Source organism: Mucilaginibacter dorajii, from assembly GCF_024808255.1.
Classification (GTDB): Bacteria; Bacteroidota; Bacteroidia; order Sphingobacteriales; family Sphingobacteriaceae; genus Mucilaginibacter; species Mucilaginibacter dorajii.
The window spans coordinates 461,370-519,040 of record NZ_JANTYS010000002.1 but is presented as its reverse complement, the minus strand read 5'-3'; the positions used below and the strand labels follow the sequence as shown (position 1 = coordinate 519,040).

Here is a 57,671-nt window from a genome sequence, read left to right as displayed (position 1 = left end):
CGAAATACCTGCCGATATTAAAGAACTGTACAAAACGGTTTGGGAAATTAAAATGCGTAATATTATTGACATGGCTGCCGATAGGGGGGCTTATGTTTGCCAGTCGCAATCATTAAACCTGTTCATCAATGCGCCAAACGCTTCAAAACTGACTTCAATGCACTTCTACGCCTGGAAAAAAGGCTTAAAAACAGGTATGTACTACCTGCGTACACAAGCTGCTTCGCAAGCTGTTAAGTTCACGGTTGAAAACCAGGGCGGATCAAACATGGAGCCGGTTATTCCAGATCATGTAGACCAAATGGTTGACAACGTACCAGAAGGCCCAAGCTGCTCAATGGAAGAAGGTTGCGTTACCTGTTCTGCATAATTCTTTTAGAGTAAGGATTTTTGGACAAAAGATAAAGGACTTAGGGACTGTAGGACATTGGGACTATAGGATGAAGGTCGAAAAGTATGTAAGCTCCGTGAATTAATTTCATGGGGCTTTTTAATTGTGGTAGAAAGGTTTTAATGACATTGATATTTTATTAATGATATCAACATTACTTACTTTCGTACCAGCAAACGGCCATGAACTATCAACCATGAGCCATGAACTAAAACGCATGCACCCAAAACACGAGATCATCCGTTGCGAACGCTGTGAGGCACCTTTTGAATGTAAAGCCAACTCATTCACCAAGTGCCAGTGCAGCACTGTGCAGCTTACCCTAAACGAGGTGCAATACGTGAGCGAGCTTTATGAAGGATGCCTGTGTGCCAATTGCCTGTTGATTGTACAACAGGAATATCGGGTTGGGATGGGGATTCTATAATTTTGTTTAGCAATAGATAATAATTATATTTGATTCATGACCACTGTAACCATACAAGTTCCTGAAAATGTAAAAGGCAAGCTATCGGCTCTTGTAAAAGAACTTGGTGGTGAAATTATTTCGATGTCATCAGATAAAGTTATCTCAAAAAAGACAAAAGTTTTAAACGAAATAAAGCAAGGACTGAATGAGGTAAAGGCCATACGCGAAGGAAAATCAAAGCCTTATTCAATGTCGGATCTTTTTGATGGGAAATAAAGTTGTTCTGACTGGCTTTTTCCTTAAAAAAGCCAAACGCCTTCTCAAAAAATATCATACACTACAAAATAGTTTACCTCATCTTGAAAGTATGCTCTTGGTAAATCCAAGGATTGGAGATAGTTATGGCGATAATATTTATAAGGTACGACTTGCAGATGAATCGAAGGGTAAAGGTAAAAGTGGCGGGTTTCGGGTTATTACATATGTTATTGAAGAAACCCAAACATCAACAAACATTTACCTGATAACTATTTTCGACAAGTCGGAGGAGTCATCGATTGACAAAAAGGACGTTAGGGAGATCATAAAATCCCAGAACTTGTAATAGGGTTCATTTTTACACTCTAAATCCATCTAAACACCAATCTCTCAAAACAATTCCCGCCCGTTTATATTAAGCTGTAAACATCCCGCTCATGACAAAGAAGTTTACAAGCATAATATTGGTTGCAGCGATGGTTGCAATGCTGGCCGCAAGCTGTGGTACACCACGTAATTTGCCCAACCCAACACCAGCGCCAAAAACGGAATAAACCTCGTCAACCTTCATGTTGTTGAAAATCAATCCTCTAAAACAATTTCGGTTTGCTTTTATTATATTATAAAACGCATCACTATGAAAAAGAGAATCATCAGCGTACTGTTGCTGATAGCTACAGTTGCCACATTAGCCACAAGTTGCGCCCCGCCGCGCAATATGCCACATCCGCCAGCACCACCGAAACCGGCTGCACCATAAAACAAAACAAGGCCCCGATCTTAAAACCGGGGCCTTGTGTGTTGTAAGTGAATGATAACGGATTTCTGTTGTAACGTAAAGCGCTATCGTAATACAAACAAAAAATCCCGATCATTTTTGATCGGGATTTAAATATGTTTACCAGAATTCCCCCTTCAGGGGGTTAGGGGGCTATAATTTGGCCAATTCCTCTGCCATGGCAGCGCCAATTTCGGCGGGCGATTCAACTACGCGGATGCCGCACTCGGTCATGATTTTCATTTTAGCAGCAGCAGTATCGTCAGCACCGCCAACGATAGCACCTGCGTGGCCCATACGGCGGCCCGGAGGCGCTGTTTGGCCGGCAATGAAGCCTACTACTGGTTTAGTGCCAAATTCTTTGATCCAACGGGCTGCATCAGCTTCCATGCCACCACCAATTTCACCAATCATGATGATGCCGTGTGTGTCTGGGTCATTCATCAATAATTCAACAGCTTCTTTGGTCGGGGTACCAATAATAGGGTCGCCACCAATACCAATTGCGGTGGTGATACCTAACCCGGCTTTAACAACCTGGTCAACCGCTTCGTAAGTTAAGGTGCCTGATTTTGAAACCACACCAACGTTACCTTTTTTGAAGATAAAGCCTGGCATAATGCCAATTTTGCTTTCATCGGCAGTAATGATACCTGGGCAGTTAGGGCCAATAAGGCGTGCATCCTTATCGGTTAAGTATTCTTTTACCTGTATCATATCCTTGGTAGGGATACCTTCGGTAATACAAACAATAACCTTAATGCCGGCTTCGGCAGCTTCCATAATGGCATCAGCGCCAAAAGCGGGAGGTACAAAAATGATAGATACATCGGCACCGGTTTGGTCAACCGCGTCTTTTACGGTATTAAACACCGGACGATCTAAATGTGTTTGACCACCTTTACCAGGTGTAACGCCACCAACAAGCTGAGTGCCATAGGCAATCATTTGCTCGGCATGGTAGCTACCTTCTTTGCCGGTGAAACCCTGTACAATAACTTTTGAATCTTTATTTACGAGAACGCTCATTGGTTTTTTTCGTTTTAGTACGGCAAAGCTAAAGTTTTTGCGCGAATGTCAAACCCCTGAAACAGGTAATTTTACACAGCCCCCTCTAAATCTCCCCCTAAAGGGTGAGACTTTAATAAAATCATTTATTGATAACATTCTTTTTACACAATTATGCCAATTAAGGGCTCCGTTTTTATGGAATTCGACGGCAAATCAAAGAACTCCCCCTTCAGGGGGCTGGGGGGCTCCTGGAGCGACAAATTCCCCCTCACTCTTCGCAATCACAATAGTAGCTACCCCGTTGCCAATAACGTTGGTGACAGCCCGCGCTTCCGACATAAACCTATCCACTCCAAACAAAATAGCCAAACCTTCTACCGGGATAATCTTGATAGCGGTAAGCGTGCTGGTAAGCACAATAAAACCACTGCCCGTTACACCCGCAGCGCCTTTGGATGTGATCATGAGGATGCCGATAATCACCAGTTGCTGCTCTAACGATAAAGGAACATGAAACACCTGTGCTAAAAATATAACAGACATAGATAAGTAGATGGTAGTTCCATCCAAATTAAAAGAGTATCCGGTAGGGATCACCAGGCCAACAACTGATTTGGAACAGCCAAATTTTTCCATCTTTTCCATCATGGCCGGTAGAGCAGGTTCGGAGGACGAAGTACCCAGCACAATGAGAATTTCCTGGCGGATAAACTTTAAATACTGCCACAGGCTGAATTTGTACAGGTAGCAGATAATATTAAGTACCACAAATATGAAAAGCAACATGGTTAAATAAACCGATCCCATGAGCATGGCCAAAGGTTTAAGGGTAGCAATACCGTATTTGCTGATGGTAAACGCCATACCGCCAAAAGCACCAATAGGGGCCACCTTCATCACAATTTTCATGATATTAAAAAACACCTTCGAGATCTTATCAAACAAATTGATCACTACCTGCCCGGTATCGCCCATGCGGCTCAACCCAAAGCCAAACAATACGGCAAAAAACAACACCTGCAAAATATCGCCTTTGGCAAATGCATCAAACGCGTTGGCAGGTACTATATGGGTAATAAAGTCGCCCCAATGCATTTCGGCGGCGGCTTTTTGGTAAGTGGCCAATTTACCGCTGGCATCGGCGGCGGCATGGCCGGTAAAGCCCTCACCCGGCTTTATGATATTGGCTACCGTAACGCCTATGATAAGCGCGAAAGTGGTAACTATTTCAAAGTAAAGCAGCGCCTTACCGCCAACCCGGCCCACCTTTTTCATATCGCTCATGCCGGCTATGCCCAGCACAATGGTGAAAAATATGATAGGCGCTATCAGCATTGTGATCAGGCTGATAAAAGTTTTGCTGATCACCTCGGCTGTTGGAGCAAATCCCTTAAAATATAAGCCAACGATTACGCCCAGCGCAATAGCGATAAGTACCTGGAAATTTAGGTTTGATAAAAGGCGTTTCATACTTAAACAATTATACACTTTTAAAGTAATATTTGAATTTTAATACGTTAAGTTAGTTAATTAAGGAAGCTTGTGCTTCTATTATCGATCTTGAGATATTTAATAGAGCCTAAAAATAATCACCAATGAAACAACTTATACTTTCGGTAGTGTTATTCATAATCTGCGGGTTAAAAACACGGGCGCAGGTGATCGAAAATACTTTGAAGGCGGTAAATAGCTCGCACAATGTAAGCTATACCGAAGTTTTAAAAGACAAAATGAGTTTTGCCGATGTGCCGGATGTAGAAACGATAAAGGCAAAAGTGACATTTGTAGCTGCAGAAAAACAAACAGGCGGTTATTACCTTTTAAAGCGCGATAGTGATATAGACACTTATGATGGTAATAAATCTATTTGGTTAAACCTGCGCGATAGTACTTATAAAATAGATAAGAATGCCATAACAGGGCAGGCTACCCGCTCTTTGCTCTATTGGATTACGGAGATGAAAAATTGGCTAAAAACGCCATCCAAAATTAAATCACTTAAAGATACTGTTATTGATAAGGTAGCTTATAACCATTATGTGGTTGTACAAGAGGATACCACAAAAAAAGATGAACATGTTTATTCGCTTATTTACGTTGTTAGTGACAAATCTAATTATCTGCCATTTTCCATCAGCTGGAAATTGAAAGATTTTTTTGACGATGGTGCTCTTGGTGGCTGGAATGAGGAACATTTTTATAGCAACTATAAATTGGACGAAGGTGATTTTCCGGATTTGAGTGAATCTGTGGTGCCCGCAAAATTCAGATTGCCCGTGAGCAGGGTTGTGCCAAAGCCTTTGCCTGTTGGTACTAAGGCCCCACAAATAAACCTGTACGATAACGCTGGGAATAACTTCGACCTTGAAAAATTAAAGGGCAAAATGGTGCTTCTTAATTTCACTACCCTCGGGTGCCCGCATTGTATTAACGCCGCGCAAATGCTGGCCCGGTTAAATCAAAAGTATTCGGGGGGAAACTTCGCTGTTGTCAGCATTTTTCAAAAGGGTACCAATACCCAGCAGGCCATTGCAAAATTCGACGGTAAATATCAGGTAAAGTATCCGAGCTACCTGGCAGAAAATACAACGGAAGCCATTTACCATTTGAGCGGTTATCCCAACTTTTACCTGCTGGACAAGCAAGGTGTTGTTATACAGTGGTATGAAGGCTTTTATGCCGATTTGGAGAATGAGATAAGCGACAAGCTCAATAAAGCTTTATGATGTTGCTCATCTAACGCCAAACAAAAAAGCCCTTCCCAAAACCGGGAAGAGCTCTTACTTGAATTTATTATGAAAAGTGTTAATTAGTTAGGGGTAGTTGCGCCGGTAGTAAGGTCAACCAGGTATTCGTGGTTTAAGAAAGTCATTTGCGCTTTGTGGTTACCCAGGAAACGTAGGGTGCCGCTGTATTCCCAGCCGCCACCGTTGGTTGTGCCTTTTGATACAAATGTTGCATTACCACTGGTGATGTCAAATGAGTCATCGCCGTGTACATACAGGTTTGTAAAGGAATAAGTAACATGTACCGATGCAAAAGAAACGGGTTTGGTGTAATGATTATCGGTAAATGATTTCATTGTACCGTTTAATGAGAAGTTTGAGTTGTTGGTGTTTAAACCACGCACGGTATATTTTTGAACAACATCATACACATAAGCATAACCCGGACCACTGCCCGCGGTGTTGATAGAATCTACCAGGTTATAACCAATAGTTGCATTGTTATTGCAAACAAAAAAGTAACTGTAGCCGCCGCTTTTGGTAGCTTTTAAACTATCACCCTGGTTCCAAACAAGGTTTAAGCTGGTATCGGTATAAAAACCGCAGCCATAATCATTGCTTTGGGTTTTAATTTTTGAAGGTGCTTTAAAGGTTGTTGATGGGTTAACACCATCTTTAATGCTGGCACCGCCAAATGCGCCAACTAATGATTGTGCAAGGTTTTTACCAATAGCAGAACTTGCCTGGTTAACTGAAGGTGTTGTAGTAGTTGATTGTGGTTTGGCTCCGTTTTTTTGACAGGCCGAGTAAAAAACGGCAACTCCCATTAATAGAGGTAATGCAGCGCGTAAATTTAATTTCATAAAGGTATAGATAAGATTATTAATTACTGGTTACCGTAGGCGGCAACAAGCATACCACTTACCTGCACGCTTCATGATGGATATAATTTGTACCTTAAATAAATTAATTATTTAATTGAAGGTTAATGGGTATTTAACGCAACTGAAATTGGTTTTTGATGCTTAGGGGTTGTTTTTCTACAAAAATGGGGAACTATTTGCCCGTATTGAATTGTAGGAATTCGGTATAAAAAGAAAATCCCCGTTGCCTTGCAGGGGCAATGGGGATGCACTATGTTTAAACCAAAGTTACACTACCTGGCCTGTTTTTACATTGATGGTGGTTACTTCGCCATTGATGGTGATCTTAGCTTTATGATCGCCAAGGAAAGTAATTGTGCCCGAGTAGTTCCAGGTGCCTTTGTCATAAGTACCCTTGGTTGAAAAAGTTGCTGAACCACCGGTGATGTCCGCATCTTTTGAACGATCGATGGTCAGTGCGGATAAATTAAAGCTAAATGTCGCGCTGATGGCTTTTGTTGCAGTGCCTTCTTTGTAAGTGCCGTTAACCGATAAGTTTAACTTACCATCTAACTGAAGTTTGGTATTACTTACACCAGGATTAAGGCTTTTCAACAAAAAGTTTTTGCCGTATTTTTCGGTAATATGATTACCGCCGCCAACTATAACTAAGTTTAAGCTATCGGCAATGCTTACGCTCGATATTTTATTGCTTGTACATGCCACCTGGTAGTTAATTTTTTCCCAGATATCCAATTTGGAAGTATCACTATCGCCCAGGCTTGCCGAAAACGTGGTATCAATTTTAAACCCGCAACCAAAATTATGAATTGATTCAATTCTGGCTTTGCCTTTTACTTTAAAATCAATATTGGTTGGATAATCCAATCCATCAGAAATACTGAAACCGCCTTCGGAGCCGTAAAGTGCTTCGCTAAGGGTTGAGGCCATTTGTGCGTTTACTACCTTAGTGCTTACCGTACTGGTATTGGCAGTGCCGTCATCTTTCAATTTGCTACAGCCTGCATAAGTTAAAACTATGCCTGCAAGGGCTATAAATATAAATTTGTAGTTGGGTTTCATTTATTTAAGGTTTAAAATTTTGTATAAATCTACCCTATATACGTGTAATAAAAAAATAAGTTGGCACTTTTTGATGTTCTGAGGTGTGCCCCTCTAAATCTCCCCGGTAGGCTACTGTATGTACACATCTTTTCATCAAAAAAAATGTCATTTCGAACGAGCCGGGTAGGGAAAAAGCGAGGCTGCGAGGAGAAATCTTATACGTCTTGCACGGCTGAATGTCCGCTTTTATAAGATTTCTCCTCACCCCGGCGCGCAATCCCTGCCGGTTCGTTCGAAATGACATCGTTTTTGTTTAGTAATACGATTTCAGAAGATGTGTACACACGGTAGCCCCGGTAGGGCAGACTTTAAGAAATTTTTAAGCCCTCCCTTCCGGGGAGGGTTGGGAGGGGCTCAACTAATCATCAATAAACTACCATACTAATAGAGATTTTCTTAATTTCGCAACCTCATACGTGTAAACAATAAAATGGACTATCAATTTAAAGATATAGAGCAAAAGTGGCAGCAGTTTTGGGCCCAGAACGGAACGTTTAAAGCCGAGGATAAAAGCAGCAAACCCAAGTATTATGTGCTGGATATGTTCCCTTACCCATCGGGCGCGGGGCTGCATGTGGGCCATCCGCTGGGTTATATTGCATCTGATATTTTTGCCCGTTACAAGCGCCTTAAAGGTTTTAACGTGCTGCACCCTATGGGTTACGATAGTTTCGGTTTACCGGCCGAGCAATACGCTATACAAACCGGTCAGCACCCGGCGATAACAACCGAGGATAATATTGCTACGTACCGCCGTCAGTTAGATCAGATTGGTTTCTCTTTTGATTGGAGCCGCGAAGTGCGCACCAGCTCGCCCGATTATTATAAGTGGACGCAGTGGATCTTTATGCAGCTGTTTAACAGCTGGTATAATAAGGATGCGGCCAAAGCCGAAAGCATTGCCCAATTGGTAGCGCATTTTGAGCAAAACGGATCTGTAGGGATCAATGCCGTATGTGATGAAGAAATTTTAAGTTTTACTGCTGATGAATGGAAAGTGATGAGCAACCAGGAGCAGCAGTCCGAACTATTGAAATACCGCCTTACCTACCTTCGCGAAAGCACCGTAAACTGGTGCCCGGCCTTGGGTACCGTATTGGCAAACGACGAAGTAAAAGACGGCTTCAGCGAACGCGGAGGCTACCCTGTTGAACAAAAGAAAATGATGCAGTGGAGCATGCGCATCACCGCGTATGCCGAGCGCCTGTTGCAAGGCCTCGACAGCATCGACTGGCCCGAGCCATTGAAAGAAATGCAGCGCAACTGGATTGGCAAAAGTACGGGTGCGTCGGTAAAATTTCCTATATCTGTGATCGGAGGTGTGGGGTCGGAGGCCAGAACTCGGACGTCAGACCACACAACTCAGAAGCCAAGATTCATCGAGGTTTTCACCACCCGTGTTGATACCATCTTCGGTGTTACGTTTTTGGTGATAGCTCCCGAGCATGAATTGGTGGCTTCGCTGACAACGCCGGAGCAGAAGGCCGATATTGACGCTTATATCGCTGTAACTAAAAAGAAATCGGAACTGGATAGGATGGCCGATGCCAAAACGGTATCTGGCGCGTTTACCGGCAGCTATGTATTGAACCCGCTTAATGGGCAGCAAATCCCGATCTGGATTGCAGATTATGTGCTGGCGGGTTACGGCACAGGCGCGGTAATGGCCGTACCATCCGGTGATCAGCGCGACTATTTATTTGCCAAACATTTTGATTTGCCAATAGTGCCGATCATCGACATACAAAAAATAGAAGCTGAAGCCGACCCAACCAAGGAGGGTACCTACATCAACTCGGAATTTATGAACGGGTTGGATTATAAGGCAGGTACCGCCGCCGTTATTGCCAAATTAGAAGCAATAGGCGCTGGCAAAGCAAAAGTGAATTTCAGGATGCGCGATGCCATTTTTGGCCGCCAGCGTTACTGGGGCGAACCAGTACCGGTTTACTTTAAAGAAGGTTTGCCTTATTTAATTGAGGAAAGTCATTTGCCATTGTTATTGCCCGAAGTAGATAAATATTTGCCAACTGAAAGCGGCGAGCCGCCGTTAGCAAGGGCAGAAAACTGGAGCTACAAGAGTCAAGAATCAAGAGTCAAGAATCAAGATGATGCTGCCTACGCTTACGAACTTTCGACCATGCCGGGTTGGGCTGGCAGTAGCTGGTACTGGTTCCGTTATATGGATGCACATAATGATCAGGAATTTGCATCGCCAGAGGCTATTGCTTATTGGAAAGACGTGGATTTGTACATAGGCGGCAGCGAGCACGCTACCGGTCACTTATTATACAGCCGCTTTTGGAACAAGTTTTTGAAGGATATTGGTAAAGTAGGGGAGGAAGAGCCTTTCAAAAAACTAATTAACCAGGGAATGATCCAGGGCCGTAGCAACTTTGTTTATCGTTTGATAGATGAAGAAGGGCGTGGTACCAACACTTTTGTATCTCACGGATTGATCAAAGAATATAAAACTTCGCCTTTGCATGTTGACGTGAACATTGTAGAGAACGAAATTTTAAATCTTGATAAGTTTAAAAAGTTCCGCCCTGAATTTGAAACTGCGGAATTTATCCTGGAGAACGGTAAATACATCTGCGGTGTTGAAGTTGAAAAGATGTCAAAATCGAAGTTCAACGTTGTAAATCCTGATGATATCATTGGCCGTTACGGTGCCGATACCTTGCGCATGTACGAGATGTTCCTTGGTCCGTTGGAGCAAAGCAAACCATGGAATACCAATGGCATTGAGGGCGTATTTAAATTTCTGCGTAAATTCTGGAGATTATTTCATAATGATGCCTGGGAGTTTAGCGTATCAGGCGCCGAGCCGTCAAAAGCCGAGTTGAAATCATTACACAAGATCATACGCAAGGTAGAGGAAGATATCGAACGTTTTTCGTTCAATACTTCGGTATCCAGCTTCATGATTGCCGTAAATGAACTTACCGACTTAAAATGTAACAACCGCGCCGTATTGCAGGATATGGTGATCATCTTATCCTCATACGCTCCGCACATCTGCGAGGAATTGTGGACTTTATTGGGTAACCAGGCAGGCACATTATCATACGCGCCGTTCCCTAAGTTTAATAGCAGCTATTTAATTGAGGATGAATTTGCATACCCTATCAGCATTAACGGTAAAATGAAAATGAATCTTAACATTTCATTAAGCCTTGATGTAAAAGAAATAGAAACGGCAGTTTTGGCCAACGCCGACGTGCAAAAATACCTGGATGGCAAAGCCCCCAAAAAGGTGATTGTTGTTAAAGGTAGAATTGTGAACATGGTGGTGTAAAAAGGCTGTCATCTCCACCCTGTCATTCTGAGTAGTAAAATCCGTGGATTGTGAAGGTGGAAATGACAACATCGCCCCCTTGTCATTGCGAGGAACGAAGCAATCTCGTCGCCATGCATATTCGCTCTGTATGGCGACGAGATTACCACGCTGCGCTCGCAATGACATATTTTTGTATTTGTCATTGGCAGGAACGAAGAATCTTCTGCACTATAAAAGTCTGCAATTAGCAGGGCGAAGAAGATCCTTCGTGCCTCAGGATGACAATCATTTTTACAATACATCATGGGCATTTACGAATGATCTTCTTCTATAGAAAAGACTGCGATTAGCAGGGTGAGTGCCCCGGGATGGGAAATTTTTTTGAAATACGTAGAGTTCAAACCATCCACAATAATAGCTGAAATATCAGCCTAAATCTTTTATCTATAGTATATCTTATCATCATAAAAGACACTCAACCAATAAGTTGATCATCCCGGTAAATCACAAAACCATCAAAAGGGAGAGGCTTATTAATAGCCTTTCTAAATAGTATTTACCAATTATCATCATAGTGTAACATGTACATGACAATTGATACTTTATCAAAAAAATAAGGATTTGCCCTGTAACATTTAAAGTATTTTCGCCTCCAATTACCAAAATAAACATAAATGAAACGTTTTTACATACTTATAGCATTTTTCTGTTTCGCGCTTTCGGCCAAGGCCCAGTTTGGGGTAGGCGGTGGCGGGCCCAATATTGTGGGTCGCATTTCCGGTACAGTTATCGACTCAATTACTAAAAAGCCAATGGATTATACCACCGTTGGCTTATACCGCGTAGGCGGAAAATCGCCACTAAACGGTGTTTTAACCGACGAAAAAGGCAACTTTAAAATAGATGGTGTAAAGCCAGGTACTTACAGCCTTAAAATAACTTTCATTGGTTACCCTACCAAAATAGTTGAACCTGTAACTACCACAGCTTCAAAACCCGATAATAAATTGGGCAATGTTTTTATTTCTCCGGGCGCGCATGCGCTTGCAACTGTAAATGTTGTTGGCCAGGCACCGCTAATTGAAAACAAAATAGATAAGATTGTTTACAACGCCGAAAAAGACCTGACATCTGCCGGTGGCAACGCTACAGACGTGTTGCAAAAGGTTCCGTTGGTTAACGTAGATATTAACGGTAATGTATCTATCCGTGGCGATCAAAACGTGAAAGTATTGATCAATGGTAAACCATCAGGTGCTACATCGGCCAGTTTATCAGATGTATTGAAAACCATCCCGGCCGATCAGATCAAAAGTATTGAGGTAGTTACCTCGCCATCTGCTAAATATGATGCCGAAGGTTCTGGTGGTATCATCAACATCATCACCAAACAAAAAAATGTATCCGGTATCAGCGGTTCTATTAGCGGAGGTGTGGGTACCCGTCAAAATAACGGTAACATCAACTTAAACTATAATAAAAACAGGTTTAGCTTAGGTATTAACGCGGGCGGCAACTTAACCTGGCCGCAAACGTCATTAACTACTACCGATCAGGAAATTAAAAACCCGGTAACCGGGGATGTGCTGGTACATAACTACAACAATTCATCAAGCCGTATCAAAAGGCATGGCGCAATTGGTTCTGTGACCATGGGTTATGAGTTTAATGCCTTTAATAGCATCAACTCTACCTTCAGGCTTAACGATGGTGGTTTTAATACCGATGGTACCGGTTTAAACCAGTCAGATTCGGCCGGCGTTCACAGCCAGTATAACACAACCACCAAGTCGCATAATCACTTCGGTGGTTTTGACTGGAGCCTTGATTACACCCACAAATTTCACAAAGAGGGTGAAGAGTTGGTAGTATCTGGCCAGTGGAGCCATAGTGTGATCACTACCGATTATACCAGTTTATTTACCGCTAAAAATCCGGATCAAATGGGTGATAACAATGGTAAAAACAACGAGTACACTTTCCAGGCCGATTATACCCTACCTGTAAATAAAGTTGTAAAAATTGAAGCCGGTGGTAAAACTATTCAAAGGCGCATAAACAGTAACTACGATGTATTTAATACGGACGACCAGGGTAATAACCCAATAAGGGACGTAGTGAACTCAAACCTTTATGATTACAACCAAAATGTATACGCGGGTTATACCGTATTAACTTTCACGTTGCCAAAAAACTATTCGGTATTGGTAGGTGGCCGTGTTGAAAACACCCGTATAAAAGGCGATCCGCAGAACCCTTACCAGGATGCTTCAACAGCAGGGTCGTCATTCCAGGTGCTAAGTCCGTTTAACTCAAGTTATACTACTTATATACCAAGCTTAACCATACAAAAGCAATTGGGTAGCCAAACGCTGAAGTTGTCATACAGCAAACGTATTCAAAGGCCAAGCTTACAGTTTTTAAATCCGTTTATTAACCGTACCAATGTACAAAGCCAAAGTGTAGGTAACCCTAACCTGGCACCAGAGGTATCGCAAACTGTAGAGTTAAACATCAATAAATTTGTTAAATCATCTGTACTTAACTTTTCTATCTATTATAAAAACACCAACAACCTGATTGAAGGTATAGCTTCGCCGGTGTTGGATACCATTAACATGGTGCCTGTAACAGCTACCCGTACCAAGTACAATAATATTGGTAAAAACAACTCGTTTGGTGCAAGCTTCTTTGGGTCGATAAACCCGGTTAAGCCATTAACCATAAGAGCAAGCATCAACGCTTATACTTATGATCCAACTATTTTTCCTGAGTATGCAGGTATTGGTTCAAAAACAGGTGTTTATTTCCAATATTCAGCATTCGGAAGCGCATCTTACCAGTTTCCGCATAACTTTCTTGCAGAGTTGTTTGGCTTTACCAATTCGGCCCGCCGCACTATACAGGGAACTAACCCGGCATTCGGTATCTACGCGTTTGGGTTAAAGAAACAGTTTATGGATAAAAAACTGGCTATTGGCTTTAATACAGTGCAGCCATTTGCAAGAGATAAACATTTTGATTCAAACATCAGCAACCAGGCGTTCTCTTACAAAAGCTCAACCGCGTTTCCTTTCCGTTCGTTCGGTATTACATTTAGCTACAGCTTTGGTAAGCTAAGCTTTAGCAACCCGCAACAACAGAAAAAAGGCGTTAACAATGACGATCAGAAACAAGGCGACCAGGGCGGTAATGGCGGTGGCGCACCAACTGGAGGACGTTAATAGAGTCAAGATATTAGAGTCAAGAATTAAGACAAAAAATATAAGGGCTGGGAGAGTTGATCTTCCGGCCCTTTTTTGATGGTATTTTAGAATATTACCTATAAACGCATTGTCAATTGCGAGGTACGAAGCAATTTCGTAGCTATTCATATTCGCCCTGTATGGTAAAGAGATTGCCACGCTGCGCTACCCATGACAAATCCATCATGTCATTGCGAGTTATAAAATCCGGGGGACTCTGAAGGTGGAAATGACAAAGCGAATTGAAACCCAATGTCATGCTGAACTTGTTTCAGCACCCCACTCGCTGAGTATACATCATTCGGGTAACCTGTCCTGTGGGGGCCCCGAAACAAGTTACCCATGACAAGTCAATCATGTCATTGCGAGTTATAAAATGCGGGGGACTCTGAAGGTGGAAATAGCGTAAGAGTTTGTCGTCCTGAGGAACGAAGGATCTTCTTCGCCCTGCTAATTGCAGACTTTTCTAACGAAGAAGATCCTTCACTACGTTCAGGATGACAAACGTTTTTTACAAAACGTCATGGGTAGGAACGAAGCAATCTCATGCTCTACAGGACGGACTTGCAGAGTTCGCGATTGCTTCGTTCCTCGCAATGACATGGCTTTATATTGTCATTTCTACCTTCACATCCCCGGATTTAGAAACTCGCAATGACATGGTTTTTTAATTGATGTTATCCTTTACCATTGTTTTGAAGCTGTCTTAATTCTTGACTCTAACCTCTTGATTCTATTTTAAATACTCCGCTGGTATTGGGTTATCCTTACGTTCGCCCTCGTAAAACCAGGCCAGGATCCAGAAACGGGTGCCATCGTTAAACAGTTCGATGCTGTTGATACCACGTTCTATAACTGGTCCGTTTTTACTGTTACGCGATTCGTAAGTGCTAAACACGTGATAGATGCTGCCAAAGTGTTCTACTTTGCGCAAAATCTCCCGCTCGTCAAAGCCATCACGGGATAGTGATGCATCAGAAAGCTGGTGATATTTTTTAAGTGTCATGTAGTTAAAACGCTGCTTGCCCTGCTTATCAATATAGCCCGAGCCTACGTGTGCATCGGCAATGTGCAGCAAGCTGTCGCGTTCATAATAAACCTGCTCGCCTTTTTTAACGGTTACTACATCGTAATAGGCTTTCATGATGCCATCAAGGGTGCTTACATTATCGCCATATTTGGTAATTACCTGAGCATGGGATTGTTGGCTGGTTATTGAAGTAATAACCAGCCCAATCATAAAAATTATCTTTTTCATTGTTTAGGATTTTACACCCTAAATTTAATTCTATTTATTTAAAAGCTGGTACTTAAAGATACCCCATAAGTACGCGGATTACCTAAGTGCGTTGCGCCAAAATCATAGGCGTAATCAATGGCTTTTTTGTTGCCGATGTTACTTTCCCATAAAAACAGGCTGAAACATTTTGTTTCGACACCTACACGGGCGTTGAATTTGCTGTAGGCTTTTTGCTCAATCTGGTTAGCCAGATCAAAATATTCATTGCCCAATAAACGCCACTCGCCGCGGGCTACTAACCTGGTTTTTAACCTATCGTTTAAAGCATAACCATATTGCAGGGCAAACATATTGGTAACGCTCGGGGTGTAAATTTGCCTGTTACCTTTAAGGTTAACTACCTCGCCGTTATTGCCAACAGCTAAATCGGTATAACGGGCGTGGGTGTAGCCAAAGTTCTCATCAATCAACAAGCCTTTAATTGGAGTGGCGTTCAATTCCAGTTCGGCCCCCCTACTGCTTAGTTTACCGGCATTTTTGGTGATGGTAATAGCATCCGGCAATACCAATGTTGGTACCTGTGCATCGGTTATGCGGGTATAAAACAGCGCAACGTTGGCACGTAGTTTATTATCAAAGAAGCTGTTTTTTGAACCAAGCTCAAAGTTGTTGCTGTACTCTGGTTTAAAAGTATACAAGGGAGGCGATGATGGGTCGGACCCTAACTCCGTAATGCCACCAGCCCTAAAGCCACGGCTATAGGTGGCGTACAAATCATTATTGGTTGACGGGTGATACGCAATGTTCAACTTTGGTGAAAATGCCCTAAAGTTAGCCTTTGATGAGGTATCGGAGCGGGTTACAACAGCATCCTGGCCATCTGGTTTAAACTCGCCTTCAATATTTTCTTTCTTATGCTCATAATCATAACGCAAACCGGCAGTAACATCAAACTGCGCGCTAAAAGCATAAGTAACCTGTCCGTAAGCTGCTAAGCCGAAGTTGCGATCTGTATTGGTATTGATGCTGGTAAAGTTGGAAATTGGTGATCCTACGGCTGCAGCATCGGCACCAAAGTAAGTGCCTTGTTTGTTTGGCGCGTAGTGGTAAAAACCATAAGTACCGGCTGTCCATTTTAGTTTGGAAGTTGATGAGGCCGGCGATGTAAACCTGAACTCCTGGATGCCGGTACGCACCTTGTTCCAGTCGCCACCATAGTTGTTGATCACGGATACGGCGTCGATAGGTGAAAAATCGCCATCGATAGGTGTAGTGTAATAGCGGTTATTTACCTGGTATGATGACTGCGACGTAAAGTTAAAGTTGCTGCCGGTATAGTTGATAGCCAAAGAAGTTTGGAAGGTATTATCAATCATTTTGGTGGTAGCATTTTGGTCAACCTGGTAGGGGTTGGCCAAAGCATCCGCAGGCGAGCCCGCCAGTGTAAATGCGCCATTATTGCGGTTGTTATAATTCTTCACATTCAAGGTGAACGCCAATTTTGATGTCGCCAGGAATTTTAAGTAATAGTTACCCAAAAAGAAGTGTTGTTTATCAAAATGGGTATTGTTAAAGGTGTTTGTATAAAAACCATTAAAGCCAGAATATACGCCTGCTACACCTAAAAATAAGCGATCTTTTATCAACGGTGCTTTAATGCCCAGCGTATAACGTTGTTGCCCATAATTGCCAAAATCAAGGCCTGCAAAGCCACTAACTGTATTGCTGGGTTGTTTGGTGATGATGTTGATAACGCCACCTGTAGCGTTACGGCCATATAACGTGCCCTGCGGACCGCGCAATACTTCAATCCTGTCAACATCTAACAACTGTGGGATGTAAGTATCCAGGCCATATTGGTTTACGCCATCGACATAAGTAGCCACAGCCGGATCATAAGATGTGGTAACAACACCACGGATGCCGCTCACAGTACGGGCGTCACCAGGCCCTGCCGAGTTTAAGTTAGGAACAATGGCGGTAAGATCTTTCAAATCCCAAAGGCCGTAATCTTTTATTTGTTTGGCTGTTAAGGTAGAAATACTGAAAGGCACCTTTTGGGCATCTTCTTCATATTTTTGAGCGGTTACAGTAACCTCATCTAACTGGTTGCTGGCGTCGCTCAGGTTTATGCTTACTGCCTGTGCGCTACCATTAATTGCAATCGATTGATTTTTAGCGGCAAAGCCAACAGCACTAATGTGAAGGATGTAGGTGCCTGAAGTAATGTTTTTCAGCGAGAATTTGCCCTCTTTATCAGCAATAGTGCGATAATTGGTATTGAGCAGGTAAACCGATGCCCTCGCTATAGCCTGGCGGTTACGGTCTGTTACGGTGCCGTTGATACTGGCGGTGTTTTGTGCCTGTACCGAGATACAAAGCAGTAATAATACAATAAAAGTAAGTGTTTTTTTCATTTGTTTGGTTGTAACTGGGGTGTGTATTTTACACACATTGGATATAATTGCCAATAATAATAAAGAACCCTCAATTAACGGCAACCCAAACGGAAATATTACTTAAAAATAGTCATTAGTCACTGGTCATTAGTCATTAGTGAATTGCTCGTTGAGCGCTATTTATAGACCACTTGCAAAAGCTAATGACTAATGACAGCGTAGCGAAATGACCAATGACCTACTCGTTAAGCATAAATTTATCTACCCCTTCGGCAGGTTTCCAGTTGCTGGCGGGTTCGTAGTAGTGCCATAGCAGGGCCGATATTTTTTTGATAAGCAGGCCGGCTTCATTGGTGGCTCCCCAGCTTTGATCGGCATTGTGGTTGGTGATGATAGAAAATACATAATCACCATGCGGCGCGTTTACCAATACGGTTTCAGATCGTGATTCATCCACAGCGCCTTGCTTGCTGATGGTATGCACATATGGCGGAATTTGCGATAATGCGTGCTCGTCCCAATAAATACGGCCCATATTGCGGTACATGCGCTCGCTGGCGGCAGGGCTCACAGCCTCGCCATTCCTGATCATGGTAAACAACCGGCACATCTCATAAGGGGTGCTTACACCCCAGCCATATATTTTGCGAATGGCTTCCCTACCTGTAGCCCTGGAGTTAACGCGCATAACTTTAAAACCGTTTTGCTGCAGCCAGTCATTAATATAATCGCTACCCGCAAGCTTTTGCAGCCACAAACTTGCTGTGTTATCGCTCATGGTGATCATCAGCATGGCAACTTTGCTTAGCTGTATGGTATCACCGTTTTTAAAAGAACCCAGGATGTCTTCGCCGGCATATAGCAATGAATCGCGGTAAACCAGTTTCTGGTTATATTTTAACTCACCTTTATCAATTTTATCCATTACACCGCATTGAATACTCACCTTGATCATGCTGGCCGTTGGGAAAAGGGTATCGGCATTTAATGCTACCGTTTTCCCCGTTTTAAGGTTGTGTACATAAATGCCTACCTGCCCATGAAAACCTTTAACTGCTTCAGCTATTTTGGTAGTTAGTTTTTTATCGGTTTGGGCGAAGGATGCAACGGTAATAAATAAGAAAAGAACTGCGAGTTTAATTTTTATCATTTTATTTTGATTCGGGTGCAAGGTCAACGGTGATAGGTACGGCATAAGTTACTTTTACGGGCCTGCCATTTTGGATGCCGGGTTTCCAACGGCATGATTTTTTGATAAGCAGTGTAACCTGGTTGTCTATTTCAGGGCTGATGCTCCTCTCCACTTTAACATCGGTTAGTGATCCATCGCGTTCAACGGTGAATTGTACTATTCCTTTTTTGCTTCCGGATATGGCTATGTTTTTTAAATCCAGATTTTGGGCAATATAATCATGGAATTTTGCAATACCGCCTGGGTATTCCGGCTGAAGTTCAAGCGTGATAAATACGCCTACGGTAGCCTGCTCTTTGGCGGTATCAACAATTGGTTTTGTAATTGCAGGTGCTGGTTTTGTCGATGCTTTCTTTTGCTGGGCAAGTACAACATTATGTAGCGTAGTTAAGCCTGCAGCCATTAAGCAGGCAGATAGCCATCGCTGCCATTTAGGCTGTGGTGTATACGTTATCCTATCGGCATAAAATATGCCGCAATGCATTTTGCTACTAAAATCTATACTGCTTATAATGTCAGCCTCGCTCATCCCCCTAAAATCCCTGATCACTTTGTGACAGCCCTTACAATACCAATCGCTGTTGCAAGGTGTAAGCTCGGCCAGCGTTTTGGGACATTTAAAAGTAAGTCGGATATTTTGCAGCGGTTCCATAGGTTTTATTATGAAAACTAATTTAAATAAAATTAAGTATAACGGCTGTTAAAATCAGGGAAATAGGTTTGGAAATTCAAATCAGCATTTTTTGGCTAAAGCCATCTTTCTGGATACTTCTATTAACCGTTGGCTAAAGCCAAAACGGCAATGAATAGAAAGCCAAACTTCAAAGCCATCTTTATATTCATTGCCGTCCCATTTATGGGGCGGAAAATAACAATACACAAAGTGGCTTTAGCCAAAATGAACCATGTTCTTTTAAAAGCGATTCCTGGAATAATCAACGTTCTCAAAAAAACTGTTGAGGGTATTTACATAATAGGTTAGTAAAGTCAAATATTTGTATCTTTATACATGGATATTCAAAAAATCATCAACATTGATAACGATATTTTAGGAGGACAGCCTGTTTTTACAGGCACACGTGTTCCTGTTGAATCCTTATTTGATCATTTAGAGGCGGGTGTTTCTTTGGATGATTTTTTAGATGATTTCCCTTCTGTAAGTAAAGAACAAGCTGTCTCTCTTTTAGATATCGCCAATAGTTTGGTCACTTCAAAAAATATAGCTAAATTTTATGAAGCTATTGCTTGACGAAAACCTTCCTAAAAAACTTAAACTCGATTTTATAGATCACGAAATTTATACCGTTGCCGATAAAGGCTGGAACGGTATAAAAAATGGTGAATTGCTTAAGCTTTTGATAGCCGAAAATTTTGACGCGTTATTAACCTTCGATAAAAATCTTCAGTATCAGCAGAATTTCAAAAAATATACAATTACTGTCTTTGTTCTTTCCGCGCCAATAAATACTTACCTGGAATTAACCAAACTCACTCCTAAGATAAAAGACCATTTGAATACCGACGGTTATTTAAATGGCCCCATTATCCTGATATCTTAGCAGTCGCGTAAATACATAAATACATATTTATGTATTTACGTTATATCTTTACACCAAATATGAAATACCTGCGCCTGCTTTTATTTCCGTTCTCGCTTATTTATGGCCTGGTGGTTAGTATCCGTAACTGGATGTATGATGCCGGCGCGTTTAAGAGCACAAAATTTAATCTGCCGGTAATTGTAGTAGGCAACCTTGATGTAGGCGGTGCGGGCAAAAGCCCCATGACCGAATACCTCATCCGCCTGTTTAAAGATCAGTATAAAATAGCTACCCTTAGCCGTGGTTACGGTCGTAAAACCCAGGGCTTTTTATTGGCCAATACCCCCGCCGATGCGGAAAAGGTGGGTGACGAACCAGCCCAATTTAAAAACAAGTTCCCCACTGTTACAGTGGCAGTTTGCGAAAAACGGGTTGAAGGGATAGAACAATTGAACAATAAATACCGCCCTGTTATACTTGATGATGCCTTTCAGCATCGGGCCTTAAAGCCAGGGTTTAGTATTTTATTGTTTGATTATGGGCGACTTACCGAACCAAGGTTAATGCTGCCCGCCGGCAATCTGCGCGAGCCTTTTAGTGGCCGCGAAAGGGCGGATGTTATTGTGATCAGCAAATGCCCGGTAACGCTGGCCGATGAGGAGATAGCCCTCATAAAAAATCACATCAAGCCTTTTAAACATCAGCATTTGTTTTTTACATCGATAAGCTACCTGGCTTTTCATAATATGGATAACGCCACGGTTTATTATACTATTGACGAGCATACCACCGTGTTTTTGCTTACCGGCATAGCCAATGCCACGCCATTGTTATCGCATTTAAAAAAACTTACCACAAGTATTCATCACCATAAATATCCCGATCATCACCAGTTTACCTTAAAAAATATCAGTAAACTTGCCGATGATTTCGCGACCTGTACATCACAAAAAAAGATAGTTATCACAACAGAAAAGGATGCACAGCGTTTAGGGGAACAGACTTTGCTGCCAGCCGTAAAAAAGCTCCCTGTTTTGATACTACCTATAGGCATTAGTTTTTTAAATGATGGCAGGCAACAGTTTGATAATTTAGTAACCGAATATGTTAGACAATATTGAAAGCACCGCCCGGTATATTAAAAACCGTATTGGCGATTTTGAGCCCGAAGTGGGTATAATTTTAGGCACTGGCCTGGGTGGGCTGGTTAAGGAAATTGTGGTTGAAAAACAATTGATGTATTCCAACATCCCCGATTTTCCGATCTCTACATTGGAGTTTCACTCCGGTAAACTGATTTTTGGCACCTTGGGTGGCGTTAAGGTGGTAGCTATGCAGGGCCGTTTGCATTATTACGAAGGTTACAACATGCAGCAAATTACATTCCCTGTTAGGGTAATGAAATACCTGGGCATTAAAACCCTGTATGTATCAAACGCCAGCGGATCACTTAATTCTGATTTCAAAAAAGGCGACCTGATGGTGATTGCCGATCATATTAACCTGCAGCCGCAAAATCCGCTGGTGGGCAGGAATTATGAAGAGCTTGGTCCGCGTTTTCCGGATATGAGCCAGCCATACCAGCGCACACTTATTGATAAAGCATTAACTATTGCAGCGGCAAACAATATAACCTGCCATAAGGGAGTTTATGTTGCTGTAACCGGCCCTAATTTAGAAACCAAGGCCGAGTACACTTACTTAAGGATTATTGGCGGCGACGCTGTTGGTATGAGCACCGTACCCGAAGTTATAGTTGCAAATCATATGGGCATCCCGGTATTTGCCATATCTGTGTTAACAGACGAAGGCTTTACCGATGTATTGGAACCTGTATCGCTTGAAGAAATAATTCGGGTGGCCGAAGAAGCTGAACCAAAACTTACCCTGATCCTCAAAAATCTGATAGCGGGCAATTAATGCGTAAAAAGGTTAGATATATTTTATTGTTACTGATGTGCCTTGGCGTACAATCGGCTTTTGCGCAATACGGACAGACTAACCGGGGAAGGCCTTTGTCTACCCGTGATACGGTTAGGACGGAGAAGAAAGTAACCGACGATGAGTTGCTGGATAGCCTGCGCAAAAAGGAAGACAATAAAAGGGACTCGGTTGTTTTTAGCTCCAAATTTATCAGGGTAACGATGGAACGTTTCCTGAGCGATAGCACGCAAACCTTTGCTTTGGATACCGGCCTGTACAATTTTGAAAATTTTAGTCCGCTTACAAATCCGCGTAGCCCTAAGATCAGCCTGGGGTACAACGGCGTATCGCAGCGCAGCCTGTTGTTTGAGCCAAGCCAAACCATCGGTTTCGATGTCGGACTGCGCGCCTTAGATGTTTACGCTTTACGACCGCAGGATATTAAATATTACAACGCCCGGGTAGCCTATACCAATCTTACGCTCTTCAACGGCTTCGGCAGTTCGGCCGAGCAGGTATTTAAAATATTGCATACCCAAAATATAAAGCCTAACTGGAACGTGGGCTTTAACCTCAACTTTAACGGTTCAAGAGGATATTATAGTTATAGCAGCATTTTACAGCAAAACGTGAGTGATGTTAACGCGGCTTTATTTACCTGGTATCAATCAAAAAGCAAACGGTATAACCTGCTGGCCAATATCATTTATAATAACCTGAAAGCGCCGGAAACGGGGTCTATCCTCAACGATTCTATATATACCGCGCCCTCCAATAGCCTGTTTTTCAAAAACTCGGCACAGGTACGCCTACCTAACAGTTACACAAACTGGGGTGATAAAAGCTTATACGTTAAGCAATTTTACTACCTGGGCCGTATTGACAGTTTGAATAAAGGCAAGGTAAATTCTAAAATTTTGCCAACGCAACGTGTTGCACATACTTTGTTTGTACAAAGCAGCAAATACAATTACCTGCAAACAAACCAGCCTGATACTTATGGTGTGTTCCCTGATTATTATTACAGTAGCACCCGTTCAAGGGATTCGTTAGTGGTAACGCATATTCAAAACGAATTTTCCTATAGTTTTTACCTCCGGAGTAAATCGGTAAAGTTTGTGAAAAATGAGGTGAAGCTTGACCTGGGCCTGGTGCATGATTTTTATAATTACGCCCAGTACGTGAGCGATACCTTGCTTAACCAATACGGATACCAGTATATTCACCAAAATAAAGTTCAGAACAATACCTTCCAGGACATCACCCTTAAAGCAAAACTGGGATACCGTTTTAGCGATAGGATAGGCTTGGATGCCGATTTCAGGCAGATTGCCCAGGGCCGAGATTTTGGCGATTACTACTACGGTGCCAAACTTACCCTTGCCGGGAATGATAAGGCGGGTAAGATAATTTTAGAAGCTTATTCGCAAAACAGTTCACCGCCGCTCATTTATACCAACTGGATCTCAAACCATTATATTTTCCATAATAGTTTTGATAACACCAAAACCACCAGCGCGTCTTTTACTTATATCAATAACCCGTTGCAACTGGATATCAAGGCCGAGTATTTCCTGATAACCGGCTACCTGTATTTTACAGCCCAGGCCGGCGGTAATGACGCGCATCCGGTGCAGCTAAGTAATGATATTAACCTGCTTAAGGTAAGCGTGGGTAAAAACTTAAAATACCGCAGCCTGCATTTTGATAACTACATTGTTTACCAAAAAACAGATTATCAATCAACGCTACGCACGCCCGAGCTTTATACCTATAGTAACCTGTATGTGGCTAAAACCTTTTTTAATGTGCTGCAATCAAATATTGGGGTAAGCGTGCGTTACAACACGCCTTACGTAGCACCATCATACGCCGTTGGTATAGGCCAGTTTTATAACGGACCGGATATTACTTTTTCATCGTATCCCGTAGCATCGGTTTATTTTAAAGCCACCCTGCAGCGCACCAACTTGTTCCTGGCCTATGATTATGCCAACCAGGGCCTGCAAAGCCGCGGTTATTACACGGTGAATCGTTATCCCATGCAAGACCACCTGTTGAAGTTTGGTGTAAGCTGGACGTTTTTTAATTAAAAAAGAATCAAGAGACAAGAATCAAGAGTTAAGACGCTTGTCTCATTCTAAAAAAGTTCGCGCTTTTCCTACTTCTACTATTATTTGCAAATGTAGGGTCAAATGCAAATCAAAATCTTACAAATCTGATGAATCTGCTTAATCCGGGTTCAGACAAAATCATCTGCACATCTGAAATCTGCATATCTGCACATCAAAAAAATCTTACTACTAAAATCACGTTTTTTGTTTCTTCTTCTTAGCCGCCGGGAATAGCACATTATTCAATATCAACCGGTAGCCTGCCGAATTGGGGTGCAATTTAAGGTCGGTAGGAGGATCGCCTACGGCATGTTGATAATCCTCAGGGTCGTGGCCGCCGTAAAAGGTCCACTGGCCTTTGCCAAACTCGCCGTGGATGTAGCGGGCCTCGTTGGCAGTTTTCATTTCGCCCATAATGGTTACACCGGGTTTCAGCATATTTTTGTTGTAGGCGGTAGTAAGGCCCATAAATCCTTTGATCACTTTGTCATGATCCTGGGTGAGCATGCTGGGTACCACATCCCATTTGGCCGAAAAATCAAACAGCGTAAAAAAATCCCGGGTGCGCTCAACCTGCCGGGTGGTGGTTACATCAATGTTGCTAAACTGGTGCGACATCGGGTTCATATCCAGCGTAAAATTCTGAAACGCGAAAGTTTGTGTGAAATCAAGTTTTGATTGCGCGTCGGGGTCGGCAGCATCGCCGTCAAACATCCGTTCACAAATATCGGTATTGGCCGATGCCAGGGCGATATCAAAGGTATCGGTACCCGAGCACATGGCAAACAAAAAGCCGCCACCCGCACAAAAATCACGAATGTTTTTAGCAACTGCCAGTTTCATTTGTGATACTTTTTTAAAGCCAAGCTTATGCGCCAAAGCTTCCTGCCCCTTAACATCATCAGTATACCATTGCGCAAACCTGAAGGCACCGTAAAACTTGCTGTACTGGCCCGTAAAATCCTCGTGGTGCAGGTGCAGCCAGTCGTACTTGGGCAAATCGCCGCGCACAACTTCCTCGTCATAAACTACATCGTAAGGGATCTCGGCATATTTTAACACCAATGTAACAGCATCATCCCATGGAAGTTTATTTTTGGGCGAGTAAACGGCCATTTTAGGCGCTTTCTCCAGCTTTACCAAATCCATGTTCACAGACGGATCGCTTACTTCGGTTACTATCTCGTTAACCTTGGCGTCGGCGAGTACCTGGTAGCTTACCCCACGAATCTTACATTCTTCCTCTATCTTTTGATCGTACTTCATCATAAAGCTGCCGCCGTGGTAGTTAAGCAGCCAATCTACTTCCTCGCCGTTCTTTAAGGCCAAAAAAGCGATCCCATATGATTTAAGGTGATCCTTTTGCTCATCATCCATAGGGATAAGGATGGAAGCAGCCTTTGTTAGGAGAGGTAAAAGCAGAAAGGCAAAAAGCAATGAAGCAGGTAAAAGGCGAAAGGTAAAAGGCGAAAGGTGCTTTTTATATGGTTGATGAATCACTATTCGGCGTTGTTATAAATGTGGATTATCAAATGTAACGAATAAACAATTGAGGTATTACTGATATTTACAATCGATTTGATAAGAATTGATTTTTAATATTATTTTAGCTTCACCTCCAACCCATATCCAACATAGATGAAAGCGCCAAATTCAATTATTACATTACTTACTTTAGTGTTTTTTCTATATTGTTTATCTGCAAGTGGGCAAACTTCAAAAAGTGCGCCGGGCATGCAGGCTCAAGGCGACCCTCCAACTGTTAAGCCCGGATTGGAAATACATCGGGACTCTTTAATAAAAATAATAGCAGAAGCAGCCGATGAGCTGTCTTTTAAACAAGCTACAGACATAAAGAAGCTCCCCAACTACATAGCGACTAATGCAAATCAAAGTAATGTACAATTAGTTGGTCAACCCGAAGAATTGATATTGGCAAAATGGATGTTTAATTTTAATGCAGATACAATAATTAATGAAGCCGAATTAGCCAAAGTTGCTTGGTTTGCCCTTGCAATGGGGGGCAAAAATGGTGCATATTGGTTTATTTCAAATCTTGAAAAGATCAAGAATAATATGAATAAGGATTTTACCCAAACTATGATCTTTAATTATAACAGAAATGGTACTTTGAAGTATATTAAAAAAAGTAAGACTTTGATATTAGTGTTTAATCCTCCCGTATTGTAACATTCAATTCTCAAGTCCAAAGTCTTTTCCCTTTCACCTCAATTTTATTACCTTTGCCAACTGTTTTCAAAAAAACAATCAATAAAATGAGCAAAGCAATAATCAAAACTGAAAAAGGCGACATGACCGTAGAGTTTTACGACAATGATGCCCCAAATACCGTAGCTAACTTTAAAAAATTAGCAAGTTCAAACTTTTACGATGGTGTTATCTTTCACCGTGTTATCCCTAACTTTATGGTACAGGGTGGCGATCCAACCGGTACTGGTGCAGGCGGTGCAGGTTACAAAATTGATTGCGAATTAACCGGCGACAACCAATACCATGATCGTGGTGTTTTATCAATGGCTCATGCTGGTCGTAATACTGGTAGCTCACAGTTTTTTATCTGCCACAACCGTACCAACACCGCTCACTTAGATCGTAACCACACTGTATTTGGTAAAGTGATTGAAAACGTTGACGTTGTTGACGCTATTCGCCAGGGCGATAAAATTTTAAGCATCGAAGTAATAGAGGAATAGTTGAGTAGGTTGATTAAGTTGGATTAAGTGAATGGTTGATTGAGTTAGAATAAGTTGAAAGGTTAGAGTTACAAAACCTGGTAGACTTAATGTACAGCTTAGCCCAATTCAATCAACTTAATCAACTCAATCTAACTTAATCAACTTAACCCCAACCCAATCAACCAATAAACATGAATTTACAAGGAATTGTAGCCGTTTCCGGCAAACCGGGCTTGTGGAGAGCTTTGGCACAAAATAAAACCGGTTATGTACTGGAGAGCCTTGATGCTCAAAAAACAAAGCTGGTAGCAAATCTTTCTACAGCTAAATTAGCCGCCCTGAGCGAGATCACCATTTTTGGTACCGAGGATGATATCAGGCTGACTGATGTTTTTGAGCAAATGAAATCGGCTTCAAAAGTTCCCGACGCTAAGGCTGATGGTAAAACGCTGCGTGCCTTCTTTTACGAAGTAGCACCCGAGCATGACGAGGAGAAAGTTTATGCCTCTGATATGAAAAAGATCATTTCATGGTTCCATCTCCTGAAAGAGTTGCCATTATTTGATGAAGTTGATCCAACCCAAGCCCCTGCACCAGAAGCCCCGGTTGCTGAAGTTGTTGCTGCGGAACCGGAACTGGTTGCTGAAGCGCCAAAAGCAAAAGCTAAAAAAGCGCCTGCTAAAAAAGCATAAGCATTTTACTATAAAATACAAAAGCCCTGGTTTTTCCGGGGCTTTTTTGTTGGAGGGTTTTGCGAGCCAAACATGAAGATTGTCGTGACTTTGTTCTTACCGTCGACAAATCCATCATGTCATTGCCAATTATAAAATCCGGGGACTCTGAAGGTGGAAATGACGTAAGAGTTTGTCATCCTGAGTAATTTTTATTTGCGCGCAAATAATCACATTGAAAATAACAAGTAAAAATAGTACTAATAATCAGCAAGTTATAGACTTGTCATTGGCAGTAACGAAGGATCTTCTTCGCCCTGCTAATTGCAGACTTTTCTAACGAAGAAGATCCTTCACTACGTTCAGGATGACAAACGTTTTGTACTTTACACAAACATTGGCTTTGAACGCGGGCGAAGACTCACCCGGCGAGGCTGCGCCCGCCACCCTCTCTCTTCACCTGCGGTGGAAAGAGGGGTTTTAATAGTTAATCAATTGATTACAAGTAATATAAATACAAAAAAATCTTCAAAACCCTCTTTCCGGCGAAGCCGAAGAGAGGGTGCCGCGCGTAGCGCTGGCGGGTGAGTCTTCGCCGCCATGCGATCTACGTCATTTCCATCTTCACAGTCCGCCGGATTTTACAACTCGCAATGACATGGTTTTATATTATCATTTTCCTTTCAGAGTTCAGGAACTAAGAACACGCAATGATATAAAGTTGATTTTTTTTACGCGTCAATCGCATCATACACAATCACTTTTTCCCAAAGGTGGCTGCAGTTTTTAATAAACTCCAGGTGGATGGGGTGGGTTTGATAAGTAGCCTGGCCGGCAAGGTCGCTAAAAAACATCAATTCGGATACTGCCCAGCTGTTATCAACTACGTCGCGTTTTTCGGTGCTGGCTACAACACCTACACGTAGTTTTTTGATGGTTTCTATTTTTGAAAGCGTTTTAACGCCAGCAACTAACTTGTCCCTATCCTCTATTGAACCTGGGTTTTTGAGCCAGAAAAACACATGGTGTATTACCGGCCATTCTTCTTTTTGATCTATCATGGGCATTGCTGATGCTACAGCTGTCCCTGCTGCCAGGGCGACCGTAGTGGTTATGAATTTTCTTCTTGTTGATTTCATTACAGGTTAAATAATGGTTTAAGGTAAGAATTATTTGAAAAAGCAGATACGATATATCGACAAAGAAACCATAAAATGGGTAACGTCCTTGTTATTATAAGCCGAAGGTTTTGAAAGAGCTATGTCAATTCCAATTCTACGTCTACGACTTGTCATTGCGAGGAACGAAGCAATCTCGTCGCTATGCTTATTCGCTCTGTAGGACGACGAGATTGCCGCGCTACGCTCGCAATGACATAAAATTTGAAAACCTTACAAACACTCCGGCTGTTCGCACTTCTTATCAGAAAACTCCGGCTCAAAAGTGGCGTGGCTAATCTCCAGGTGTTCCAAACGGTGGCGCAGGTCATGTTTAATGCTATCAAATTCTGATATAGAATCAGGGCTGATTACCAGGTGAGCAGTAAGTGCGTTTTCGGTAGTGCTTAACGCCCAAACGTGCATATGGTGAACGTCAACCACGCCTTTGCCTTTCATCAGTTCGGTTTTGATCTTTTCAAGATCCATTTCCTTGGGTACGCCGTCCATTTCAAGGCGCAGGCTGTCTTTTAACAGGCTCCAGGTACCGCGTAATATCACAACAGCTATAATGATACTCACTACGCTGTCTATCCAGTAAATTTTAGTAAAGTAAATAATAAGGCCAGATACCACTACGCCGAAAGAGACAATAGCATCAACAGCCATGTGCAGGTAAGCGCCTTTTACGTTAAGATCTGTATCCTTATCCTTAACAAAAAGCCATGCGGTAAAAGCGTTAATGCCAATACCGATAAAGGCTACCCAGGCCATGGTGCCGCCCGATACTATCTCGGGGTTCATGAAGCGCATAATAGCTTCGTAAATAATAAAACCAACGGCAACAAACAGGATAAGTGCGTTGAAAAAAGATACGATGATTGTTGAGCGTTTATAGCCGTAGGTATATTGGCTGTTAGCGCTTACTTTGGTAAGTTTAAAAGCCAATAAGGCTAAAGCAAGGGAAGCTACATCACTTAAGTTATGCCCGGCATCTGTTAACAGCGATAGTGAATGTGTGATGAAACCTGCAACAGCTTCAATAACCACAAAGGCTGAGTTAAGAATAATACCGATGATAAAAGCGGTATTTAAATGATCTAACTTGGGGGCGTGATCATGGTGATGATGACCGTGTGCATGTGAATGATCGTGACCTGACATACGGCAAAGGTAGGGGAATAATTTGAAGATGTGTTAATTTGAGGATTTGAAAATGACCGGCTTAATCATAAATTCATGGTCCGAATCAGAATTTACAGAATTTAAGAATTTTCAAAATGCTTACACTATACTTCTTCTATTCTGTTAATTTTCTAATTCTGAAAATTCTGATTCAGACATTTTCAAATTTTCAAATCCTCAAATTTTCAAATCAAAATTATTCGTGATGATACGGCTCGCCTTTCATAATGGTATAAGCCCGGTACAGTTGTTCCACAAAAAACAGGCGTACCATCTGGTGCGAAAAGGTCATTCGGGACAGGGATATTTTATCATTAGCCCTTTGGTAAACGGATGAATCAAAACCATAGGGGCCGCCGATGATAAAGATCAGCGTAGCTGATGAGCTGATCTCCCGTTTGTTGATGTAAGCCGCAAACCGGGTGGAGGAGTATTCCGTGCCCTTCTCGTCCATCAGCACCACATGATCAAGCGGGGTGATTTTTTTCAGGATCATTTCGGCCTCTTTGGCCTTTTGCTGCTCGGGGGTAAGGGCTTTGGTGTTTTTGAGTTCGTTTAGTTCAACCAGTTCAAGTTTGGTGTAATGCTTTAGGCGCTTTACATATTTTTCGATGCCTTCTTTTAAATAAGCATCCTCGGTTTTGCCAACGGTTAAAAACGTGATCTTCATATCTGAAACAAATAAACGTTTATTTAAAATATTAGTGTTTATTTAGCCTCAACTTTTTTTACCGATGGAACAGGATATTATAAGCGATTATCAACAACGGGCTGATACAGCACTTGAACAGGCCAATAAGTATGGACAACTGGTCAACAAATACTCTTTACAACGACTGCTCGTTTTCGGCTTCCTTATATTTTCGGTTTGCATGGCTGTGGTTCAGGACGACATCATGATTTTTGCTTTTTGCCTGTTAGTGTCCATCTTTTGGTTTGCCTGGCTGGTAAGGCAGCAAAGTAAGTTTGAGCAGCTTAAGCAGTATTATACCGACCTGAAAAAAGTTAACGAAAACGAGATAGCCAATATACTGCACCGTACCAATATTTATGACGATGGCACGCTGTTTAATAACGATAAGCATTTTTATACTTCCGACCTGGATATTTATGGTAACCGGTCGTTATTTCATTTAATAAACCGTTCAAGCGCTACGCCAGGCAATCATAAGCTCGCTAAATGGCTTGATGCCCCGGCTGATAAGCAAACTATTTTACAGCGACAGGATGCTGTAAAAGAAATAGCCGGTAAAAACGATTGGAAGCTTAATTTGCAAACCCTGCTTTTATTCGGCTTAAAACAACCAGCTGATCATATCAAAAACCTGGTAACATATTTAAAAGCCACGGTTGAAATAAAGGACGAAAAGTTTTTAACCATTTACAGCCAGGCCGCTCCTTTTATCATGTTGGCCCTTATTGTAGCAAGTGTGTTTTACGCACCGGCGAGGTACTTTACTGTGCTTGTGGCCATTGCCAATAACCGTTTGGTGAGTTCAAGGAGCAAACTGGTTGAGCGGGCCGATTTGATTGCCGGTAAAATTGGAGCGGCGCTGGCTTTGTATGCTTTGGCTTTTGAGGCTATCCAAAATGAAACCTGGGATACGCCGTACAACCAGGCCCTGGCTGCCAGGATCAAGCGGACAGATGGGGATTCGGTTTCAACCCAGATCAGGCAGCTTTCAAAGCTTATTGGTAAACTTAATTCCCGTTTAAATTTGTTTGTGAGCTTTATCCTCAATGTGTTTTTCATTTGGGATATCCGCCACATCATTGCCATTGAAAACTGGAAACGCCGCAATCACCAAAGTCTGGAAGTAGCCTTTGATGTAATTGCCGAATTTGAAGCTATTATGGGTTTGGCCGGCCTGGCTATCAATAATCCGGCATATACCTACCCCGAAATAGTAGACGAAGAAGCTTATACTATTGTAGCCAAAGATATAGCCCACCCGCTTATTGATGAGTTTAAACGTATTGAAAACGATTACGAGTTGACAGATACTTTTAAGGTGGATATCATTACCGGATCAAACATGGCAGGCAAGAGTACTTTTTTACGTACCATTGGCATCAATACCGTACTTGCCCTTTGCGGCGCGCCGGTATGCGCCAAAAGCATGCGGGTATCGGTAATTACCATCATCAGCTATATGCGTATTAAAGATTCGCTAAACGAGAGTACATCAACGTTTAAAGCCGAACTTGATCGCCTGCAAATGCTGCTGGCTGCGGTGCAGACTGAGCCAAAAGTGTTTTTCCTGATAGATGAAATGCTGCGCGGTACCAACTCTGTTGATAAATACCGGGGATCAAAGGCGGTAATAGAGCAGCTGATCAGTAAAAAAGGCGTTGGCATGGTAGCCACGCACGATTTGCAGATAGCCCGGCTGGAAGATAAGTACTCCGATTATGTTCGTAACTTTTACTTCGATATTCAGGTAAAAAATGGCGAAATGTTGTTTGACTACAAGATCAAACACGGGGAATGCAAAACATTCAACGCCTCATTGTTATTAAAGCAGATAGGGATTGATGTAGAGGATAGTATCGAGTAGTTAGTATCAAGTATCAAGATTTTTAATGTGCAGATGTGCAAATTTCAGATGTGCAGATGATGACTTGATCTTATTAAAAAGATTAATGCAAAAAAAATCAGTTAATCCTGAAAAATCCTTAAATCGTGTTAGCGGTTCATCTTCTTAATCAGCGTTTCTACCACTTTAGGGAAATGCAGATGCTCTAACTGCTGGCCTTTAAATTTTACCATCTCCAGGTTATCGCCTGGTTCAATCTTAAATTTTGATTGGTGGATGATCTCGCCTTCGTCAAAATTTTCGTTTACAAAGTGAATGGTGATACCGCCTTCGTCTTCGCCGGCCTCAAGGATGGCTTTATGCACGTTATCGCCATACATACCCTTGCCGCCATATTTGGGTAGCAGGGAAGGGTGCAGGTTAATAATCTTATTAGGGAAGGCTTTCAATAAAGAACCGGGTACAAGCCATAAAAAACCAGCCAGCACAATAAGGTCTACCTGTAGGTTTTTCAACAGGCGGATGACATCATCGGTTTCAAAAAATTCTTTGCGGGTAAATATGTGCGACGGAACTTCAAAATTGTCGGCACGTTGTAATACATAGGCTTGCGGGTTGTTGGTGAGTATGAGTACAACTTCGGCCTCGGCATTGCGTTTAAAATGCTCCATTAATTTTTGGGCGTTTGAGCCCGAACCTGAAGCAAAAATGGCAATTCGTTTCTTCATTAAAGTTTTTCAAGGGTGATGAAGCTACCCGGCAGTGCTTTTATACCAGTTTTGTGCATGTTGCGGATAGTTAATAACAAAGCGTTCAATTATATTTCAAATATAAAATTTTACGTATTTTAATTGGTAATAGTTGTGGCTTTTTGCTTAATAAAACCATATCGTGTCACTGTCCTTTTTTTTGTGGCCGAATAATTGGGTTCAACATCGCCGGTTTGCAGCACTAATGAGTAAACACCCAAAGTAACTATTTGTGTGTTTGTAAATGGTTTTACTGTGCTTGTACTGCCGCCTGCTACAGTATCTTTAGCAACCATGTCTGATGCGAAATACAATTTGTTTTCGGTAAGTGTCCAGGTGCCGGTGGTAGTTTGGTCAAGGCAGTTAAAATTGGTATATGAACAGGTATTATCACTTTTAAAAGTGAAAAACTGATCCTTCAAACAGGTGGTGTTTAAGGTGTCCGGATCGCCATTTTGCGTATTGCCTGTATAATGATAAACCAAAAGAGACGCCAATTGCCAGGTGCCTGAGCTTAACAGGTGTGGTATATTGCTGTTTGCATCCTTTTTGCACGAATTGCAAAATAGGTTGATAACCAGCAAACCAGGAATAAAAAAGAATAAAAGCTTGTTTCTCATTGAACTTGTGCCGCAAAAATAAAAAATCCTGTCCATTACCCGGTTATCAGGATGTATTTATAACTGTTTAAAAGGTAAATTATTTTAAGCGACATTTAGACATTATGACAACATCAAAACTTTTAAGCCTCAAGGTTTTTTTACTTTTGAATTTTTACTTTTGAATTTAAACATGCACATCCCTTTCCCTCAACTCAAAGCCGAATTTAAACGAGTACTACTAAATCTCCATTTTACAGAGGCTAAAGCCGACGCCTGTGCTACTATTTTTGCAGAAAACAGCAGGGATGGTGTGTATACCCACGGCCTAAACCGTTTCCCAACCTTTGTTGGTCATGTAAAAGATGGTTTGGTTAAACCCGATGAAGAACCAACCAAAGAGGGTGGGTTTGGCGCCATAGAGCAATGGAACGGCAACTATGGTCCAGGTATGTTAAATGCCCGCTTTTGTATGGATAGGGCGATAGCTTTGGCTCATGAAAACGGAATAGGATGTGTAGCTATAAAAAATACCAACCATTGGATGCGCGCCGGTACGTATGGCTGGCAGGCTGCCCAGGCAGGTTTAATCGGGATTTGCTTTACCAATACCATAGCCAATTTACCGCCATGGGGCGGCCTTGACCCACGCCTGGGGAATAATCCGCTGGTGATAGCCGTGCCGCATATAGCGGGCCATGTGGTGTTAGATATGGCCATATCTCAATATTCGGTCGGCAAATTAATGCAATACAAAAACAATAAAGAGGTGTTGCCTTTGCCCGGTGGTTATGATGCCCAAGGTAATTTGAGTACTGATGCTGCTGTCATTTTAGAATCGAAACGAATACTCCCTGTAGGTTTTTGGAAAGGCTCGGGTCTGTCACTGGTGCTTGATCTGCTGGCAACGGTTTTAAGCGGCGGAAATTCTACCGCGAAAATTACCCAAAGCGGTGCCGAGGCTGGCGTATCCCAGGTGTTTATCTGCATAAAACCAAACAGCGGCGAACAAACCGCCGCTTTGATAGAAGAGATCATCGCCTATACTAAAACAAGCACACCCGAACATGTAGACGGTTCAATATCCTATCCCGGAGAAAACACCTTAAAAACCCGTGAAAAAAATATGAGCGAAGGCGTTTTGGTTGATGAAAAGATGTGGGAAGTGGTGAATGGATTGTAGTAATAATAATATTCCCATTTTGGGAACTTTTATTATATTTGTTTAAAGTGGAGCGCTTTGAGAGTTATAGCAAAAAAGATACTTAGGGAGTTCTGGGAAATACATCCAGATTGCGAGCAGCAGTTAAAAGCCTGGTATCAGGAGGCAAACGATGTTGTTTGGGGGCATCCTAATGATATTAAAAAGGAATATCCAAGTGCAAGTATTTTGCAGGGTAACAGAGTCGTTTTTAATATAAAAGGGAATAACTACAGGTTAATTGTAAGAATAAACTATAGTTATCAAATGGTTTGGATTAGGTTTATAGGAACCCATGCCGAATACGATAAAATTAACGCTTCGGAAATTTAATTATCATGATGATAAAGCCAATAAAAAATGAAACAGATTATCAACAAGCCTTAGAAAGACTTGAATTGATATTTGATGCCCAAAAGGGATCGGAAGATGGGGACGAACTTGAAGTTTTGGGCATTTTAATTGAGAAATACGAGGATGTAAATTTTCCTGTTGATTTTCCAGATCCTATTGAAGCTATAAAATTCAGAATGGATCAGATGGGTTATGATCAAAGTGACTTGGCAAAAGTTATGGGACTTAAAAGTCGGGCAAGCGAAATTCTCAACAGAAAAAGAAAACTATCGTTAGAAATGATCAGGTTGTTACATGACAATCTTAAAATCCCAACTGAAGTGTTAATCCAGGCTTATTAAGTTCCACTTTGCAAACGTCTTATATCTATATTCTTGAATCTAACCTCTTAACTCCCGAAGCTACCCCACCATCATATCCTCAAATTTTTCCCAAAAGCCATCGCGCGGAACAGGGGCTATAATGCCTATTGGCTCGTTTTTTACGGGATGGGTAAAGGTAAGCAGGCGGGCATGCAGGCAAATGCTTTTGCGCAGGCTGCCGCGGGGGTAACCATACTTGTTATCGCCAACAATAGGGCAGCCCAAAGTTGATAGCTGTACCCTGATCTGGTGCGGTCTGCCGGTTATCGGATCAACCTCAATTAAATAATAGCCGTTTAGTTCGCCAACTAATTTATAATGCAGTTCAGATCTTGCGCTGCCAACAACTTCTTTATCGTGTGCCTTGGTAACGTTTTTCTGCGGATTTTTTATCAGCCAGTGCACCAACGTGCCCGACTCAGGATAAGGCTTTTTGCGCACAACAGCATAATAGGTTTTATGCATTTCGCGCGCTTTAAACATCTTATTAATGCGCTCCAAAGCCTTGCTGGTTTTGGCAAACAGGATCACCCCGCTTACGGGTCTATCTAACCTGTGCACCACACCCAAAAAGGCACCATTGGGTTTGTTATATTTTTGGGCGATGTACTTTTTAACCTTTTCATCCAATGATTCATCGCCGGTATCGTCAACCTGTACAATATCGCCCGCACGTTTATTTACGGCAATAAGGTGGTTATCCTCATAAAGAATATCCTTATCGGTAACATCGTAACTGGTATAATTAAATTCTGGACGGGCCATTGGTGTTTAGTTCATGGTTCATGGTTCATGGTTAATAGTTCATGGCAGCTGCAAAAAGCTATGAACCATGATCTATGAACCATGAACTGTATTTAATATTGTTCTTTATCGCTTGGGAAACTTTTTGATTTTACGTCGTTGATATAACCCTTAAAAGCGCTGTTCATTTGCTCGTACATGTTGGCATACTGGCGCAAAAAGCGTGGTTTAAAATCGTTATTAATGCCCAGCATATCATGGATAACCAACACCTGCCCATCGCACTGCCCTGCACCAATACCTATAATTGGAATTTGTACGCTTTGGCTTACTTCGGTAGCCAGTTTGGCGGGTATCTTTTCAAGTACGATGGCAAAGCAGCCTAATTCCTGTAGTTTAAGCGCATCGTCTCTTAATTTCTGTGCTTCAACTTCTTCCTTAGCACGTACAGTATAAGTGCCAAATTTATAGATAGATTGCGGAGTTAAACCCAAATGCCCCATAACCGGGATACCCGCGGTAAGAATGCGACTTACAGATTCGGCAATTTCTACGCCGCCTTCCATTTTAACAGCGTGGGCACCAGATTCCTTCATGATGCGGATGGCAGAATTCAAGGCCTCTTTAGAGTTGCCCTGGTATGAACCGAAAGGCAAATCAACCACCACCAACGCGCGTTTAGCGGCACGCACTACTGATGATGCGTGATAGATCATCTGATCGAGTGTGATAGGAAGTGTGGTTTCATGACCGGCCATCACGTTTGATGCCGAATCGCCAACCAATATAATATCCATGCCGGCCTCATCAACTATGGTTGCCATTGAGTAATCGTAGGCGGTTAGCATGGCAATTTTTTCGCCACGGTTTTTCATCTCCTGCAGGATATGCGTGGTAATCCTTTTAACTTCTTTGTTTACAGACATTGTTAAAATGTATTAAAGAGATGCAAAGGTTGTTATTAATTTCGGATTTCGGAATTGAGATTTTGGATGTTTTTATTTTCAAACCAGGGTAATTTTGAATTCGGAATGGGAGATGACAAACAGAATCAAAAAAATCCGACATCGAAATTCCGAATTCCGAAATTATTATTTACTTTTGCGCCGTGAATAAAGGGGTATCTTACTTCCACCTTCCGGTGTTTTTTCACGGAGCTTCGAGCCAGAAAATCCGATCTGTTTATCCATTCAATTTTTTTACTAAATGACGCATTTCACCAAATTACCGGCAGTACTTTTATTAGCCGACGGCACCGTTTTTTATGGTAAAGCCGCCGGAAAAATTGGTACTACTACCGGCGAGATCTGTTTTAATACAGGCATGACCGGTTACCAGGAAGTTTTTACCGACCCATCATACTTTGGGCAGATTATGGTAACAACCAATTCGCATATTGGAAATTACGGTATTGCTGATGCAGAAGTTGAATCGGGGCATATCCAGATCTCGGGCTTGGTTTGTAAAAACTTTAACATTCCGTTTAGCCGTAAACAGGCTGATAAATCTATCCAGGATTATTTCCAGGAGCAAAATATTGTAGGCATCAGCGATGTGGACACCCGCCAGCTGGTTCGCCATATTCGCGATAAAGGTGCCATGAACGCTATCATTTCTTCAGAGATCATTGATCTTGATGAGTTGAAAGCCAAGCTTGCCGAAGTACCTTCAATGGATGGCCTTGAACTTTCATCGCAGGTATCAACTACCGAAACTTATACTTTTGGTGACGAGAAGGCGGCCTACCGTGTAGCCGTGCTTGACCTTGGTGTTAAGAAAAACATCCTGCGCAATTTTGACGACCGCAATGTATACGCCAAAGTATTCCCGGCCAAAACAACTTATGCCGAAATGGAAAAGGATTTTGCGCCAACCGGTTACTTTATATCAAACGGCCCCGGCGATCCATCGGCAATGCCTTATGCCATTGAAACGGTAAAAGATATCCTTGCTGCCGATAAACCAATGTTTGGTATTTGCTTAGGCCACCAGTTGCTGGCTTTGGCTAATGATATCCCAACCAAAAAAATGTTTAACGGTCACCGTGGCTTAAACCACCCGGTAAAAAATATCATCATTAACCATTGCGAGGTAACATCGCAAAACCATGGTTTTGGTGTGGTGCCCGAAGCTGTTCGCGCATCTGATAAAGTAGAGATCACCCACGTAAACCTTAACGATCAATCGATAGAAGGCATCCGTGTAAAAGATAAAAAGGCATTCTCGGTACAATATCACCCAGAGTCGTCTCCTGGCCCGCACGATTCAAGGTACCTGTTTGACGATTTTATAAAACTGATGCAATAATCTTAGATATGCAGATTTCAGATGTGCAGATTTCAAATAATTTGAAAATTTGAGTATTTGAAGATTTGAAAATGGGATGATCAAATTAGTAATTGAGAGATCAAATTAATAAATCTCAAATCGAACATCCGAAATAAACAAAAGCCTTTTGAGTTTTAAACTTGAAAGGCTTTTTTATTGGCTGATTTTTAAGCCACCACTTCCACTCCAACCGCTACCGCAGGTATGGTAAACATAAACTCGGTACCGATGCCGGGCTCGCTGGTAACCCAAATTTTACCGTGGCAGCGTTCAACCAGGTCTTTGCAAAAGAGCATGCCCATGCCTGTGCCCGATTCGTTTTTGGTGCCGGTTTTGCTGTTTACCTTGCCTTTAAACAGCCTGTCGCGCTGATCTGGCGGCATGCCTACCCCGGTATCTTTAACCCGCACTACGATACGCTGGTCTTCTTCCTGCCAGGCCGAGATCTCGATGATATCATCCACAGTCGAAAATTTCAACGCATTGGTGATCAGGTTGCGGATCACAATGCGAATAGAATTTGGATCGGCCCAGGCCAGTAAATCATCGGGGATATTGTCTACCAGGTTTATGCCTTTCAGTTCGGCCTGTTCGTGGTAAGCGTCTATCTCTAAGCTTACTAATTCTTTAATGGAAAACTTTTTAACCGACGACTCGAAGTTTTCCATTTGGCTGTTGATCCAGAACAGCAAGGTGTCCAGGAAATCTGAAGTATATTCCAGTTTCTTCAGCACACCTGGTATCATCTCCAATAGTTCCTGGTGGCTGATGCTATCGTCCTGTAAAAGATCAAACAAGCCACGGAGCGTACTCAATGGCGCACGCAGATCATGCGCAAGGATAGAGATCAGCCTGTCTTTTAAAACGTTCAGGTCATTTAGTTTTTCGGCCTGATCGTCAATATTGGTTTTTTGTTTCAGGATCTCATGGTTTCTGTCTTCCAGCAGCGCGTTGATCATTTGCTGCTTCCGTTTCTGCCGGTAATAGATACCCACGGTAACAATCATCGCTAAAATGATCACCAGAAAGATAGTGTTAATGAGGCGCTGACTTTTTATTTTTTGTTGATAGATCAGATCCCGTTCGCGTTGCTGTTGGGCTAACTGGCGTTTCTTTTCGGCAAAGCCAAGTTCATAATTATAGGAGGTAAGTTTTTGAATACTCTCATTATCGTTTATTTCGTTTTTAAGATAAATGTATTCATTGAGCATGCTGTTGGCATCCTCAAACATTCCCAGGCCCGCCATAGCCTTGTTTAACTGCAAAGCCGCGTTTGACCGCACCGATATATTACCCAGTTTAATGGCGTGCTCTTTGCCTTGGATTGCATATTTGTATGCATTTTTATAATCCTTTACCAGGTTATAAACCATTGCATATCCATTTAAAGCATAAGCCTGGTTGTAAACAATTTTAAAATTATTGGCTATTTGTAAAGAAGTATCAAGGTAGGCTATAGCCAGTTTTATTTGGTTTTTATGGGCGTAGCATAATCCCAGATCTGTATATACAGAACTTAACCCATCTTTATCATCCTGTTTTTTTACCGTTTTTAATGATTTTAACAGGTAACCAATGGCCTCATCATATTGGGTTTGGGCCAGCAATACCTCGCCAATGTTTTCATTAATGGTGGCAACAGCTTGTTTGTTATTGGTACGTTCAAACACAACAATGGCTTTTTTAAAATATTCAAGCGCGTTGGGATACACTTCCATATTTTGCAGCACAACCCCTATGTCATTATAAATTTCGGCGTAGGTTGTGGTATAATTGTTTTTTAGGGCGATAAAAAGTCCTTTGTAATAAAAATCCAACGCCTTTGATAACTGGCCCCTGCTGAAATAAATAATGCCTATGTTCTTATAACAATCAGTTAAAGTAGCCTCGTCGTTGTTGTTTAAACATATGACGCGGGCTTTATCAAGATAGCTGAGTGCCAGCGGATATTCGGCAAGCATGTTGTACATCCTGCTGTAAGAGATGTAGCTTTTACTAAGTCCTTTATTATCATTCAGGCTTTTAAATATGGCAATGGCCTCGTCAAAATTTTTGCTGGCCTTTGCCGAGTTTCCTTTAAAATAGTTCACATGCCCGGTTTCAAGTAAGCCATTGGCTATACCTGCCTTGTATTTAATTTTGCGCGATAGCTCAATGCTTTTTTGCCCGTAATAATAGGCACTATCCGGGTTTGATTTAAAATAATTGGCCGCCAGTTTGTTGAGCGTATTGATAGTAGCTGTATCCGGGTTTTGCTGTTGAAGGGCCGATGGGGAAAGCGTTTTTTTGATACTATCCAGCTCGGGATGTAATGACGCAAAGCTGTGCAAACCGCAACATAACAAAAATACCATCGATAAAAACTTCGACAGGGCGCTATTACTTAAAACGATATGTTTTTGGAGGGTCAAGATCAGTTAAACAAGTTAAAGTGTTTTATACGAAAGTAATAGCCTATTAAGTTCTCTTTATTTTTTAATTAAATAATTAACCGGCCTTAAATTAAACCAATAATACCGGCTATCTTTTTTTGTGTAATTTAGATATAAATTATGTGATGAAAAAGAATATCAACCTGCAATTAACCGACAAAGAAAAAGCAATCTTAAGGCAACAAAAAATAAAGATGAGCCAACTTGCGGGTTATGCTCCCGATGAGATAGCATCCATATTAAAAGCATCGCCCCAACGAGCAAAAGAGATCAACGCGTTGGTGGAGTTTCAAAGCATCCCATCCCTGGGGATAAATTTTGCAACCGAGTTGATAGGGCAGGGCTACCATTCGCTGGCGCAGTTGGCGGGCAAAGATCCTGTTGAATTATACAACGCTTTTGAAAAACATTGTGGTGCCTGGGCCGACCCTTGTGTTGAAGATTCGTACCGTTTGTTGAGCCATTATATTGCACACCGTGATGACAGCAAACGCTGGTGGCATTTTACCGCCGAACGTAAAGCCTATCGCCAAAAATATGGCTTCCCTGCCGATAGACCTACCAAGCCATGGTATCAATTACCACAATACCATAAAATGAAAGCGCACGAGGAGGCATAAGCATTTTTCTTTTCACCCTATACTTTTCTTGTGATACGTTTCCCCCAAACAGGAGAACCGTAGCTGTCTTAATTCTTGACTCTTGATTCTTGCCTCTTCCTAAAATAATTGTTATTTTTATTTGGATTTATTCTAAATAAGGATTTACTTTGCTGCTGTTCATTTACTATCACACTTAAAATTCTTGCACAATGAAGAAAATTCTTTACCTCGCGGCATTGCTTGTTACTTTTCAAACCACGTTAACCAGTGCCCAGTCTAAATTAGATCAGGACCGCAAAGCGATACTTTCCCTTGGAGGTTTTTACAAAGTAACCTTTGATTATGGTGAAACCTTTTCGCCCGATACGGCCTATAAAAATCATGTACAGTACCATGCCTCAGGCTATGAATGGGCCGTTGTTGAGCAGGAGTCGCCAAAGAAAATTGTTATTCAGCATATCCTGGTAACCGGCGATACTTCGGTAATTAAACACTGGCGCGAAGACTGGGTTTACGAAGAACCCAATGTATTAAGCTTTGATAAAAGCAGCAGCTGGAATAAAACCAAACTAAGCGCCGCCGATACCAAAGGCCGCTGGGTGCAAAAAGTTTTCCAGGTAGATGACGGGCCACGTTACGAAAGCATTGGCACCTGGGTACATGTTGATGGCCGCCACGAGTGGCATAGCGAATGCGATTCGCCTTTGCCGCGCCGCGAGTTTACCAAACGCAGCGATTATAACGTACTACGCCGGGGCAACCGCATTTATTTAACCGATAAAGGGTGGATGTTTGAGCAGGATAACCAAAAGATTATCCGCAGTGCCGATGGCGACAAGCTATTGGTGCGCGAAAAAGGCTACGAAGAATTTACCAAAGCAGATGAAGCAAAATTTGCCTACGCCCAAAAATGGTGGAAAACCCAACAACCATACTGGACAGCCGTTAGGCAGGTGTGGGACGAAATTTACGCCCAGCCCGGTACCCTTAAATTAAAAGGGAAAGTAGATGGCAAGTTGCTGTATGAACGCTTGTTTGAGTTGGCTGATCAATCGGCAAAAGGCAAATGGGATGTCGTAAAGAACAAAGATGCCGCCCGCAAGGTAATTGCTGACTACGTTGAAAAAGCAGTTTAAAATATAAAGTCCTGCTCTTCGCTAAATGCTGTAATGGGCTTTAGTGCAGGGCAGGCACCAATTAAATAACATCATCTATCTATTATATATATGTGCGACGCAAAAGTTTTGAGCCAGGTAGGGGCATCGGTAATTAGCCGTTGCCAGGAGTGCCGTTGTATCTTTATCTGGAATAATAACCTGATCCTGAGCTTCTCGCCCGAACAATTTGTGCAGTTCAGGGATTTTACAGTAGAGCTTGATTTTAACCAACACAGCTTCCCCTTTCCCGACGGGCAGGAACGCGTAGTAATGCGCACCCCTGTAAATGATGTGCAGTTTACATTCAATACCGATGAATGGGAAGATTTTCATGCCGCCATGGATGAAGCGATTTACATGCAGGAGGTTTATTCTTTGATGGAAGGGAAGATAGATTGATTTCAGATGTGCAGATTTTAGATGTGCGGATGAGAGTGAATCTCAAAAATGCGATGGAACTAAGGTTCCATCGCATTTTTTTATTTAAATTATTTAGGTATCATAAATAAATCAGATCAATGTTACTCCTAAAAGTTTTACCGATGCTAATGTATTTTTACCCCTCATTCATCGGTAAAAATCCGCCGTCTACCGGAAGTTTGGTCGGCTTCGCCTAATAATTATAGGTAAAAGGGCGATGTGTTTGCATTTTTGAATCAACAAATCACAAACACACCATGAAAACGCTACTCGCCATCCAAATTGTTCACTTAGTAATGAAAGCTGCAGAACATGCCGCATCTATCATTCATTCCGTTGGTCATTTGGTAAAATAAGGCTCGCCCGGCCTTTAAACAGGGAATTTGAATTTTGTAAATCAATATATCCATCTCCATGTTGCTATTACAAATATATGCATCATGAAAAGGGAGACAATGTAAGCTGGAACTGGGGAAATCGGAAGCCGAAAGTAAGATCACCAAAAAGCACGACGAACCCGTAACCAAAACCATAAATAGCCTCACCTAAATCCTCTCCAAAGGAGAGGACTTTTGATTTGCAGGTTTATTAAAACACACTAAAACCACATGGTTTTCAGAACCCTCTCCTTTGGAGAGGGCAGGGTGAGGCTCTTCCCTTTGGACTACAGTGTTTACACATCCTTTTTTAATAAAGAAAAATGTCATTTCGAACGAGCATGCGCAGGGAAAAAGTGGGGAGCGAGGAGAAATCTTCAGCGCCTCGCTATACCGAATGTCCGCACGTAGAAGATTTCTCCTCACCTCCGGCGCACAAATCCCCACCGGTTCGTTCGTAATGACAACGTTTTTCTTTAGGGGTATCATTCAAAAAGATGTGTACACACAGTAGTTCTTTGGAGAGGGCAGGGTGAGGCTAAATAATTCATTGATATTTCATTAATCTGATGCATTTTTACGCAATGGCGAAACAACCTATTATCACTGTTAAAAACCTGGTAAAAAATTACGGCGACTTTGCTGCCGTTAAGGGTATCAGTTTTGAAGTTTATGAGGGCGAGATCTTTGGTTTGCTTGGCCCAAATGGTGCCGGCAAAACTACTACCCTTGAAGTAATTGAAACCCTGCGCGAAAAAACGTCCGGCGAGATCACCGTAGATGGCTTCAATATCGAAACTGATAAAAACAGCATTAAGCAACGCATAGGCGTACAGTTACAAGCCGCAGGGTATTACCCCAACCTTAACCTTGCGGAACTGATTGAACTATTTTCGGGCTTATACGGCATCGATAAATCGCCGATGGAAATGCTGGAAAAGGTTGCCCTTACCGATAAAGCCAAAGCGAAATATAAAGACCTTTCGGGCGGACAAAAACAGCGGTTCTCTATCGCTACCACCCTTATAAATAACCCAAGGATCATCTTTTTAGATGAACCCACCACCGGCCTTGATCCACAAGCCCGCCGTAACCTTTGGGATTTGATCCGCGAAATACGCGACCAGGGAACCACCGTTGTAATCACCACCCACTATATGGACGAAGCCGAAGTACTTTGCGATAGGGTAGCCTTTGTAGATGGCGGCCACATCATCGGCATCGATACCCCCGACCATTTTATTGACCAATTGGTAGCATCAGGCTTTGAACGCAAAAAAGAAGTAAAACTGGCCAACCTGGAAGATGTGTTTATCAATCTTACAGGTAAGGAGTGGAGGGAAGGGTAAGCCCCCCAGCCCCCTGAAGGGGGAGCCAGTTTGCAGTTTTGAGTTGGCAGTTACCAGTTATGAAAATTAACAACTCAATGACGCCGTAGGCAAATGACCTAATGACGTGAAACAAATGACTAATGACGCCGCAGGCAAAATGACTAATGACTAAATGAAGAAATACAGCAACACTAAAGCAACCCTGGCCATAGCCAAAGCAAGTTTCAGGGCCATACTGCGCAGTCCGTCGGCAGTGGTTTTTACACTGGCGTTCCCTTTAATATTTATTGTTGTTTTTGCCAATATTGGTGGTGGCGGCGTTTCTGTGGATGTGGGGGTAGCCAAAGGTTGCGATACCTCGGGCAGATTTTACCAGCAGCTTAAATCGCGGAAGTTGGTTAATTTGATTACAGATCAGTCGACAGAGGACATGAACAAGAACCTCGCTAAAGGGCAGATCGACGCGATTCTTGATCTGAAACCGCTTGTGCCTATGCAGCCATTGGAGGTTAGTGTACAATACAGTAAGGCATCGGGTAAAGGCGAAATTCTGAAATCGATATTGAACAACATGTTTTACTACGTGCAATCGGCCGAGCTGGCAAAAATACAGGCGTATTCGCCCCTTAAAATACCAGAGGCTGTTCATCTCAAAGAAACAACGGTATCCGGTCGCGCATATAAGTACATTGATTTTATTTTGCCGGGTCAGCTCGGTTTTTCTATACTCAGTAGCGGGGTTTTTGGTACGGCTTTCGTGTTTCTTAGTTTGCGCTTAACCCTGGTGATCAAGCGCTTTTTTGCAACGCCGGTTAAGCGTTACAGTATTGTTTTGGGCGAGGCTTTGGCCCGTATGTGCTTCTCCTTATTAGGCGCGCTGTTCATTATTTTAGTAGGGCATTACCTGTTTGGTTTTACGCTTATTCATGGGGTGGTTACCGTACTGAATATGTTGGTACTCTCGGCCTTTGGCCTCATTATATTTATGGGCTTTGGCTTTATCATATCAGGCATTGCCAAAAACGAGGGTACGGTGCCGCCGTTATCCAATATTATCACCATGCCCCAGTTTTTATTGTCGGGTACCTTCTTTTCGGTTACGGCATTCCCCAAATGGCTGCAGTATGTAAGCAATGCCCTGCCATTAACACACCTTAACAACGCCATGCGCCTGGTTGCCTTTGAAGGTGCCGGTTTAGGCGATGTTACACATCAGCTGCTTATCCTGCTTATATGGCTGGTAATAGTTTACGCAGTGGCGGTTAAGACTTTTAAATGGGAATAGCTTTTGGAGTATCAAGTAGTTAGTATCAAGTATCAAGATTGAAAATGCCACGCTTCGAAGAAGACTTACGAAGTATCAAGTAGTTAGTATCAAGAATCAAGATTTAAAATGCCAGGCTGTAAAGGAGACTTACGAAGTTTATAAAACTTCGTAAGTCTGGAATTCAACATATTCGTCGGAGCAGAAAAAGACAGCTATTCAATAGCGCAGGCTAAAGCCTTACCCAACAAATTATCCAGATCTTAAGCTGTTTTAATGTTAAATAATTGCACATTTGCATTTTATTTAACATTAATTTAACTTGAAAAAACTTTACGTTATTTTATTTATGCTGATGATAGGTTCATCGGCCGCCTATGCACAGGATTCAAAATTGGGCACCTGGGGTATTGCCACCGTAGTATTGCCCGGCGATAGCATTCACCGGTGGGGCGGATACTCGGAGCTGCAAATTCGCACCAATACCGCTTTTTCACAATTTCAATATTATGAGGCTAAAGCAGGGGTAAGCTATGATCTGGATAAAAACTTTATAGCCCTGCTTGGTACCGGTACTTACCATACTTATGACTTTACCGATCTGAGTGCTGGTCCGCTTACCAACGAGTTTCGTGTTTGGGAGCAGATGACGGTTAACCAGTTCCTTTACCGCCTTAAATTTGAACACCGCTACCGGGTTGAGCAGCGCTGGGTAAATGGCGATTACCGCAACCGTTTCCGTTACCGGTTAAATATGTTTATCCCGCTGAATAACACTAAAATTGTTGCTAAAACCTGGTTTTTGTCATTGTTTGACGAGGTATTCTTCAATAACAAGGCCCCCAATTTTGAACGCAACCGGGTATCGGCAGCGCTGGGTTACCAGTTTGATAAAAAATGGATAGTACAGGCCGGCTGGCTCAATCAGCGTAACTACACAATAGCACAAAGCAGTGGCAAAAACAATATTATGCTGATGTTAATGTACCGCATCAACCGTAAAAACGCTGTTCAAAAAGAACAATTGCCAACAACAACAGATTAGTACATTATAATTGAAGTATAATCCATTACATCAAAATATTTTTAATTGCATGTTAAATTGATGTTATGCTTAGGCTTTATTCGTTAATAATGATAACAAAAACCAAATTTCGATTGTGATTTCTTGATTTTGCTGTTAACTTAGCCGCCGTTTACAATTTACATATATCTGACAATAAAGAAATGAGCTTAATAATTGACGTACACGCCCGCCAGATCTTAGATTCGCGCGGTAACCCTACTATCGAAGTAGAAGTATTAACTGAAAATGGCGCTTTTGGTCGTGCCGCAGTACCTTCTGGTGCATCAACCGGTGTGCATGAGGCTGTTGAACTTCGCGATAATGATAAATCAAAATATATGGGTAAAGGCGTGTTAAAGGCCGTTGCCAACGTAAATGATGTTATTGCTGCTGAATTGAAAGGTGTAGATGTTTTTGACCAAAACTCAATCGACGCTTTAATGATTGAGCTTGATGGCACCGAAAACAAAGGTAAATTAGGTGCTAACGCTATTTTGGGTGTTTCTTTGGCAGTTGCTAAAGCAGCAGCTCAGGAAAGCCGCCAGCCTTTATACCGCTACATTGGTGGTGTAAACGCAAACACATTGCCTATCCCAATGATGAACATCGTTAACGGTGGTTCACACTCTGATGCGCCTATCGCTTTCCAGGAATTTATGATCATGCCGGTTGGCGCTCCTTCATTTTCTGAAGCATTACGTTGGGGTACCGAAGTATTCCACAACCTGAAAAAAATTCTGCATGACCGTGGCTTATCTACCGCTGTAGGTGACGAAGGTGGTTTTGCACCAACTTTTGAAGGTACCGAAGATGGTGTTGAAACCATTTTAAAAGCAATTGAAAAAGCCGGTTACAAACCAGGCGAAGATATCTTTATCGCTTTTGATTGCGCTGCATCTGAGTTTTACAAAGATGGCAAATACGATTACACTAAATTTGAAGGCGAAAAAGGTGCTATCCGCACCAGCGCCGAGCAAGCTGATTACCTTGCCGAATTAGTTGCTAAATACCCTGTTATCTCTATTGAAGACGGCATGGCCGAGGATGATTGGGATGGCTGGAAAATTTTGACCGAAAAATTAGGTGATAAAGTACAGTTGGTAGGCGACGATTTGTTTGTAACCAACACCAAACGTTTACAACGTGGTGTTAGCGAAGGTATTGCTAACTCAATCCTGGTAAAAGTTAACCAGATTGGTTCGTTAACAGAAACCATCAACGCGGTAACTTTAGCACAAACCAATGGCTTTACATCGGTAATGAGTCACCGTTCTGGCGAAACTGAAGATGCTACCATTGCCGATTTAGCTGTAGCCTTAAATTGCGGCCAGATCAAAACCGGTTCGGCTTCACGTTCAGACAGGATCGCTAAATACAACCAATTACTTCGTATTGAAGAAGAATTGGGCAGCAATGCAAAATTCATTGGTAAAGATTTCAAATTCTACAAAAAATAATCTGAACCATATCAAAGGGCCATCTGCTTAAAAACAGGTGGCCTTTTTTATTTAAAAGATATATTAAATAGTCTCACACGAAATTCCTGAATAGGTATTGATAATCAAAATCTTAGCTTTAAGCTTTGCGCATTTTGCTTTTAGCTGCTATTTAATTGGTTTGTAATTTTGCATTTCCAGCCGACCTGTTTATCTTCGGCCAATAATTTAAGTAACCTTCGTTACGTTATAAACAACATCGATTTTGAGTTTAATGAATAAGAAGAGGATTTTGAGCGGTTTGGGTTTAGTGTTAATTTTAATTTTAAATATTATTGTTGACAGGGTATCGAAGATCTATATCAGGCAGCACGTACACCTAACTGATAATATATTTGTTATCAAAAACTTTTTTACCATTACCCGTGCCGAAAATACCGGGGCATTTTTAAGTCTTGGCGATTCGCTTCAAAACCCATGGCGCTTTATACTGCTTGCACTTTTGCCTTGCCTTGCGCTTACATGGGGTTTGTTATATGTGTTGCTGAAAAACAATTTAACCCGGCTTAACCAAATAGGTATCATCCTCATTATTGCCGGCGGCGCAGGCAACCTGTGGGACAGGATCATGTACGGCAGCGTAACCGATTTTATGCACCTTAACTTCCACATCTTCCAAACAGGCGTATTCAACGTAGCCGATATGTCAATCATGGCCGGTGTAGGCATCCTGATTGTAAACGCCTACTTCCGCGAGCGCGAGCAAAAAAGACAGGCTGCGAATGAGAAGCCGGTAGCGGCGTAAACTAACCAAGGGACGACTCACCCCGCCAGGCTACGCCGGCGACCCTCTCTCCGCTTCGCGCAAAGAGGGTTAGGGAAATTAGAGCGTTCTTTTTTACCCTCTATGCGGCGCAGCCGGAGAGAGGGTCGGCCAGCGTAGTGTTGCCGGGGTGAGTCCTCGCCAATGTGCAGAGCCGATTGCAGTGAATGGATTTAGTCTATCTTTCCTCCCCAAAACATTTGCAATCTCCACATCTGATTATAAAACCGTATCTTTGCAGAAAGTTATGCCTTGCTTAGTACATAGGCATATCAGTCTATAATATTACAAGCACATCTGCACATCATAAATTTGCACATCTGCACATTTACAAGAATCATGTCATTCGAAAATTTAAAATTAATTGAGCCCATCCTCAAGGCCTTAAAAACTGAGGGATATACAACTCCAACGCCTATACAGGCACAAGCTATTCCTATTGTATTAAACCACCGCGACTTATTGGGCTGCGCCCAAACCGGTACCGGTAAAACTGCCGCCTTCGCGTTACCTACTTTGCAATTACTGTTCCAGGACAGGATGGCGCATAAAGAACAAAAATCTATCAAGGCCCTGGTGCTTACACCAACCCGCGAGCTGGCCATACAAATTGCCGAAAGCTTTACGGCTTACGGTAAAAATACCGGGTTAAAAAACCTGGTGATCTTTGGCGGCGTATCGCAAAATCCACAGGTTGATGCGTTGCGCCGTGGTGTTGATATTTTGATAGCCACCCCAGGCCGTTTGCTGGATTTAATGAACCAGCGCTTTGTACACCTGGAGCATGTTAAAATGCTGATACTTGACGAAGCCGACCGTATGCTGGATATGGGCTTTGTAAACGATGTTAAAAAGATCATTGCCAAAGTACCGGCCAAAAGGCAAACGCTGTTCTTTTCGGCTACCATGCCGGCAGAGATCACATCGTTGGCTAATACTATATTAACCAACCCCGAGCGGATTGAGGTAACCCCGGTATCATCAACAGCCGATACCATCCAGCAGGCTTTATATTATGTACAGAAAAATGATAAAAGGTCATTGCTGGCCCACATTCTGAAAGATAAAGAAATTAAAACCGCGCTGGTATTTACCCGCACCAAACACGGTGCCGATAAAGTGGTGAAAGACCTGATCCGCGTTGGTATCACTGCAGAAGCCATTCACGGTAATAAATCGCAAAACGCACGTCAGCGCGCGTTAACCAACTTTAAAAACCGTACCACACGTGTGCTGATAGCTACCGATATTGCCGCCCGCGGTATTGATATCGACGAGCTTACGCACGTGATCAACTACGAATTGCCAAACATCCCCGAAACTTATGTACACCGTATCGGCCGTACAGGCAGGGCCGGTGCCGATGGTATCGCCATGTCTTTTTGTGATGAGGAAGAGATCTTGTTTTTAAGGGACATCCATAAATTGATAGGCAAAGAAATCCCTGTTGAAGAAGGACACCCTTACCCCATGAGTCCGGTGGCTATGACGGCTACACTGATGGCAGGCCAATCCAAAAAAGGATCGGGCAGCTTTAAACGTGAAGGCGGCAGAGGTGGCAGTGGCCGCAAACCATCAGGTGGCGGTGGTGGCCGTTCAGGTGGTGGTAGCCGTTCCGGAGGTAATAAATCAGGTGGCGGCAGCGGCATGAGCGGGGCCAGCAGGTCGGCAGGAAAAAGATAGTCGGTGAATGGTTGATTGAGTTGATTAAGAGAGTGGTTGATTTAGTTTTTAAGAAGATAACTTGGTGAATGGTTGATTAAGAGAGTGGTTGATTGAGTTTTTTGAAGATAACTTAGTCAATTTAATCTAACCTATTCAACCCAATCAACCCAATCCATCCAACTCAATCAACCTAATCCAACCCAATCAACCACTCACCAGATCCCCATGTTAATAAGTTAATAAGCATATTTGCGTCCTTCAAAAAAAATAAATAGCTTTAAATGAAATTTATTCAACCCATATCAATGAAACGCCTTATTGACCTTTTTAAGAACAAGTTCTTTTTGGTTACGTTAGCTTTTTTTGTGTGGATGACATTTTTTGACCGCAACGACCTGTTTTCGCAATACGAATACCGCAGCCAGGTTCACAAGCTTGAAAAAGAGCGTGACTTTTACAAAGTTCAAACCGACCAGGTTACCAAAGAGCTTAAAGAACTCACCTCAAACCCCCAGCAATTAGAAAAATTTGCCCGTGAAAAATATCTCATGAAAAAAGATAATGAGGATGTGTATTTGATAGTACCGCAGAAAACTGATAAATAGAATCGGGAAGATAGAGTCAAGATATTTAATAGCGATGAGTTTTTCATCGCTATTTTTTTTGAAGCATGTTGTTTTTTTGCAGCTAAAAAAAAGGGGCCAGGTGCGATTCCCTCCCAACGGGCTACTGTGTGTACACATCTTTCTAAAAAAAGAAAATGTCATTTCGATAGAGCGAAGGAGGGCATGTGTGTGGCGCGAAAGAGAAATCTTGTACAACCGACAAGCAAACGTAGCCTCTCGTATAAGATTTCTCCTCACCCCCCGACGCACAATTCCTCGCTGGTTCGTTCGAAATGACATCAGTTTTGTTTAGTGATACAATTTCAAAAGATATGTACACACCGTAGCCCAACGGGAGGGTGCAGGGAGGGGTTTATACGTCATTAAAGATACTACGTATTTAGCAACCCCAAATCAAAAGCCTCCGGCAATTTTATCGAGCTATCGCTCCGAACAATTTCAATTATTGTACTTTCTATTGTTCTCAAAACGTTAAACATATCGTACTTCATTTCAGCTTCTGTAAATCGTAAAAATTTAATGCCGAAGCTTTCTATCTTTCGTTGCCTTATCTCGTCTTTAACAAAAGCTTCTTCGTTATTATGCGACATCCCATCAATTTCGATAGCCAACATCAAATCCTTACAGTAAAAATCAACGATATATTCATCGATAAAACGCTGCCGGTCAAAATCAAAGCCTAATAATTTATCATTTTTCAATTCATTCCACAAGAGTAACTCCCTATCGGTCATGGTTTTACGGAGCTTACGGGCCAAGGCTTTTAAAGCCGGGTTGTATGGGATTATCTTTTTATTAGCCATGTTTTTGTCGCTTTGAGAAACCCCTCCCTGCACCCTCCCGTTGGGAGGGAATCGCACGTATCCCTCGCTTTTTGGCTCGACTCCTCCTATTTAACACCCTATCCCTAATTCTCATAGCCGGCTTCTCAACAGCAAACCTCAACACCAAAGCCCCGCAAATGCAGGCGCAAAAGCAGCACAACATCATCAGGTTACCGTTTTTATCGATCCCTGCCTTTTCCAAAAGGGTTTGACTTATGTGAATAATAAGTTTATGACTAAGGTATAAGCCGTAAGAAAGTGTAGCAATTTGCGATGTGATTTTTGACTTAACGCGATACAAAAAGTTGCCCGGGCATACGATGGAAGCCACGATCAAGCCGTATCCTAAAGCGATCATGGGATAGCCCCACATGGTAGTGCTAAACGCGGCCTGTGGTGTACAAACAAAATAAGCGGCAATCAAAATCAGAAGCCCGGCCAGCATCACATAATTGGCATATTGGTTTATTGCCGTTTTAACCGCCGGATAAAACGTATAAGCGCCGGCTATGCTCACGCCCATCAGTAAACCATCCAGCCTGTTATAGGTGGGATAATAGATATATTTGTTAAAGATCGCTCCAAAATGATCGGTATTTGATGCCGGTTCAACCAGGTGATGCCAGTTGAGATACCGAATAGCGAAACCGGCTAAAAATAAGGCAACCAGCAGGTAAATACCTTTTCTGCCAACCTTAAAGTAACCCCATACCCATAAAATTAAAGGCAGTACCAGGTAAAATTGCTCCTCCACACATAACGACCAGGAATGGGTAAATGTGCCGGTTTGTCGGTAGTCCAGTCCAAAATTGACGGTAAAGGTGAGGTATTTCCAAAGCGGGGCCATTTGCTCCCGTTCTCTCAATAAAGGGAATGCCACATATAAGCCAAGTATGAGCAAGTAGGGTGGAATGATCCTAAAAAAACGCTTGGTGAAAAACTCCCCCATGGCAATTGGCTGCCCTTTTGCCATGGCGGCAAAAAGTTGCCCCGCTATCAGGAACCCGCTCAATACAAAAAATAAGTCGACGCCGGTCCAACCGAAGCTGCCTACTTTGTTCACCCAATCGGGGTGTGCAAAAATCTGGTAATGGAACAGCAAAACATAGGTGATGGCCAGGGCACGCAGGTGATCTAAGCCCAACAGTTTGTGTTTATCTGATATATTTAACGGAACTGTTTCGGTAGATGACATGCTCGGTTTTTCCGTATTTTTTGTCTTAATTCTCGACTCTAACCTCTTGATTCTATTTCCTACACTTCCCCTTCACGCTTCCTTAAAAACCATTCGCCGCTCAATAGTAAAACGATGAGTACAAATAACCATTTTACATCGATGATGTCGCTGTAATGTTTGTCTTCGTAAACCACGGTTTTGATGTTGTCGTTCTTGCGGATCAGGTCGGCAAGTTGGTTAACCTGGCTGGATTGCAGCATTTGGCCGCCGCTTTGTTTGGCAATGGCATTAAGTAGCTGGTGATTGGCGGCGCTTTGCCGGGTTTCCAGGTTAAGTGCTTTTACGGTTAACTGACCCGATGCTTTAAACTGGCTTTTGCCATTTTGGGTTGATGCATTGTAAGCGTATTCGCCGGCCGGCAGCACACCTGCATCTAACTGGTAACTTTGCCCTGTGCGGCTAAACAGGAAGCTATAGTTTTTACCCTCGCCGTTTTTCAGGTCAATCTTTACATCGGGCGTGTTGATCAGTTCAAGAGCATCGTTATATAATTCGGCGTTGATGATCACATTTTCGCCTTCGTCAAAAACGGTACGGGCCGGGTACACCCTGAAGCGCTGACGGTTGGTATTGGCCGTTAAGTATTGTACGGTTTGGCTCAGCAATTCGTCCGTAGCATTACGGTTGCCATAGTTTTGATATTCGGATAATTGCCAGCGCCAAAGCCCTTCGCCGGTTAGCACTGCCGTACGTCTGCCGGCTTCATCGCCGAAGGCTAATAGGGGGTAGGTGGTGGCAATGGCGCCAATTTTTTGTTTGAGTAAAACGGTAGTTCCTGCGGCCGTGCCGTAACTGCCAAATGGTGCTAATAACGGCGGCAGGTTGCTGATCTTTTTGCGTGATGAGTCGGAAAGGGTAAAGGCCGCGAAACCTGTTTCAGGCAAAGCGTAAACTTCCTGTGTCTCGCTTCGGCCGGCACTGATCTTCACTACATTTTGTTCGGCATTAAAGCCCTGCAAATCGCTTTGCGAACCTAAGATATACCACACCGCCGTTTTGCTTTTGGCAAGGAAACTTTTTACGGGCGCCAAAGCGGAAGCGTTAGCCTGGTAAAGGATGATTAAACTATAATCGGGTAATTTAATGTCGGCGATATCTGAAAAGAGGGCGGTTTTTAATTCGTAGTTTTTATTGGTTTCGATGGCTTGTTTAATAACCGTAATGTCGGGATGGGCACTTTGGTAAAGCACCAATACTTTTTGGCGGGCATCCAGCACATCTACATAAATAATTTCGGTATTGTTTTGGGTTGATAGCTCGTTTTTAACCGGCGTTATGTTGATGCTGAACTTGCGCAAGCCTTTTTTATCTGCAGTTAATTTGATGGGGACAAGCTTTTTAAAATCATTGCCGGTAACCGGGATAGTTTGCGCGTAAACCTGTTTGCCATCTTCGGTAACCGTGAGGTGAATATTTTCGCCTTTGCTTTGGTAGGCGGCGGCTAAAACTTCTATCTCAAAATCATTACCCAAAAAGGCGGTTTTGTTATAGTTTACGTTGCCAATCAGCAAATCGCGTTTGGCAACCGTATCACCAAGGGCGATGGTATAAATGCTGGTTTTAATATTTTTAGCTTCGTACTGCGGATCGTTGCCCTGGTTGTATAAACCATCGGTAGCCAGTACCAGCGCGCCAATGTTTTGGTTTATAAACCTGTTGTTCAACTGGCGCAAAGCATTGGCAATATCGGTTTGTTTGCCGTTAAATTTGGTTGAGAGGCCGTTGGCCAGATCCTTACCGAAATTAAACTCCTGCACATCGTATTTATCGCCAAGCATTTCTTTTAGTTTGGCCAACTGACTAACAAAGTCATTGGGGTTAAATCCCGGTGTTTTAAAGGTATTGATTGATGATGAGTTATCCTGCGCGATGAGCACCAAAGGTTTCTGCGCATCATATTTGATAGATTTTACCAGCGGAGATACCAGCAGCATGGCGATAAAGAACACTACAACAGCCCTGATCACGGAAAGCCCTATCCTGTAATATTTGCCCAGGTTAACCGGTTGCCGGTACAACAGCCAGGCGTATAATACCCCCAGTACCAAACAGGCAGGTACCCACCATCCCGAAACCGAACCCCATGTTAGTGAAAAATGCATAAGAATTTGCGCAAACGTTACCCGTTTTGCGTTCACCTGCAAAATGCGAAATTATTGTGAAATGTTACGTGCATAAACTGTTATAACTTTCACGCCAAGGGAAATCAAATCGCTTTTAACATTTAACATTATTTTATCACAAGCTCTGAGATTTGAATAAACACGAATTTAACTGCCCGAGGATAGATTATAGCTAATTTCACGAATTTTTTACTTAATATTTTAGTTTGTGCTATCGATCAATCAGGGCAAACGCATCTAAATAGTTAGAGGCGATAAGCTGTTTTTTAATATTAGCTAACGGAGTAAGCTTATTCCGTCGGAATATATAAGCATCAAACGATACCTTGTTTTTATCGCCTGATCCTGGTTAAAAGATGCAGGTCCATTCGGTACCTGTATTGGGTAACAACAGGCACAAATATTAGGATGCGCCTAAATTGCGCGATACATCAGTTTAGTGTTAACCATGCAAAAGCATAAGTTATTGATTGTCAATTATTTATAAAAAATATATCTGAAAATGTGTTAAGTTATGTTAACCCAATTAGATGCGTTTGCCCTGATCGATCAATTCCAAAATTCGTGAAATTCGATTAAATTGTAACCGAGTCGGCGGGCATTCGTGTCTAACTCAAAAAAAATGCCTTACTGATAACACGAATTCATTACATTGTGGGTAAAAGCGATTTCCATGCTTTCACGCCAAGGCGCTAAGCCGGTAAGATTTTTTTTTTACTTTGCGGCCTGGCGATCTTAGCGTGAAAACTTTATTATCTTCAACTAATTTCGAAACTATATCTACATCAAATGACCAACCAACTAACCCGCTGCTCCTGGTGCGGTACCGATCCGCTTTACATGAAATACCATGATGAAGAATGGGGGAGGGAAGTACATGACGATAAAATTCTGTTCGAATTCCTCATCCTTGAATCGGCACAGGCCGGTTTAAGCTGGATCACCATTTTGAAACGGCGTGAAGGCTACAAAAATGCATTTGCCAATTTTGATGTACATAAAGTAGCCGCATTTACCGATGAGGATGTAGAACGCCTGATGCAGGATACCGGTATTATCCGTAACCGACTTAAAGTATTGGCCGCCGTCAATAATGCCAGGCTATTCATTAGTATACAACAGGAATTTGGCTCGTTTGATAAATACCTGTACAGCTTTATGCCGGGCGGTAAAGCTATTATCAACCATCACCATAAAATACCGGCAA

54 protein-coding genes (2 of these 54 cut by a window edge) are annotated in these 57,671 nt (G+C 42.3%); 33 read left to right on the top strand and 21 right to left on the bottom strand.

Annotation, left to right across the window (positions count from 1 at the left end):
- From FHS10_RS04240 to FHS10_RS04225, 4 genes are all read left to right on the top strand, one after another.
- Positions 1-370: the end of a ribonucleoside-diphosphate reductase subunit alpha gene (locus FHS10_RS04240; protein ID WP_259087897.1), read on the top strand. Its footprint begins 2,003 nt before the window's first position; the window shows 370 of its 2,373 coding nt (coding positions 2,004-2,373); its start codon lies beyond the left edge, outside the window; its stop codon occupies positions 368-370.
- A gap of 163 nt (positions 371-533) precedes the next feature.
- A complete protein-coding gene (locus FHS10_RS04235; protein ID WP_259087896.1) occupies positions 534-818 on the top strand; it encodes a cysteine-rich CWC family protein in 285 nt (94 codons plus the stop codon).
- Positions 819-854: 36 nt separating this feature from the next.
- Entirely contained in the window at positions 855-1,076 is a 222-nt protein-coding gene (locus tag FHS10_RS04230; protein WP_259087895.1) for a hypothetical protein, read from the top strand.
- Positions 1,066-1,404: a type II toxin-antitoxin system RelE/ParE family toxin gene (locus FHS10_RS04225; RefSeq protein ID WP_259087894.1), complete on the top strand. Its 339-nt coding sequence runs from the start codon at positions 1,066-1,068 to the stop codon at positions 1,402-1,404. The genes FHS10_RS04230 and FHS10_RS04225 overlap by 11 nt, the downstream gene beginning before the upstream one ends.
- A 69-nt stretch (positions 1,405-1,473) precedes the next feature.
- Here FHS10_RS04225 and FHS10_RS04220 read toward each other — a convergent pair whose 3' ends face one another.
- On the bottom strand, positions 1,474-1,629 hold the full coding sequence (locus FHS10_RS04220) for a hypothetical protein (protein WP_259087893.1): 156 nt from the start codon (positions 1,627-1,629) through the stop codon (positions 1,474-1,476).
- Between the two features lie 66 nt (positions 1,630-1,695).
- Here FHS10_RS04220 and FHS10_RS04215 point away from each other — a divergent pair, with 66 nt between their 5' ends.
- Positions 1,696-1,818 (top strand): hypothetical protein, encoded by a 123-nt coding sequence (locus FHS10_RS04215; RefSeq protein WP_259087892.1) that lies wholly within the window; start codon positions 1,696-1,698, stop codon positions 1,816-1,818.
- Positions 1,819-1,989: 171 nt separating this feature from the next.
- Here the strand turns inward: FHS10_RS04215 and sucD are convergent, their stop codons facing one another.
- Both sucD and dctA read right to left on the bottom strand, forming a co-directional pair.
- On the bottom strand, positions 1,990-2,865 hold the full coding sequence (gene sucD, locus FHS10_RS04210; protein ID WP_259087891.1) for a succinate--CoA ligase subunit alpha: 876 nt from the start codon (positions 2,863-2,865) through the stop codon (positions 1,990-1,992).
- Positions 2,866-3,060: 195 nt separating this feature from the next.
- Entirely contained in the window at positions 3,061-4,317 is a 1,257-nt protein-coding gene (dctA, locus tag FHS10_RS04205; RefSeq protein ID WP_259087890.1) for a C4-dicarboxylate transporter DctA, read from the bottom strand.
- A 125-nt stretch (positions 4,318-4,442) separates the two neighbouring features.
- Between dctA and FHS10_RS04200 the strand changes: the two genes are divergently transcribed.
- On the top strand, positions 4,443-5,573 hold the full coding sequence (locus FHS10_RS04200) for a TlpA family protein disulfide reductase (RefSeq protein ID WP_259087888.1): 1,131 nt from the start codon (positions 4,443-4,445) through the stop codon (positions 5,571-5,573).
- 83 nt (positions 5,574-5,656) lie between these two features.
- Here FHS10_RS04200 and FHS10_RS04195 read toward each other — a convergent pair whose 3' ends face one another.
- A complete protein-coding gene (locus tag FHS10_RS04195; RefSeq protein ID WP_259087887.1) occupies positions 5,657-6,436 on the bottom strand; it encodes a hypothetical protein in 780 nt (259 codons plus the stop codon).
- A 288-nt stretch (positions 6,437-6,724) separates the two neighbouring features.
- A complete protein-coding gene (locus FHS10_RS04190; RefSeq protein ID WP_259087886.1) occupies positions 6,725-7,519 on the bottom strand; it encodes a hypothetical protein in 795 nt (264 codons plus the stop codon).
- 472 nt (positions 7,520-7,991) lie between these two features.
- Here FHS10_RS04190 and leuS point away from each other — a divergent pair, with 472 nt between their 5' ends.
- Both leuS and FHS10_RS04180 read left to right on the top strand, forming a co-directional pair.
- On the top strand, positions 7,992-10,862 hold the full coding sequence (leuS, locus tag FHS10_RS04185; protein WP_259087885.1) for a leucine--tRNA ligase: 2,871 nt from the start codon (positions 7,992-7,994) through the stop codon (positions 10,860-10,862).
- Between the two features lie 656 nt (positions 10,863-11,518).
- The gene (locus tag FHS10_RS04180; RefSeq protein WP_259087884.1) at positions 11,519-14,068 is read left to right on the top strand and encodes a TonB-dependent receptor; all 2,550 of its coding nucleotides are present in this window, start codon (positions 11,519-11,521) and stop codon (positions 14,066-14,068) included.
- A 754-nt stretch (positions 14,069-14,822) separates the two neighbouring features.
- Here FHS10_RS04180 and FHS10_RS04175 read toward each other — a convergent pair.
- The 4 genes from FHS10_RS04175 to FHS10_RS04160 form a co-directional block, all read right to left on the bottom strand.
- Entirely contained in the window at positions 14,823-15,347 is a 525-nt protein-coding gene (locus FHS10_RS04175) for a hypothetical protein (protein ID WP_259087882.1), read from the bottom strand.
- A 38-nt stretch (positions 15,348-15,385) separates the two neighbouring features.
- Positions 15,386-17,746 carry a TonB-dependent receptor gene (locus FHS10_RS04170; protein ID WP_259087881.1) on the bottom strand — a complete coding sequence of 787 codons (2,361 nt, stop codon included), beginning with the start codon at positions 17,744-17,746 and terminating at the stop codon, positions 15,386-15,388.
- Positions 17,747-17,966: 220 nt separating this feature from the next.
- On the bottom strand, positions 17,967-18,878 hold the full coding sequence (locus FHS10_RS04165) for a serine hydrolase (RefSeq protein ID WP_259087880.1): 912 nt from the start codon (positions 18,876-18,878) through the stop codon (positions 17,967-17,969).
- Position 18,879: 1 nt separating this feature from the next.
- Positions 18,880-19,572, bottom strand: coding sequence for an energy transducer TonB (locus FHS10_RS04160; protein ID WP_259087879.1), 693 nt, complete (start codon positions 19,570-19,572; stop codon positions 18,880-18,882).
- Positions 19,573-19,701: 129 nt separating this feature from the next.
- On the opposite strand from FHS10_RS04160, the gene FHS10_RS04155 reads away from it, so the two are divergent.
- The 6 genes from FHS10_RS04155 to FHS10_RS04130 are packed head-to-tail and all read left to right on the top strand — an operon-like array spanning position 19,702 to position 24,477.
- A complete protein-coding gene (locus FHS10_RS04155) occupies positions 19,702-19,902 on the top strand; it encodes a hypothetical protein (protein WP_259087878.1) in 201 nt (66 codons plus the stop codon).
- A gap of 27 nt (positions 19,903-19,929) precedes the next feature.
- Complete coding sequence (locus FHS10_RS04150; RefSeq protein ID WP_259087877.1) at positions 19,930-20,169, top strand: DUF433 domain-containing protein; 240 nt, start codon at positions 19,930-19,932, stop codon at positions 20,167-20,169.
- Positions 20,153-20,479: a DUF5615 family PIN-like protein gene (locus tag FHS10_RS04145; RefSeq protein WP_259087876.1), complete on the top strand. Its 327-nt coding sequence runs from the start codon at positions 20,153-20,155 to the stop codon at positions 20,477-20,479. The genes FHS10_RS04150 and FHS10_RS04145 overlap by 17 nt, the downstream gene beginning before the upstream one ends.
- 29 nt (positions 20,480-20,508) lie before the next feature.
- Positions 20,509-21,582, top strand: coding sequence for a tetraacyldisaccharide 4'-kinase (lpxK, locus tag FHS10_RS04140; RefSeq protein ID WP_259087875.1), 1,074 nt, complete (start codon positions 20,509-20,511; stop codon positions 21,580-21,582).
- Positions 21,566-22,381 (top strand): purine-nucleoside phosphorylase, encoded by an 816-nt coding sequence (locus tag FHS10_RS04135; RefSeq protein ID WP_259087873.1) that lies wholly within the window; start codon positions 21,566-21,568, stop codon positions 22,379-22,381. The genes lpxK and FHS10_RS04135 overlap by 17 nt, the downstream gene beginning before the upstream one ends.
- Positions 22,381-24,477 carry a putative porin gene (locus FHS10_RS04130; RefSeq protein WP_259087872.1) on the top strand — a complete coding sequence of 699 codons (2,097 nt, stop codon included), beginning with the start codon at positions 22,381-22,383 and terminating at the stop codon, positions 24,475-24,477. The genes FHS10_RS04135 and FHS10_RS04130 overlap by 1 nt, the downstream gene beginning before the upstream one ends.
- Before the next feature lie 216 nt (positions 24,478-24,693).
- Here FHS10_RS04130 and FHS10_RS04125 read toward each other — a convergent pair whose 3' ends face one another.
- Positions 24,694-25,875: an asparagine synthetase B gene (locus tag FHS10_RS04125; RefSeq protein ID WP_259087871.1), complete on the bottom strand. Its 1,182-nt coding sequence runs from the start codon at positions 25,873-25,875 to the stop codon at positions 24,694-24,696.
- Between the two features lie 261 nt (positions 25,876-26,136).
- Between FHS10_RS04125 and FHS10_RS04120 the strand changes: the two genes are divergently transcribed.
- The 3 genes from FHS10_RS04120 (at position 26,137) to FHS10_RS04110 (ending at position 27,886) form a co-directional block, all read left to right on the top strand.
- Complete coding sequence (locus FHS10_RS04120) at positions 26,137-26,688, top strand: hypothetical protein (RefSeq protein WP_259087870.1); 552 nt, start codon at positions 26,137-26,139, stop codon at positions 26,686-26,688.
- Positions 26,689-26,774: 86 nt separating this feature from the next.
- Entirely contained in the window at positions 26,775-27,212 is a 438-nt protein-coding gene (locus FHS10_RS04115; protein ID WP_259087869.1) for a peptidylprolyl isomerase, read from the top strand.
- 173 nt (positions 27,213-27,385) lie between these two features.
- Positions 27,386-27,886, top strand: a complete 501-nt coding sequence (locus tag FHS10_RS04110; protein ID WP_259087868.1) for a DUF5606 family protein — start codon at positions 27,386-27,388, stop codon at positions 27,884-27,886.
- 710 nt (positions 27,887-28,596) lie between these two features.
- Here FHS10_RS04110 and FHS10_RS04105 read toward each other — a convergent pair.
- The 3 genes from FHS10_RS04105 to rlmH all read right to left on the bottom strand — a co-directional run bounded on the left by FHS10_RS04105 (position 28,597) and on the right by rlmH (position 30,877).
- On the bottom strand, positions 28,597-29,004 hold the full coding sequence (locus FHS10_RS04105) for a Dabb family protein (protein ID WP_259087867.1): 408 nt from the start codon (positions 29,002-29,004) through the stop codon (positions 28,597-28,599).
- Between the two features lie 252 nt (positions 29,005-29,256).
- Complete coding sequence (locus tag FHS10_RS04100) at positions 29,257-30,186, bottom strand: cation diffusion facilitator family transporter (protein ID WP_259087865.1); 930 nt, start codon at positions 30,184-30,186, stop codon at positions 29,257-29,259.
- Between the two features lie 217 nt (positions 30,187-30,403).
- Positions 30,404-30,877, bottom strand: coding sequence for a 23S rRNA (pseudouridine(1915)-N(3))-methyltransferase RlmH (gene rlmH, locus FHS10_RS04095; protein WP_259087864.1), 474 nt, complete (start codon positions 30,875-30,877; stop codon positions 30,404-30,406).
- Between the two features lie 64 nt (positions 30,878-30,941).
- On the opposite strand from rlmH, the gene FHS10_RS04090 reads away from it, so the two are divergent.
- On the top strand, positions 30,942-32,765 hold the full coding sequence (locus FHS10_RS04090; protein ID WP_259087862.1) for a MutS-related protein: 1,824 nt from the start codon (positions 30,942-30,944) through the stop codon (positions 32,763-32,765).
- Between the two features lie 128 nt (positions 32,766-32,893).
- Here FHS10_RS04090 and purN read toward each other — a convergent pair whose 3' ends face one another.
- Both purN and FHS10_RS04080 read right to left on the bottom strand, forming a co-directional pair.
- Positions 32,894-33,472, bottom strand: coding sequence for a phosphoribosylglycinamide formyltransferase (purN, locus tag FHS10_RS04085; protein WP_259087861.1), 579 nt, complete (start codon positions 33,470-33,472; stop codon positions 32,894-32,896).
- A gap of 119 nt (positions 33,473-33,591) precedes the next feature.
- Entirely contained in the window at positions 33,592-34,113 is a 522-nt protein-coding gene (locus FHS10_RS04080) for a lipocalin family protein (RefSeq protein WP_259087859.1), read from the bottom strand.
- Between the two features lie 172 nt (positions 34,114-34,285).
- On the opposite strand from FHS10_RS04080, the gene yiaK reads away from it, so the two are divergent.
- The 3 genes from yiaK to FHS10_RS04065 are packed head-to-tail and all read left to right on the top strand — an operon-like array spanning position 34,286 to position 35,988.
- Entirely contained in the window at positions 34,286-35,275 is a 990-nt protein-coding gene (yiaK, locus tag FHS10_RS04075; protein ID WP_259087858.1) for a 3-dehydro-L-gulonate 2-dehydrogenase, read from the top strand.
- 57 nt (positions 35,276-35,332) lie between these two features.
- The gene (locus FHS10_RS04070; RefSeq protein ID WP_259087857.1) at positions 35,333-35,626 is read left to right on the top strand and encodes a type II toxin-antitoxin system HigB family toxin; all 294 of its coding nucleotides are present in this window, start codon (positions 35,333-35,335) and stop codon (positions 35,624-35,626) included.
- 5 nt (positions 35,627-35,631) lie between these two features.
- Positions 35,632-35,988 (top strand): helix-turn-helix domain-containing protein, encoded by a 357-nt coding sequence (locus FHS10_RS04065; protein WP_259087856.1) that lies wholly within the window; start codon positions 35,632-35,634, stop codon positions 35,986-35,988.
- 60 nt (positions 35,989-36,048) lie between these two features.
- Here the strand turns inward: FHS10_RS04065 and FHS10_RS04060 are convergent, their stop codons facing one another.
- Positions 36,049-36,774, bottom strand: a complete 726-nt coding sequence (locus FHS10_RS04060; RefSeq protein WP_259087855.1) for an RluA family pseudouridine synthase — start codon at positions 36,772-36,774, stop codon at positions 36,049-36,051.
- A gap of 92 nt (positions 36,775-36,866) precedes the next feature.
- Positions 36,867-37,679 (bottom strand): 3-methyl-2-oxobutanoate hydroxymethyltransferase, encoded by an 813-nt coding sequence (panB, locus tag FHS10_RS04055; protein WP_259087854.1) that lies wholly within the window; start codon positions 37,677-37,679, stop codon positions 36,867-36,869.
- A gap of 280 nt (positions 37,680-37,959) precedes the next feature.
- Here panB and carA point away from each other — a divergent pair, with 280 nt between their 5' ends.
- A complete protein-coding gene (carA, locus tag FHS10_RS04050) occupies positions 37,960-39,060 on the top strand; it encodes a glutamine-hydrolyzing carbamoyl-phosphate synthase small subunit (RefSeq protein ID WP_259087851.1) in 1,101 nt (366 codons plus the stop codon).
- Between the two features lie 188 nt (positions 39,061-39,248).
- On the opposite strand, the gene FHS10_RS04045 is transcribed toward carA, so the two are convergent.
- Positions 39,249-41,492: an ATP-binding protein gene (locus tag FHS10_RS04045; RefSeq protein WP_259087844.1), complete on the bottom strand. Its 2,244-nt coding sequence runs from the start codon at positions 41,490-41,492 to the stop codon at positions 39,249-39,251.
- Positions 41,493-41,638: 146 nt separating this feature from the next.
- Here FHS10_RS04045 and FHS10_RS04040 point away from each other — a divergent pair, with 146 nt between their 5' ends.
- The 10 genes from FHS10_RS04040 (at position 41,639) to FHS10_RS03995 (ending at position 52,259) form a co-directional block, all read left to right on the top strand.
- Positions 41,639-42,133 (top strand): helix-hairpin-helix domain-containing protein, encoded by a 495-nt coding sequence (locus tag FHS10_RS04040; protein ID WP_259087842.1) that lies wholly within the window; start codon positions 41,639-41,641, stop codon positions 42,131-42,133.
- A 191-nt stretch (positions 42,134-42,324) separates the two neighbouring features.
- The gene (locus tag FHS10_RS04035) at positions 42,325-43,251 is read left to right on the top strand and encodes a DUF6607 family protein (protein ID WP_259087837.1); all 927 of its coding nucleotides are present in this window, start codon (positions 42,325-42,327) and stop codon (positions 43,249-43,251) included.
- Between the two features lie 90 nt (positions 43,252-43,341).
- A complete protein-coding gene (locus tag FHS10_RS04030; protein ID WP_259087835.1) occupies positions 43,342-43,671 on the top strand; it encodes a DUF6686 family protein in 330 nt (109 codons plus the stop codon).
- Between the two features lie 982 nt (positions 43,672-44,653).
- On the top strand, positions 44,654-45,418 hold the full coding sequence (locus FHS10_RS04025; protein ID WP_259087829.1) for an ABC transporter ATP-binding protein: 765 nt from the start codon (positions 44,654-44,656) through the stop codon (positions 45,416-45,418).
- A gap of 154 nt (positions 45,419-45,572) precedes the next feature.
- Positions 45,573-46,685 (top strand): ABC transporter permease, encoded by a 1,113-nt coding sequence (locus FHS10_RS04020; RefSeq protein ID WP_259087828.1) that lies wholly within the window; start codon positions 45,573-45,575, stop codon positions 46,683-46,685.
- A 301-nt stretch (positions 46,686-46,986) separates the two neighbouring features.
- On the top strand, positions 46,987-47,709 hold the full coding sequence (locus tag FHS10_RS04015) for a DUF2490 domain-containing protein (protein WP_259087827.1): 723 nt from the start codon (positions 46,987-46,989) through the stop codon (positions 47,707-47,709).
- A gap of 182 nt (positions 47,710-47,891) precedes the next feature.
- Positions 47,892-49,187, top strand: coding sequence for a phosphopyruvate hydratase (gene eno / locus FHS10_RS04010; protein ID WP_259087826.1), 1,296 nt, complete (start codon positions 47,892-47,894; stop codon positions 49,185-49,187).
- Positions 49,188-49,440: 253 nt separating this feature from the next.
- A complete protein-coding gene (lspA, locus tag FHS10_RS04005; RefSeq protein WP_259087823.1) occupies positions 49,441-49,971 on the top strand; it encodes a signal peptidase II in 531 nt (176 codons plus the stop codon).
- 357 nt (positions 49,972-50,328) lie between these two features.
- A complete protein-coding gene (locus FHS10_RS04000) occupies positions 50,329-51,672 on the top strand; it encodes a DEAD/DEAH box helicase (protein ID WP_259087820.1) in 1,344 nt (447 codons plus the stop codon).
- A gap of 263 nt (positions 51,673-51,935) precedes the next feature.
- Positions 51,936-52,259 (top strand): FtsB family cell division protein, encoded by a 324-nt coding sequence (locus tag FHS10_RS03995; RefSeq protein WP_259087819.1) that lies wholly within the window; start codon positions 51,936-51,938, stop codon positions 52,257-52,259.
- A 392-nt stretch (positions 52,260-52,651) separates the two neighbouring features.
- Here the strand turns inward: FHS10_RS03995 and FHS10_RS03990 are convergent, their stop codons facing one another.
- Genes FHS10_RS03990 through FHS10_RS03980 form a run of 3 tightly spaced genes read right to left on the bottom strand, consistent with a single transcriptional unit; the run spans position 52,652 to position 56,443 of the window.
- Positions 52,652-53,083, bottom strand: coding sequence for an endonuclease domain-containing protein (locus FHS10_RS03990; protein ID WP_259087818.1), 432 nt, complete (start codon positions 53,081-53,083; stop codon positions 52,652-52,654).
- The gene (locus FHS10_RS03985; RefSeq protein WP_259087816.1) at positions 53,076-54,299 is read right to left on the bottom strand and encodes an acyltransferase family protein; all 1,224 of its coding nucleotides are present in this window, start codon (positions 54,297-54,299) and stop codon (positions 53,076-53,078) included. The genes FHS10_RS03990 and FHS10_RS03985 overlap by 8 nt, the downstream gene beginning before the upstream one ends.
- 59 nt (positions 54,300-54,358) lie before the next feature.
- Complete coding sequence (locus tag FHS10_RS03980) at positions 54,359-56,443, bottom strand: vWA domain-containing protein (RefSeq protein ID WP_259087815.1); 2,085 nt, start codon at positions 56,441-56,443, stop codon at positions 54,359-54,361.
- A gap of 810 nt (positions 56,444-57,253) precedes the next feature.
- On the opposite strand from FHS10_RS03980, the gene FHS10_RS03975 reads away from it, so the two are divergent.
- Positions 57,254-57,671: the 5' portion of a DNA-3-methyladenine glycosylase I gene (locus FHS10_RS03975; RefSeq protein ID WP_259087814.1), read on the top strand. It continues 137 nt past the right edge of the window; only the first 418 of its 555 coding nucleotides appear in the window; the start codon lies at positions 57,254-57,256; the stop codon falls past the right edge of the window.

What these genes read in the sequence shown, in the direction of transcription:
- FHS10_RS04215 (WP_259087892.1), top strand. Translation starts at nt 1,696, where the DNA reads ATGAAAAAGAGAATCATCAGCGTACTGTTGCTGATAGCTACAGTTGCC.
- FHS10_RS04160 (WP_259087879.1), bottom strand. Translation starts at nt 19,572, where the DNA reads ATGGAACCGCTGCAAAATATCCGACTTACTTTTAAATGTCCCAAAACG.
- yiaK (WP_259087858.1), top strand. Translation starts at nt 34,286, where the DNA reads ATGCACATCCCTTTCCCTCAACTCAAAGCCGAATTTAAACGAGTACTA.
- eno (WP_259087826.1), top strand. Translation starts at nt 47,892, where the DNA reads ATGAGCTTAATAATTGACGTACACGCCCGCCAGATCTTAGATTCGCGC.
- FHS10_RS04060 (WP_259087855.1), bottom strand. Translation starts at nt 36,774, where the DNA reads ATGGCCCGTCCAGAATTTAATTATACCAGTTACGATGTTACCGATAAG.
- dctA (WP_259087890.1), bottom strand. Translation starts at nt 4,317, where the DNA reads ATGAAACGCCTTTTATCAAACCTAAATTTCCAGGTACTTATCGCTATT.
- sucD (WP_259087891.1), bottom strand. Translation starts at nt 2,865, where the DNA reads ATGAGCGTTCTCGTAAATAAAGATTCAAAAGTTATTGTACAGGGTTTC.
- FHS10_RS04190 (WP_259087886.1), bottom strand. Translation starts at nt 7,519, where the DNA reads ATGAAACCCAACTACAAATTTATATTTATAGCCCTTGCAGGCATAGTT.
- FHS10_RS04025 (WP_259087829.1), top strand. Translation starts at nt 44,654, where the DNA reads ATGGCGAAACAACCTATTATCACTGTTAAAAACCTGGTAAAAAATTAC.
- FHS10_RS04225 (WP_259087894.1), top strand. Translation starts at nt 1,066, where the DNA reads ATGGGAAATAAAGTTGTTCTGACTGGCTTTTTCCTTAAAAAAGCCAAA.
- FHS10_RS04150 (WP_259087877.1), top strand. Translation starts at nt 19,930, where the DNA reads ATGGATATTCAAAAAATCATCAACATTGATAACGATATTTTAGGAGGA.
- FHS10_RS04020 (WP_259087828.1), top strand. Translation starts at nt 45,573, where the DNA reads ATGAAGAAATACAGCAACACTAAAGCAACCCTGGCCATAGCCAAAGCA.
- carA (WP_259087851.1), top strand. Translation starts at nt 37,960, where the DNA reads ATGACGCATTTCACCAAATTACCGGCAGTACTTTTATTAGCCGACGGC.
- FHS10_RS04165 (WP_259087880.1), bottom strand. Translation starts at nt 18,878, where the DNA reads ATGATAAAAATTAAACTCGCAGTTCTTTTCTTATTTATTACCGTTGCA.
- FHS10_RS04110 (WP_259087868.1), top strand. Translation starts at nt 27,386, where the DNA reads ATGAATTTACAAGGAATTGTAGCCGTTTCCGGCAAACCGGGCTTGTGG.
- FHS10_RS03985 (WP_259087816.1), bottom strand. Translation starts at nt 54,299, where the DNA reads ATGTCATCTACCGAAACAGTTCCGTTAAATATATCAGATAAACACAAA.
- FHS10_RS04220 (WP_259087893.1), bottom strand. Translation starts at nt 1,629, where the DNA reads ATGAAGGTTGACGAGGTTTATTCCGTTTTTGGCGCTGGTGTTGGGTTG.
- FHS10_RS04170 (WP_259087881.1), bottom strand. Translation starts at nt 17,746, where the DNA reads ATGAAAAAAACACTTACTTTTATTGTATTATTACTGCTTTGTATCTCG.
- FHS10_RS04145 (WP_259087876.1), top strand. Translation starts at nt 20,153, where the DNA reads ATGAAGCTATTGCTTGACGAAAACCTTCCTAAAAAACTTAAACTCGAT.
- purN (WP_259087861.1), bottom strand. Translation starts at nt 33,472, where the DNA reads ATGAAGAAACGAATTGCCATTTTTGCTTCAGGTTCGGGCTCAAACGCC.
- FHS10_RS04175 (WP_259087882.1), bottom strand. Translation starts at nt 15,347, where the DNA reads ATGAAAAAGATAATTTTTATGATTGGGCTGGTTATTACTTCAATAACC.
- FHS10_RS04035 (WP_259087837.1), top strand. Translation starts at nt 42,325, where the DNA reads ATGAAGAAAATTCTTTACCTCGCGGCATTGCTTGTTACTTTTCAAACC.
- FHS10_RS04120 (WP_259087870.1), top strand. Translation starts at nt 26,137, where the DNA reads ATGAAAGCGCCAAATTCAATTATTACATTACTTACTTTAGTGTTTTTT.
- FHS10_RS04195 (WP_259087887.1), bottom strand. Translation starts at nt 6,436, where the DNA reads ATGAAATTAAATTTACGCGCTGCATTACCTCTATTAATGGGAGTTGCC.
- leuS (WP_259087885.1), top strand. Translation starts at nt 7,992, where the DNA reads ATGGACTATCAATTTAAAGATATAGAGCAAAAGTGGCAGCAGTTTTGG.
- FHS10_RS04135 (WP_259087873.1), top strand. Translation starts at nt 21,566, where the DNA reads ATGTTAGACAATATTGAAAGCACCGCCCGGTATATTAAAAACCGTATT.
- FHS10_RS03980 (WP_259087815.1), bottom strand. Translation starts at nt 56,443, where the DNA reads ATGCATTTTTCACTAACATGGGGTTCGGTTTCGGGATGGTGGGTACCT.
- FHS10_RS04080 (WP_259087859.1), bottom strand. Translation starts at nt 34,113, where the DNA reads ATGAGAAACAAGCTTTTATTCTTTTTTATTCCTGGTTTGCTGGTTATC.
- FHS10_RS04125 (WP_259087871.1), bottom strand. Translation starts at nt 25,875, where the DNA reads ATGGATGATGAGCAAAAGGATCACCTTAAATCATATGGGATCGCTTTT.
- FHS10_RS03990 (WP_259087818.1), bottom strand. Translation starts at nt 53,083, where the DNA reads ATGGCTAATAAAAAGATAATCCCATACAACCCGGCTTTAAAAGCCTTG.
- FHS10_RS04115 (WP_259087869.1), top strand. Translation starts at nt 26,775, where the DNA reads ATGAGCAAAGCAATAATCAAAACTGAAAAAGGCGACATGACCGTAGAG.
- FHS10_RS04130 (WP_259087872.1), top strand. Translation starts at nt 22,381, where the DNA reads ATGCGTAAAAAGGTTAGATATATTTTATTGTTACTGATGTGCCTTGGC.
- lspA (WP_259087823.1), top strand. Translation starts at nt 49,441, where the DNA reads ATGAATAAGAAGAGGATTTTGAGCGGTTTGGGTTTAGTGTTAATTTTA.
- FHS10_RS04065 (WP_259087856.1), top strand. Translation starts at nt 35,632, where the DNA reads ATGATGATAAAGCCAATAAAAAATGAAACAGATTATCAACAAGCCTTA.
- FHS10_RS04200 (WP_259087888.1), top strand. Translation starts at nt 4,443, where the DNA reads ATGAAACAACTTATACTTTCGGTAGTGTTATTCATAATCTGCGGGTTA.
- FHS10_RS04230 (WP_259087895.1), top strand. Translation starts at nt 855, where the DNA reads ATGACCACTGTAACCATACAAGTTCCTGAAAATGTAAAAGGCAAGCTA.
- lpxK (WP_259087875.1), top strand. Translation starts at nt 20,509, where the DNA reads ATGTATTTACGTTATATCTTTACACCAAATATGAAATACCTGCGCCTG.
- panB (WP_259087854.1), bottom strand. Translation starts at nt 37,679, where the DNA reads ATGTCTGTAAACAAAGAAGTTAAAAGGATTACCACGCATATCCTGCAG.
- FHS10_RS04090 (WP_259087862.1), top strand. Translation starts at nt 30,942, where the DNA reads ATGGAACAGGATATTATAAGCGATTATCAACAACGGGCTGATACAGCA.
- FHS10_RS03995 (WP_259087819.1), top strand. Translation starts at nt 51,936, where the DNA reads ATGAAATTTATTCAACCCATATCAATGAAACGCCTTATTGACCTTTTT.
- FHS10_RS04000 (WP_259087820.1), top strand. Translation starts at nt 50,329, where the DNA reads ATGTCATTCGAAAATTTAAAATTAATTGAGCCCATCCTCAAGGCCTTA.
- rlmH (WP_259087864.1), bottom strand. Translation starts at nt 30,877, where the DNA reads ATGAAGATCACGTTTTTAACCGTTGGCAAAACCGAGGATGCTTATTTA.
- FHS10_RS04040 (WP_259087842.1), top strand. Translation starts at nt 41,639, where the DNA reads ATGAAAAAGAATATCAACCTGCAATTAACCGACAAAGAAAAAGCAATC.
- FHS10_RS04105 (WP_259087867.1), bottom strand. Translation starts at nt 29,004, where the DNA reads ATGAAATCAACAAGAAGAAAATTCATAACCACTACGGTCGCCCTGGCA.
- FHS10_RS04100 (WP_259087865.1), bottom strand. Translation starts at nt 30,186, where the DNA reads ATGTCAGGTCACGATCATTCACATGCACACGGTCATCATCACCATGAT.
- FHS10_RS04030 (WP_259087835.1), top strand. Translation starts at nt 43,342, where the DNA reads ATGTGCGACGCAAAAGTTTTGAGCCAGGTAGGGGCATCGGTAATTAGC.
- FHS10_RS04180 (WP_259087884.1), top strand. Translation starts at nt 11,519, where the DNA reads ATGAAACGTTTTTACATACTTATAGCATTTTTCTGTTTCGCGCTTTCG.
- FHS10_RS04235 (WP_259087896.1), top strand. Translation starts at nt 534, where the DNA reads ATGATATCAACATTACTTACTTTCGTACCAGCAAACGGCCATGAACTA.